This window comes from Escherichia sp. E4930 (assembly GCF_005845405.1).
Taxonomy (GTDB): Bacteria; Pseudomonadota; Gammaproteobacteria; order Enterobacterales; family Enterobacteriaceae; genus Escherichia.
Genome location: NZ_VCDZ01000004.1, coordinates 1 through 57671 on the forward strand (window position 1 = coordinate 1; position 57671 = coordinate 57671).

A 57671-nucleotide genomic window follows, 5' to 3' on the forward strand; every position below is an offset into this window, starting at 1 on the left:
TGGCTGTTCGCCATTTAARGTGGTACGCGAGCTGGGTTTAGACGTCGTGAGACAGTTCGGTCCCTATCTGCCGTGGGCGCTGGAGAACTGAGGGGGGCTGCTCCTAGTACGAGAGGACCGGAGTGGACGCATCACTGGTGTTCGGGTTGTCATGCCAATGGCACTGCCCGGTAGCTAAATGCGGAAGAGATAAGTGCTGAAAGCATCTAAGCACGAAACTTGCCCCGAGATGAGTTCTCCCTGACTCCTTGAGAGTCCTGAAGGAACGTTGAAGACGACGACGTTGATAGGCCGGGTGTGTAAGCGCAGCGATGCGTTGAGCTAACCGGTACTAATGAACCGTGAGGCTTAACCTTACAACGCCGAAGATGTTTTGGCGGATGAGACATCAATAAGTAAGCTTGATAACAGATTAGATTAACCGGCGTAAGCGGGTTAATAAAACAGAATTTGCCTGGCGGCCGTAGCGCGGTGGTCCCACCTGACCCCATGCCGAACTCAGAAGTGAAACGCCGTAGCGCCGATGGTAGTGTGGGGTTTCCCCATGCGAGAGTAGGGAACTGCCAGGCATCAAATAAAACAAAAGGCTCAGTCGGAAGACTGGGCCTTTTGTTTTATCTGTCGTCCGTCCTGAATAGCGTAGGCCGTAAAAACCACCTGATGTGGTTCTGACTAAGAAATAAAAACCCTATCATTCCCTTGTATACGCCAGATGCTCGCCCATTTCCATACGACAACCTCACCTGAAATCCTTCCTGGTCATCCAGAATAATCATTCCCCTGCTAACTAAATTCGCAGTTATGGTTGCATAAACATCAGTAACAAATGTATAACATTCGTCTTACTAAATAATAAACAACATTGGCCGACAAAAGCATCGGATTATGGCAGGAGAAATATTGGCATGGCAGAAAGCACTGTAACGGCAGACGGCAAACTGACAAGTAGTGATACTCGTCGCCGCATCTGGGCAATAGTAGGGGCCTCTTCAGGTAATCTGGTCGAGTGGTTCGATTTTTATGTCTACTCATTCTGTTCCCTCTACTTCGCCCACATCTTCTTCCCTTCTGGTAACACTACCACTCAGTTACTGCAAACAGCCGGTGTTTTTGCTGCGGGCTTTCTGATGCGTCCAATAGGGGGCTGGCTATTTGGACGCATAGCCGATAAACATGGTCGTAAAAAATCAATGTTGTTATCGGTGTGTATGATGTGTTTCGGATCTCTGGTTATCGCCTGCCTCCCAGGTTATGAAACTATCGGTACCTGGGCTCCGGCATTATTGCTTCTCGCGCGTTTATTCCAGGGATTATCCGTTGGTGGAGAATATGGCACCAGCGCCACCTATATGAGTGAAGTTGCTGTTGAAGGGCGCAAAGGGTTCTATGCTTCGTTCCAGTACGTCACGCTAATTGGCGGTCAGTTGCTGGCCTTACTGGTGGTGGTTGTTCTACAACATACTATGGAAGATTCTGCTCTTAGAGCGTGGGGATGGCGCATTCCCTTTGCGTTAGGAGCGGTGTTAGCCGTTGTGGCTTTGTGGTTACGTCGTCAGTTAGATGAAACTTCGCAACAAGAAACGCGAGCTTTAAAAGAAGCGGGCTCAATGAAAGGGTTATGGCGCAATCGCCGTGCATTCATCATGGTTCTCGGCTTCACTGCTGCGGGTTCTCTTTGTTTCTATACCTTTACCACCTATATGCAGAAATATCTGGTGAATACTGCGGGAATGCACGCTAACGTAGCAAGCGGCATTATGACTGCGGCATTGTTTGTATTTATGCTCATTCAACCGCTCATTGGCGCGCTGTCAGATAAGATTGGACGCCGAACCTCAATGTTATGCTTTGGCTCTTTGGCCGCTATTTTTACCGTCCCCATACTATCAGCATTACAGAACGTCTCCTCTCCTTATGCCGCTTTTGGTCTGGTGATGTGCGCCCTGCTGATAGTGAGTTTCTATACATCAATCAGTGGAATACTGAAGGCTGAGATGTTCCCGGCGCAGGTTCGCGCATTAGGTGTTGGTCTGTCATATGCGGTCGCCAATGCTATATTTGGTGGTTCGGCGGAGTACGTAGCGTTGTCGCTGAAATCGATAGGAATGGAAACGGCATTCTTCTGGTATGTGACATTGATGGCCGTGGTAGCGTTTCTGGTTTCTTTGATGCTGCACCGCAAAGGAAAGGGGATGCGTCTTTAGTGATGCGCTATTTGCCAGACGGTATAGCCGGTAGTTGCACCGGCGATATCCCAGGCAAAATCCTTCCAGCTCCAGCCGCTCCCCTCAGGGTGGCTATCCCAAAGCTCTTTTGACGCTCCCAGCCCTACAGAGAACATCAGCCCGAACATCGCGCTGCGGTCGCGACTCATCCCCTGATGTTGCGCGTATTCATTTCCTGCGGCGGAAAGCATCGCCGAGGCGATAAAGTGTTGAGCTTTATCCTGCCCCTGCCAGCTATCGTTAGCCATGTGGCTGCAACCAGAAAGTAACAATAGCAAACAGATAAAAAGAATACGCAACGCGGCCTCCAAAAAACAAACCCCGTACAGGACGGGGTTCAGATTACAGGATACGGCTAATTAATCGGTCGATGCGGATGCGGCGCAAACGGCGGATAAGTTTGCGAACCTTTACCGGATAATCGGCAATACTTTGCAGATCGCGGTAGTGCTTAACAATGGTGGTATGCTCGCGGATCAGCTCCAGTTCTTTCTCTCGCTGTGGCGCAAGCTCCAGTTGTGGATCGTGGATCAAAATGGCGTTTTCCAGATCCAGACGCCAGGCGCGTGGATTCAGGTTATTACCGGTTATCAGCATCCACTTATCATCAACCCACATTCCTTTCAGGTGATAAGTATTATCGTCATCTTTCCACAAACGGACCACTAACTGGTCAGTATTGACGTAATACTGCAAACGACTCAGGAAGCGACGCAAATTAATCTCATAAAGATAAGGCAACGCGCCAATTATCTTGAATGGTTCATCTTCCGGAATGTAGAAGTCGTTCGCGGTTTTATCACCAACGATAATTTCGACCTTTTTCCCTTCACGCAGCAACTGGATGATATTGCGCACCAGGATTGCCGGCAGGTTGAAGTATGGCGTACAGATAGTCAGTTTCTGTTCTGCACAGGGCATCAGATGGAAAATGGTCTTGTTCAACAGACTCGATTTCCCCAGACCCACCAACGGCGTAACGGAAAGTTGATCGTTGTCGGCATCTCCCTGGAAATGATAAGCGGCATCACGCAACTCCTGGCGGAACAGGCGAATGTCGTTCTTGATTTCCGGGCTTTTTGGGCGATGTTCATCATCCAGACGGTTAACACCGCGACCATTCATAATATTCTGCGTAACCCATTCAAACATAATGTCTGACATCTTGCGGTTACGAATCAGATGGTAACGGTCGTAACGGTATTTATCGTGCTGATGCAAATAAACATCGTTCAGGCTGGCACCGCTATAAAGTACGCTATCGTCGATGATAAAGCCTTTAAAATGCAGAACGCCCAGGGCTTCACGGGTATTGATGGGTACGCCATAAACCGGAACATCTACGCCCGGATTTTCCTGCGCCATGCGGCAGTACCAGTCAGCATTAGTGTTAGATGCCGCAGCGCCAATGCGTCCACGTTGCGCACGATGCCAGTCGACCAGCACCCGCACATCCAGTTCCGGACGCTGCCGTTTAGCCTCATATAGTGCGCTCAGAATGCCTTTGCCACCATCATCCTGTTCGAGATACAGGGCGACAATGCAAATGCGCTGCTTCGCGCTGGCTATTTTTTCCAGCAGCGTCTCCCGGAAGTCGGCGGGAGCGTAAAAGAAATCGACATCATCAACTGATTGAGAAATCTTGGGTAGTTGGGCAAGGTGTTGTTGATGTTTATTACGCTTAAATTTTGACAACATCACAGTGCATTTCTTCTCTGTTCATTGAAGGGTCCTCTGTGCAATGCAGACGACATAAGCGGGCAATAATAACACCAGTCCCGATTAAGTGGTCAACATTTCCAGTACCTTACTCATGATTCCTCGCGCTGGGCAAGATTTAGCGTAAGCCCAACGATCCCCTCTTCGAGCTGGATATCGACGTTAAACCCGAGCTTGCGGGCCAGCGCCACCATGCCACGATTGTTTGGCATCGTAATACCATTCAGACGTTGCAGTCCGTGATCTCGCGTATAGGTAATCAACTTTTCCATTAAGCGTCGACCTAAGCCTAACCCTTTGAGATCCGAGCGAACCAGTACAGCAAATTCGGCATCGATGTTATCAGGATCGGAAATCGCACGCGTGACGCCGAGGATCTCTTCCGTTTGATCAATACGTCGCACCGCCACAAACGCCATTTCCCGATCGTAGTCGATCTGCGTCATGTTAGCTAAATCTTCATGGGTGAATTCGTTGATCTCGCTAAAGTAGCGATAATAAAGATCTTCTTTAGTGACTCGTGAAATGAATTGCTGAAGCTGTGGCTCATCTTCTGGCAAAATCGGGCGAAACAAGCAGTGTTCGCCATTTTTCAATTCCACCCACTCTTCCAGCTGATGTGGGTACGGGCGCACTGCCAGCCGACTCTCGCTATCGCCTTCAAACGGCGCGATATCCAGCGTGACATCCAGCGCGGTAAATTCACTGCCAGAAGCCAGCAAAGGATGAATATCCAGACGCTGAATTTCCGGGCAATCGACAATCAAGTTGGAAACCTGCACCAGAAGCTGGCTCAAGCCTGTAACATCCAATGGACGCAGTGCACTGCGCGCACGAATCTTTTTACTTTTTATTCCCTGAATGACCAGATAACGGGCCAGGTTCATGTTCAGCGGCGGTAATGCGACGACGGCTTGATCTTCTGGACGCCACTCCACACCGCCTTCACCCAGCATGATCAACGGTCCGAAAACGGGATCCTGCTCGACCACTACCCGCAACTCCTGGGCGCCAGCACGGTTAGCCATACTTTGCACCAGCAGACCGTGGATCCGCGCCTGCGGCCAGGCCATTTTTACGCGATCGAAAATAGCGTTCGCGGCTTGCTGGACTTCATTGGCTGTACGCAGGTAGAGCATGACACCTTGAACTTCCGATTTATGTGGAATATCCGGCGAGCGTAATTTCAGCGCCACCGGATAACCAATCTGTTCAGCAATATGCACCGCTTCGGTACTATCGCTGGCAATCCAGGTGGGAAGCGTGTTCATGCCATACGCTTGCAGGATTGGCTGTACTTCATGGGTATCGAGTGACGTTGCCCCTTCGGCAATCGCCTGTTGCAACAGAAGATGCGCTTCTGCGGTATTAGAGGTCAGATTGCTGGGCAGTGCCGGCGTTTCGCGTAGTTGCTTCTGGTTACGTCGGTACTCCACCATGTGCATAAAAGCGGTGATGGTTCCTTCCGGGGTGCGGTAGGTCGGCAGCCCGGCTTCGCTGAATAATCGTCGTGCCTCTTGCGAGGAGTGTTCGCCGCACCAGTTCGTCAGCAGAGAGACATACTTGCTGCGAGGGTGATGCTTTACTGCTTCAATTAATGCCAGTGCGCTTTCTGTGGCGGGAGCAGCAGCACTGGGCGAATGAATAACCATCAGCGCATCAAAATCCTGGCTGTGGAGCAGAATATCCAGCGTTTTAATATAGTGCTCACTGCTGGCGTCATCGCGCAGATCGAGCGGGTTAGAGATTACTACATGTTCTGGCAGCGCATCGCGTAGTTTCTGGCAGGTTTCTTCGCTTAGCGTTGCCAGCTTTCCATTGCGCGACCATAAGGCATCCAGCGCCAGCGCAGCTGGCGCTGCACCGTTGCTGATAATCATCAGTCGGTCGCCACGCAATGGGCGCATATGGCTAAGGGTTTCCACTGCCGAAAACAGTTCGTGAGTGTCCTGCACTCGTAATAAACCGGCACGCTGAATAGCTGCATCCCATGCCGGGTCCATTCCTGCCGTCGTGTTGAGCAGTCGCTGTGCTGCCGGGCTACGTCCGCTTTTAATTACCAGAATCGGTTTATTACGCGAGGCACTACGGGCCGCCGAAACAAAGCGTCGCGCGTCGCTTAACTGTTCGAGATAGAGCAGGATGGCGCTGGTTTTACTGTCGCGCGCCAGATAGTCGAGCAATTCATCAACGTCGATATCCAGGCTGTCGCCGAGCGCAATAAAGTAGGAAAAGCCCATCTCACGCTGTTGCGCCCAGTCGAGGATGGTGTTGGAGACGGCAGCCGATTGCGAAATAAACGCCAGCTTGCCGCGTTTAATCGGCACAGGCGAAAAGCTGGCATTCAGACCTTGCCACGGCGCCAGTAATCCCAGACTGTTTGGTCCAAGCAGGCGCATGTTATGGCGCTGGGCGCAGGCGCGGAGATCTTCGTGTTGCGATGTCGGGGCAGAAAGAATAATGCAGGTTTTACAGCCTTTTTCGCCGAGTTCTTCCAGAAGCGCCAGATTGCGGCTGGCATTGGTACACAGCACAGCAAGGTCGGGCGTAAATGGCAGACTGGCGATATCCGGCCAGGCCAGTACGCCTTGTACCGCTTTCCAGGCCGGCGTCACCGGTAACACCGGTCCGTTAAAGCCTCCCGCCAGCAGGTTACGCATCATCAGGTAACCTGCGCGATTGGGTTTCATCGATGCGCCAATTACCGCAATCGATTTTGGTCGCAGTAGTGCTTCCAGTCCTCGCTGACTCATACCGGTCTCCCGCAGAAGTGACCGAATGATTTTAAACGCTTTCTAACTGTTCTGCTGTGATGCTACCCAGATGTTGCGTTTTTCCTACCAGATAGCGTGTTTTAAAGCGAGTGAAATGCTCGCCTAAGCTGGCCGCAGCCCCGGTATCGCCCGCCATATCTAAAAGTGCGATAGCCACTTCAGCGGTACAATATTGGCCTTCAGCCTGGGCTTCACGCAGGCGATAGGCAGAAAGCCGGGAAAGATCGACGGAAATGACGGGGAGATTATCCAGATACGGACTTTTACGAAACATCTTGCGCGCTTCCGGCCAGGTGCCATCGAGCATGATAAACAGCGGTGGCTTACCGGAAGGCGGGGTGAAGATCACTTCCCGTTGCTCATCAGCATATGAGGCGGGAAAGACCACCATTGGCTGATAGTTCGGGTTTTGTACCAGATCCAGCAAATCTTGCGAGGGTTCGGTACGCGACCATTGAAACGCAACGGTATCAGGCAAAATATCAGCAATCAGACGCCCGGTGTTACTTGGCTTCATTGGCTCGGTGTCGAACATCAGCAAACAGAAGCGACTTTTTGCTTCCGCTGGCGTGATTGTCGAACAGAGACATAATTTCTCTGGCAAAAGACAGCGTTGGCAGCGACGAACGCGATTACCGCGGGCAAGAAAAGGACGTGTTGCGCGCGCAATACGTTCGGCGCGTAACTGGAGAACAGCGTTTTCGGTCATAAGAGAGCGTCGAAAAAACGCCATTGTCGCAGAGGAGAAAACGGGGCACAAGATGCGCCCCGGTAAGATTAAAGAGATTCGTTCAACCAGCTATCGAATGGCGCTTTCGGCACTGCGCCATTAAGCATGTCGACGACCTGACCGTTTTTGAAAATCATGATCGTCGGAATACTGCGAATACCAAAGCGGCTGCTTAATTCACGTTCAGCTTCGGTATTCACTTTCACAAAGCGCACTTTACCGCTACGCTCTTGCGCAACATCTTCAAAAATGGGCGCGAAGTTACGGCAGGGGCCGCACCACGGCGCCCAGAAGTCGATCACCACAGGTAGATCATCTTTCAGCAATTTGTCGAGCGTTTCACCGGTCGCATTAATCACCTCTCCGTCAAACAAGTCGTGACCGCAGCGTCCGCATTTTGCCGCATCTTCGATCCGATCGTCGGGAATGCGATTGATGGCCTGACAATGGGTACAAACGGTATTCATAACTAACCTCGGGATGAGTAAGGAGACTTATCGGCAACGACGCCGGTATGTTTCTAATATGTTACATATTATCGGGGACATTGTTCCAGACAACAATCTGTTTTATTCAATGGGTATGATAGACGCAGGCTTTGGTACGAAATCATGGCGAACCGCGCGGACTTCGGGTAATCTGCGCGCTTCGCGCAGCGCTGGTGGAGAAAAGCATGAACGATGAAATGAAAGGTAAAAGCGGCAAGGTCAAAGTGATGTATGTCCGCAGTGATGATGATTCTGATAAACGTACCCATAACCCGCGTACAGGGAAAGGGGGCGGGCGTCCAGGAAAATCTCGTGCCGACGGTGGCCGTCGCCCCGCCCGCGATGACAAACAGAGTCAGCCCCGTGACCGCAAGTGGGAAGAGTCGCCGTGGCGCACAGTTTCCCGCGCGCCTGGTGATGATGCGCCGGAAAAGGCCGATCACGGTGGCATCAGTGGTAAAAGTTTTATTGATCCGGAAGTTTTGCGTCGTCAGCGTGCGGAAGAAACCCGCGTCTACGGCGAAAACGCATGTCAGGCACTTTTCCAGAGCCGTCCGGAAGCAATTGTTCGCGCCTGGTTTATCCAGAGCGTAACGCCACGTTTTAAAGAAGCATTGCGCTGGATGGCGGCAAACCGCAAAGCGTACCATGTGGTGGATGAAGCGGAACTGACAAAAGCGTCAGGCACGGAACATCACGGCGGCGTGTGCTTCCTGATCAAAAAGCGTAACGGTACAACCGTGCAGCAGTGGGTAAGCCAGGCAGGCGCGCAGGATTGTGTACTGGCGCTGGAAAACGAATCTAACCCGCATAACCTGGGCGGCATGATGCGTAGCTGCGCGCACTTCGGCGTGAAAGGCGTTGTGGTGCAGGATGCGGCACTGCTGGAGTCTGGTGCGGCTATCCGTACCGCAGAAGGCGGCGCAGAGCACGTTCAGCCGATTACTGGTGACAACATTGTTGACGTGTTGGATGATTTCCGTCAGGCGGGCTACACCGTGGTGACCACTTCCAGCGAGCAAGGTAAACCGCTGTTCAAAACCAGTCTGCCAGAAAAAATGGTGCTGGTGCTGGGGCAGGAATATGAAGGGTTACCGGATGCCGCACGCGATCCGAACGATTTGCGCGTGAAGATTGACGGTACTGGCAACGTTGCTGGACTGAATATTTCTGTCGCAACTGGCGTTCTGCTTGGCGAATGGTGGCGTCAGAATAAAGCCTGATAAATCAGCCGGGTGGCAACTCTGCCATCCGGCATTTTCCCGCAAATTTACTCACTCTCTGCCGGTAATACTGGCATCCAGTCAATCGGCGTCTCGCCACGTTGTTCCAGCCACTGATTTGCCAGCACAAAATGGTTACAGCCAAAGAATCCACGATGCGCAGAAAGCGGTGACGGATGCGGTGCTTTAAGTACGTGATGGCGTTGCTTATCTATAATCGCCCCTTTCTTTTGCGCATGAGATCCCCACAACAAAAACACCACGCCTTCGCGATGCTGATTTATGAGGCTGATGACTTTATCAGTAAACGTCTCCCAACCGAGGCTGGCGTGGGAATGCGCCTGACCTGCGCGTACCGTCAATACGGTATTGAGCAGCAGAACGCCCTGACGCGCCCAGCTTTCGAGATAGCCATGCGCCGGGCGGGTAAAGCCTGGAACGGTGTTTTCCAGCTCTTTATACATATTCAGTAATGATGGCGGAGTGGGGATACCGGGGCGAACAGAAAACGCCAGGCCGTGAGCCTGTCCGGGGCCGTGATAAGGATCCTGGCCGAGAATCACGACTTTGACATCGCCTAACTCGGTAAAACGAAAGGCGTTAAAGACATCTTTTTGTGGCGGATAGATAGTGATGCCGGATTGCCGCTCGCTGGCGACGGTCTGAAGGGTATTAAGAAAATAGGGTTGTTGCTTCTCTTCAGCCAGCACGTCATGCCAGGTTAATTCGTTAGCCATCTCGCTCTCCTGCGAATCTTCAATCCGCCTAGCTTAACTGCTTCTTTCTACAGAACAAAATCAAGCTCATTTTATAGACATAATCGACTGTAAAAAAATGTAAATTGGTAAAATTTCACACCCGCATAAGTTGATGTAAAACAATAAAATCCACTTATCGCTACACTTGATGTGTGTTTTTTATTGATTTAAATCAAAGAATCAGGGGTCTTTGAGGAGTATATATACACTCAAGCAACAATGGTTTTACCAATTGGCCGCGACAGGCTGAACAAATCAAATAATTTTGCCGGGGAGGCATCACATGATTACAGGTATCCAGATTACTAAAGCCGCTAACGACGATCTGCTGAACTCTTTCTGGCTGCTGGACAGCGAAAAAGGCGAAGCACGTTGCATCGTTGCGAAAGCAGGTTTTGCAGAAGACGAAGTGGTTGCAGTAAGCAAACTGGGTGACATTGAGTACCGTGAAGTTCCAGTAGAAGTTAAACCAGAAGTTCGCGTAGAAGGTGGTCAGCACCTGAACGTAAACGTTCTGCGTCGTGAAACTCTGGAAGATGCAGTTAAGCATCCGGAAAAATATCCGCAGCTGACCATCCGTGTATCCGGTTATGCAGTTCGCTTTAACTCTCTGACTCCGGAACAGCAGCGCGACGTTATCGCTCGTACCTTTACTGAAAGCCTGTAAGGCTTAAGTAGCAAGTTACTAAGCGGAAGAGGGCGACCTCTTCCGCTTTTTTTCATTAATAGAAAATGCGTACCGCGCAATAGACCAGCAACAGTGCCAGCACGATATTTAATTGGCGACCATACTGGCGAAACAATCGCTGAAACAGATGCCCCGCCAGCGCCCAGCACACATTGCCAAACGTCCCAATCATCGCCAGCAAAACGCTGACGCCAACTACCCAGCTTAACGCCTGCGTTTGCGGCAGGACAAACGTCGATAGTGCCGTAATGCCGTACAAAATGATTTTGACGTTCACAAACTGTAGCGCAAAGCTTGCCCAAAAGCTGATCGGTTTTGCCTGAAGCCCGTCTTCCTTTGTTGGGCTGGTAGCGATTTTCCACGCCAGCCAGACAATATATGCCGCCCCCGCCCAACTCAACAGATGCACTGCTGCCGGGTCAATAACAGCCAGTGAAAACGAAATTCCCGCGCACAGTAGCATGACGATTAAAAATCCCAGACTCATCCCCGCCAGTACGCGGGTACTCTGACGAAACCCATGCGACGTGGCAGAACTAAGGGCGAGAATATTGTTTGGTCCTGGCGTGAGGGCAGTAATCAGGGTGTAGGTCCAAAAAGCACTTAAAAGGGTCGGTGTCACTTGTTATCTCCTCTGTTTTGGTAGACAGTACCCGACACAAAACATTTAAAAAAATGAATGTTTTCACATTCTAAATTCGATATTTTCGATAGGTTTGGGATTATGGATCTGCGCCGTTTTATTACCCTAAAAACCGTGGTGGAAGAGGGTTCTTTTTTGCGAGCTTCGCAAAAATTGTGTTGCACACAGTCGACGGTGACTTTTCATATTCAGCAGCTTGAGCAGGAGTTCTCAGTACAGTTATTTGAGAAAATTGGTCGACGAATGTGCCTTACCCGCGAAGGGAAAAAGCTGCTGCCGCACATCTATGAACTTACCAGAGTGATGGATACCCTTCGTGAGGCTGCCAAAAAGGAGTCGGATCCGGACGGGGAACTACGCGTTGTTTCGGGCGAAACGTTACTCTCTTACCGAATGCCGCAGGTGTTGCAGCGTTTTCGGCAACGCGCACCAAAAGTGCGTTTATCATTGCAGTCACTGAACTGTTACGTGATTCGTGATGCACTACTGAATGATGAGGCCGATGTCGGCGTCTTTTATCGCGTAGGGAATGATGATGCCCTGAACCGACGTGAGTTGGGTGAACAATCGCTGGTGCTGGTGGCTTCACCGCAAATTGCAGATGTCGATTTTACTGAGCCGGGAAGACATAACGCCTGTAGCTTTATTATCAATGAACCACAATGTGTCTTCCGGCAGATATTTGAGAGCACGCTGCGCCAGCGGCGGATCACGGTGGAAAACACCATTGAGCTTATAAGCATCGAAAGCATCAAACGTTGTGTCGCGGCGAATATCGGTGTCAGTTACTTGCCCCGCTTTGCGGTGGCAAAAGAGCTTGAGAGCGGAGAATTAATTGAATTGCCTTTTGGCGAACAGTCGCAGACCATTACGGCAATGTGCGCACACCATGCTGGAAAAGCGGTTAGCCCGGCGATGCACACTTTTATTCAGTGTGTTGAAGAGTGTTTTGTGGCTGGATAAAAAAATGCCGGGCTTAAACCCGGCATTATGATTACTCTTCTGTTGTTTGCGGTGGCACGCCCGTTCCGCTTGGTTTACGGCGCTTACCTATATTTTTGGTATCGCGATGGCGTTTTTTCACCCGCGGCTTCTCTTTCTCTTTAGCTTTTTTCTTCTCGGCGCGTTTTGCCAGTACTTTCTTCGATGGCTTGCCGGTCTGCTTCTCGCTTGGCGCACGCGTTTTCGGGCGTAACTCATCAATTACGCGAGCTTTAATCGGCTCTTCAATGTAACGGCCAACTTTGCCCAGCAGCAGATGGTCATGAGCTTCCACCAGCGAAATTGCGGTGCCTTTACGACCGGCGCGAGCGGTACGCCCGATACGGTGCAAATAAGTATCGCCACTGCGCGGCATATCGAAGTTAAAGACGTGGCTGACATCCGGAATGTCAATACCGCGTGCGGCAACGTCGGTTGCAACCAGCACGTTAACGCGACCTTCGGTCAGGCGTTTAATCGCTTCATTACGCTTGCCTTGTACCATCTCACCTTCGAGATAGCAGTTGTTGATGCCCGCTTCACGCAGCCAGTTTGCCAGCTCATGCACACGCTCACGCTTACGCACAAATACGATTGAGCGAGTCGCTTCAGGCTGTTTTAACAGATGCACCAGCAATGCGGTTTTATGCTCAAGATCATCGGCGCGGTAATACCACTGATGAATTTTTTTGCGCTCACGGGTAGACGGATTCGCAGAAACTTCCACCGGATCTTCCAGCAGACGCTCGGCAAAATCCTGAATCGCATCGCCTTCCAGCGTTGCGGAAAAGAGCAGGGTCTGTTTACGCCAGCGCGTTTCGCCAGCAATATGCTCGATATCCTGAGCGAAGCCCATATCCAGCATACGGTCAGCTTCGTCGAGGATCAGCGTTTCAACTGCGCGGCAATCGAAGTTCTCTTCTTTTATGTATTGCAGCAGACGTCCGGTCGTGGCGACCACGATGTCCTGGTTTTCGCTGAAAACTTCTGCGTGGTTCATATAGGCCACGCCGCCGGTGATAGTGGCGATATCCAGATGCGTATGTTTCGCCAGTTCGCGGGCATGATCGGCCACCTGCATCGCCAGCTCGCGAGTTGGGGTGAGGATCAAAATACGCGGCGGACCGGATTTCTTACGTGGGAAATCGAGCAGGTGCTGCAACGCTGGCAGCAGATACGCCGCCGTTTTACCGGTGCCTGTCGGCGCAGAACCGAGTACATCACGGCCATCGAGCGCAGGCGGAATGGCGGCAGCCTGAATGGCGGTCGGGCGAGTGAAACCTTTATCCTGGAGGGCTTCCAGCAGGCTTTCGTCGAGTTCAAGTTCGGAAAAAGTCGTTACAGTCATGTTCTACCTCTGTGTGGGGCGCTGATTATAGACGTTACGGCTGCAATCTTCATCTGTTTGTATGGATATCGCTTCTCAGGTATTGTTCTTACCCGGTGCTATCGCCGTTTTTTCAGCAAGGTTTCATTTACATGTCACAGTCTACATCCGTGCTTCGTCGTAATGGATTTACTTTTAAACAGTTTTTTGTCGGCCACGAACGATGTGCGATGAAAGTGGGAACGGATGGAATTTTGCTTGGCGCATGGGCTCCAGTGGCTGGGGTAAAACGCTGCCTTGATATCGGCACTGGTAGCGGGTTGTTGGCACTGATGCTGGCGCAGCGAACCGATGACAGTGTGATGATTGATGCAGTTGAACTGGAAAGTGAAGCTGCAGCTCAGGCGCAGGAGAATATTAACCAGTCTCCGTGGGCAGAGCGGATTAATGTCCATACGGCGGATATTCAGCAGTGGATCACACAGCAGACAGCACGCTTCGATTTAATCATCAGCAACCCGCCGTATTATCAGCAGGGAGTGGAGTGTGCGACACCGCAGCGGGAACAGGCGCGCTATACCACCACGCTGGATCATCAATCCTTGCTGACTTGCGCGGCAGAGTGCATTACCGAAGAGGGATTTTTCTGCGTGGTGTTGCCAGAGCAAATCGGTAATAGTTTTACGGAGCTGGCATTAAGCATGGGGTGGCATTTACGTGTGCGAACGGATGTGGCAGAAAACGAAGCGCGATTGCCGCATCGGGTGCTGCTGGCATTCTCCCCACTGGCGGGGGAGTGCTTTTGCGATCGCTTAGTCATTCGTGGGCCAGACCAGAACTATTCCGAAGCGTATACGGCGCTGACCCAGGCTTTTTATCTGTTTATGTAATGATTGACGGGGGAAAGGATCGATGGACCGGAATGCGTGAGCAGTTCCGGATAATCCAGCGTGAAATGCAACCCCCGACTTTCCTTACGCATCATTGCACAGCGAACAATCAACTCGGCAACCTGCACCAGATTACGCAGTTCCAGCAAATTATTTGATACGCGGAAGTGTGCGTAATATTCGTCTATTTCCTGTTGCAACATATTGATACGCCGCAGAGCGCGCTCAAGACGTTTTGTTGTGCGCACAATGCCGACGTAATCCCACATAAACAGGCGTAACTCGTGCCAGTTATGTTGAATCACCACCAGTTCGTCAGGATTCTCAACACGGCTTTCATCCCACGGCGGTAACGTACTGACGCCACGCGCATAAGGCATACGTTTTGTAATATCTTCCGCTGCCGACCAGCCATAAACCAGACACTCCAGCAAGGAGTTAGAGGCCATGCGGTTAGCACCATGTAAGCCCGTATAACTCACTTCGCCAATGGCATACAGGCCATCAACGTCCGTACGTCCATGATCGTCAACCATTACGCCGCCGCAGGTATAGTGCGCAGCAGGCACAATCGGCACCGGTTCTTTCGTGAGGTCAATACCCAACCCGAGCAACTTTTCATAGATCATCGGGAAATGCTGGCGAATAAATTCGGCGGGCTTATGGCTGATATCAAGGAACATACAATCCGCGCCGAGGCGTTTCATCTCATGGTCAATGGCGCGGGCGACAATATCGCGCGGGGCCAGTTCGCCGCGCTCATCAAAATCAGGCATAAAACGTGTGCCGTCCGGGCGTTTCAAATAAGCGCCTTCGCCGCGTAAGGCTTCCGTTAACAGGAAATTCCGTGCCTGTGAGTGATACAGCGCGGTAGGGTGAAACTGATTAAATTCGAGATTGGCGACCCGGCAGCCTGCGCGCCACGCCATAGCAATGCCATCGCCAGAAGAAATATCCGGATTGGTGGTGTACTGATAAACCTTCGACGCGCCGCCAGTTGCCAGCACCACCGCTTTAGCATGGCAAGTTTCCACGGTTTCTTTATTACGGTTCCACACCCACGCGCCGACAACCCGTCGCGTTCCAGGCAGACCAATCTTGTCAGAAACTATCAGATCAACCGCATTGCTGCGTTCCAGCACTCGAATATTCGGATGGTTCTGCGCCTTGCTCACCAGCGTGGTTTCTACTTCTCTACCAGTGGCATCGGCAGCATGAAGAATACGACGGTGACTATGCCCACCTTCACGAGTCAGATGATAGCTTTCTTCGCCATTTGGCTGCACATGGGTATCAAACAACACTCCCTGATCGATTAGCCATTGCACGCAGGAACGCGCGTTGCTGGCGACAAACTCAACCGCATGGCGATCGCAAATACCGGCGCCAGCAATTAATGTATCTTCCACATGCGAGTCAATGCTGTCAGTTTCATCAAACACGGCGGCGATTCCGCCCTGGGCATAAAATGTTGAGCCTTCCGTTACCGGGCCTTTGCTAAGAACGATGACCTGATGCTGGTCAGCCAGACGTAGTGCCAGTGAAAGCCCGGCTGCGCCGCTACCGATAATCAGCACATCACAAGAATGTTCAGGAAGAGTATTCATTTTGTTTGTTTAATTTACTAAACACAGTTTGGTCAGCATAGCATCACGTTGTGTAATTAAACACCTGCTATTTTAATATTTGTTACAATGGCTAAACAGGGAGATCCTGGACGGTGGAAAAAAGAGAAGTTGCTTACTGGCGGAGGATTAGGTGGTGAAATAAAAAGGCCGTTGGGGTACTCTTCAGGCAGTTAAATGGGCATTTCTACACAGATAATGCGATGTTCAGATTCTGTAGACTTATAATGATAGATAATGATCCGTCTACAGCATGACAAACAAAAACAGATGCGTTACGGAACTTTACAAAAACGAGACACTCTAACGTTTTGCTTGCTCAAATTGCAGCTAATGGAGTGGCGTTTCGATAGCGCGTGGAAATTTGGTTTGGGGAGACTTTACCTCGGATGAGCGAGCAGTTAACGGACCAGGTCCTGGTTGAACGGGTCCAGAAGGGAGATCAGAAAGCTTTTAACTTACTGGTAGTGCGCTATCAGCATAAAGTGGCGAGTCTGGTTTCCCGCTATGTGCCGTCGGGTGATGTTCCCGATGTGGTACAAGAAGCTTTTATTAAAGCCTATCGTGCGCTGGATTCGTTCCGGGGAGATAGTGCTTTTTATACATGGCTGTATCGGATCGCTGTAAATACAGCGAAAAATTACCTGGTTGCTCAGGGGCGTCGTCCACCTTCCAGTGATGTGGATGCCATTGAAGCAGAAAACTTCGAAAGTGGCGGCGCGCTGAAAGAAATTTCGAACCCTGAGAACTTAATGTTGTCAGAAGAACTGAGACAGATAGTTTTCCGAACTATTGAGTCCCTCCCGGAAGATTTACGCATGGCAATAACCTTGCGGGAGCTGGATGGCCTGAGCTATGAAGAGATAGCCGCTATCATGGATTGTCCGGTAGGTACGGTGCGTTCACGTATCTTCCGAGCGAGGGAAGCTATTGATAACAAAGTTCAACCGCTTATCAGGCGTTGACGATAGCGGGATACTGGATAAGGGTATTAGGCATGCAGAAAGAACAACTTTCCGCTTTAATGGATGGCGAAACGCTGGATAGTGAGCTGCTTAACGAACTGGCTCACAACCCGGAAATGCAGAAAACCTGGGAAAGCTATCACTTAATCCGTGACTCTATGCGGGGTGATACTCCTGAGTTGCTTCATTTCGATATCTCATCGCGCGTGATGGCCGCCATTGAAGAAGAGCCAGTTCGTCAACCGACGATATTGATCCCAGAGGCCCAGCCTGCTCCGCATCAATGGCAGAAAATGCCATTCTGGCAGAAAGTACGTCCATGGGCGGCACAGCTTACCCAAATGGGCGTAGCGGCATGTGTATCGCTTGCAGTTATCGTTGGCGTCCAGCACTATAATGGACAATCTGAAACGTCCCAGCAGCCCGAAACACCGGTATTCAATACTCTGCCGATGATGGGGAAAGCCAGTCCGGTAAGTCTGGGAGTACCTTCTGAAGCGACCGCAAACAATGGTCAACAGCAGCAGGTACAGGAGCAGCGTCGTCGCATTAATGCCATGTTGCAGGATTACGAACTGCAACGTCGACTCCACTCCGAACAGCTTCAGTTTGAGCAGGCACAAACACAGCAAGCCGCTGTACAGGTGCCAGGAATTCAAACTTTAGGAACGCAATCGCAGTAATGAAGCAACTTTGGTTTGCCATGTCATTAGTGACAGGTAGCCTGTTATTCTCTGCTAACGCCTCGGCCACTCCCGCGTCCGGGGCGTTATTACAGCAGATGAACCTGGCTAGCCAGTCACTGAATTACGAGCTGTCATTCATCAGCATCAATAAACAGGGTGTTGAGTCTCTGCGTTATCGACATGCACGCCTCGATAACCGTCCGCTTGCTCAGTTGTTGCAAATGGATGGCCCGCGCCGGGAAGTGGTACAGCGCGGCAATGAAATCAGCTACTTTGAGCCGGGCCTTGAACCGTTTACTCTTAATGGCGATTACATTGTTGATTCTCTGCCATCGCTCATTTATACCGATTTCAAACGCCTTTCTCCTTACTACGACTTTATCTCCGTGGGACGCACGCGTATTGCTGATCGTCTTTGCGAAGTCATTCGCGTGGTTGCTCGTGATGGCACACGCTACAGCTACATTGTGTGGATGGACACCGAATCGAAATTACCGATGCGGGTTGATCTCCTTGATCGCGATGGTGAAACGCTGGAACAATTTCGCGTGATTGCGTTTAACGTCAATCAGGATATCAGCAGCAGTATGCAGACGCTGGCGAAGGCAAATTTGCCGCCGTTGCTTTCTGTTCCTGTAGGTGAAAAAGCCAAATTCAACTGGACTCCAACCTGGTTGCCGCAGGGGTTTAGCGAAGTCTCCAGTAGCCGACGCCCGTTGCCCACGATGGACAATATGCCCATCGAATCACGTCTCTATTCCGACGGCTTGTTCAGCTTCTCGGTAAACGTTAACCGCGCGACGCCATCGAGCACCGATCAGATGTTGCGTACCGGACGCCGAACAGTCAGCACCAGCATACGTGACAACGCGGAAATCACTATTGTTGGTGAACTACCGCCGCAAACGGCGAAACGCATTGCCGAGAACATTAAGTTCGGGGCCGCACAATGATCAAAGAGTGGGCTACCGTCGTCGCCTGGCAAAACGGGCAGGCGCTGGTCAGTTGTGATGTCAAAGCCTCATGCAGCAGCTGCGCTTCCCGCGCTGGCTGCGGCAGTCGCGTGTTGAATAAACTTGGTCCGCAAACCACACATACCATCGTCGTACCCTGTGATGAACCGTTAGTGCCGGGGCAAAAAGTCGAATTAGGAATCGCTGAAGGTAGCCTGCTTAGTTCCGCATTACTGGTTTATATGTCGCCACTGTTGGGATTATTCCTTGTTGCCTCGTTATTTCAGCTACTCTTTGCTTCAGACATCGCGGCGTTATGCGGCGCAATTCTTGGTGGCGTTGGTGGATTCCTGATTGCGCGCGGCTACTCGCGAAAGTTTGCTGCCCGGGCTGAATGGCAACCGATCATCTTAAGCGTGGCATTGCCGCCAGGCCTTGTGCGGTTTGAAACATCTTCGGAAGACGCGAGCCAGTGATTTCACTGGCTTTGTTGCATTTTGCATAACAAATGCGAGGACGTTTCCAGATACCACAATCCCTACGGTATGAACATTTCCTCGCCTCAATGTTGTAGTGTAGAATGCGGCCTTTCTATTAATACAGACGTTAAGCTCAGAACAGCGACTTCTAAAAGCCTGGTTAACCGGGCGTTAAGGCACAATAATCATACTTTATGAAGAATATACGTAACTTTTCGATCATAGCTCACATTGACCACGGTAAATCGACGCTGTCTGACCGTATTATCCAGATCTGCGGTGGCCTGTCTGACCGTGAAATGGAGGCGCAGGTTCTCGATTCCATGGATCTTGAGCGTGAGCGTGGCATTACCATCAAAGCGCAAAGCGTGACGCTGGACTACAAAGCGTCTGACGGTGAAACCTATCAGCTTAACTTTATCGACACCCCGGGCCACGTAGACTTCTCCTATGAAGTTTCCCGTTCGCTGGCTGCCTGTGAAGGTGCATTGCTGGTGGTCGACGCCGGGCAGGGCGTAGAAGCGCAAACTCTGGCGAACTGCTACACCGCGATGGAGATGGATCTCGAAGTGGTGCCGGTACTGAACAAGATTGACCTGCCGGCAGCCGATCCTGAACGCGTGGCGGAAGAAATTGAAGATATTGTTGGTATCGACGCCACCGATGCGGTGCGCTGCTCCGCGAAAACCGGCGTTGGCGTGCAGGATGTTCTCGAACGTCTGGTGCGTGACATTCCGCCGCCGGAAGGCGATCCAGAAGGTCCGCTACAGGCGCTGATTATCGATTCCTGGTTCGATAACTACCTGGGCGTGGTTTCACTTATCCGTATTAAAAACGGCACCCTGCGTAAGGGCGACAAAGTGAAAGTTATGAGCACCGGGCAGACCTATAACGCCGACCGCCTGGGGATCTTCACGCCGAAACAGGTTGATCGTACTGAACTGAAATGCGGCGAAGTAGGCTGGCTGGTGTGTGCGATCAAAGACATCCACGGTGCACCGGTAGGCGATACCTTAACGCTGGCGCGTAATCCGGCAGAAAAAGCGTTGCCTGGGTTTAAGAAAGTTAAACCGCAGGTATATGCCGGTCTGTTCCCGGTAAGTTCCGACGACTATGAAGCCTTCCGTGACGCGTTGGGCAAACTCAGCCTGAACGACGCTTCACTGTTCTATGAACCAGAAAGCTCAACGGCGCTGGGCTTTGGTTTCCGCTGCGGCTTCCTCGGCCTGTTGCACATGGAGATCATTCAGGAACGTCTGGAACGTGAATACGATCTTGACCTGATTACCACAGCACCGACAGTAGTGTATGAAGTTGAAACTACAGCAAAAGAAGTTATCTACGTCGACAGCCCATCCAAGCTGCCAGCGGTAAATAACATCTACGAACTGCGCGAGCCGATTGCAGAGTGTCACATGCTGCTGCCGCAAGCGTATCTCGGTAACGTCATTACCCTGTGCGTGGAAAAACGCGGTGTACAGACCAACATGGTCTATCACGGAAACCAGGTAGCGCTGACCTACGAGATCCCGATGGCGGAAGTGGTGCTTGATTTCTTCGACCGACTGAAATCTACCTCGCGTGGTTATGCGTCTTTGGATTACAACTTCAAACGCTTCCAGGCTTCTGACATGGTGCGTGTTGACGTCTTAATCAACGGTGAACGTGTTGATGCGCTGGCATTGATCACCCACCGTGATAATTCGCAAAACCGTGGTCGCGAGCTGGTGGAGAAGATGAAAGATCTGATCCCACGCCAGCAGTTTGATATCGCTATTCAGGCAGCGATTGGAACGCACATCATTGCGCGTTCTACCGTGAAGCAGCTGCGTAAAAACGTACTGGCTAAATGCTATGGTGGTGATATCAGCCGTAAGAAAAAGCTGCTGCAGAAACAGAAAGAAGGTAAGAAACGTATGAAGCAGATCGGTAACGTTGAGCTGCCGCAGGAAGCGTTCCTTGCCATTCTGCACGTCGGCAAAGACAACAAATAACCCTTAGGAGTTGGCATGGCGAATATGTTTGCCCTGATTCTGGTGATTGCCACACTGGTGACGGGCATTTTATGGTGCGTGGATAAATTCTTTTTCGCACCTAAACGACGGGAACGTCAGGCAGCGGCGCAAGCGGCTGCCGGGGATTCACTGGATAAAGCAACACTGAAAAAGGTTGCGCCGAAACCAGGCTGGCTGGAAACCGGGGCTTCTGTATTTCCGGTGCTGGCTATCGTATTGATTGTGCGTTCATTTATTTATGAACCGTTCCAGATCCCGTCAGGTTCGATGATGCCGACTCTGTTAATCGGTGACTTCATTCTGGTAGAGAAATTTGCTTACGGCATTAAAGATCCTATTTACCAGAAAACATTGATCGAAACCGGTCATCCGAAACGTGGCGATATCGTGGTCTTCAAATACCCGGAAGATCCGAAGCTTGATTACATCAAACGCGCGGTAGGTTTACCGGGCGATAAAGTCACTTATGATCCGGTCGCGAAAGAAGTGACCATTCAACCTGGATGCAGTTCTGGTCAGGCGTGTGAAAACGCGCTGCCGGTAACTTATTCCAACGTTGAACCGAGCGATTTCGTACAGACCTTCTCGCGTCGTAACGGCGGGGAAGCGACCAGTGGCTTCTTTGAAGTGCCGAAAAACGAAACCAAAGAAAATGGTATTCGTCTTTCCGAACGTAAAGAGACGCTGGGCGATGTAACGCATCGTATCCTGACTGTGCCAATCGCCCAGGATCAGGTAGGGATGTATTACCAGCAACCAGGACAACAACTGGCAACCTGGATTGTCCCGCCGGGTCAATACTTCATGATGGGTGATAACCGCGACAACAGCGCGGACAGCCGTTACTGGGGCTTTGTGCCGGAAGCGAATCTGGTAGGTCGGGCAACGGCAATCTGGATGAGTTTCGATAAGCAAGAAGGTGAATGGCCGACAGGTGTGCGCTTAAGTCGCATTGGTGGCATCCATTAATTGCTGCTTCTCGTTCACGTTGTCGTCATTCTGGCGGCAACGTGAATTATTTATGAGATAAATCTCCCCAGGCTAACGACATCCCTTATCGTTGTGTATAGAATATTCCCCCGAAGTTTAAGGTTGGCGCCTTCTGGTTGCCACGGCACACGAAACAGCGTTGGTTTCCATATATGGCGTAATGAATCCGCGACAAAGCGGTTAACAGAGCCTATGTGTATCAGGTCTGTTTCGTGTGCTGAATTGTTGACGCATTTATTTATTGGTATCGCATGAACCCCATCGTAATTAATCGGCTTCAACGGAAGCTGGGCTACACTTTTAATCATCAGGAACTGCTGCAGCAGGCATTAACTCACCGCAGCGCCAGCAGCAAACATAACGAGCGTTTAGAATTTTTAGGCGACTCAATCTTGAGCTACGTTATCGCCAATGCGCTGTATCACCGTTTCCCGCGTGTGGATGAAGGCGATATGAGCCGGATGCGCGCCACGCTGGTCCGTGGCAATACGCTGGCAGAACTGGCACGCGAATTTGAGTTAGGTGAGTGCTTGCGTTTAGGGCCGGGTGAACTTAAAAGCGGTGGATTTCGTCGCGAGTCAATTCTCGCCGACACCGTCGAAGCATTAATTGGTGGCGTATTCCTCGACAGTGATATTCAAACTGTCGAGAAGTTAATCCTTAACTGGTATCAAACCCGTCTGGACGAAATTAGCCCAGGCGATAAACAAAAAGATCCGAAAACACGTCTGCAGGAATATTTGCAGGGTCGCCATCTGCCGCTGCCGACTTATCTGGTAGTTCAGGTCCGTGGCGAAGCGCACGATCAAGAATTTACAATCCACTGCCAGGTCAGCGGCCTGAGTGAACCGGTGGTTGGCACAGGTTCAAGCCGTCGTAAGGCTGAGCAGGCTGCCGCCGAACAGGCGTTGAAAAAACTGGAGCTGGAATGAGCATCGATAAAAGTTATTGCGGATTTATTGCCATCGTCGGACGCCCGAACGTTGGCAAATCCACGCTGCTGAACAAACTGTTGGGGCAGAAAATCTCCATCACTTCCCGCAAAGCGCAGACAACTCGTCACCGCATTGTGGGTATCCATACTGAAGGCGCGTATCAGGCGATCTACGTCGACACCCCGGGCCTGCATATGGAAGAGAAGCGTGCTATTAACCGCCTGATGAACAAAGCGGCGAGCAGCTCCATTGGCGACGTTGAGCTGGTGATTTTTGTCGTTGAAGGCACCCGTTGGACACCGGACGATGAAATGGTGCTCAACAAGCTGCGTGATGGCAAAGCGCCGGTGATCCTCGCGGTGAACAAAGTGGACAACGTGCAGGAGAAAGCCGATCTGCTGCCGCATCTGCAGTTCCTGGCAAGCCAGATGAACTTCCTCGATATTGTGCCGATCTCTGCCGAAACCGGGCTGAATGTCGACACTATTGCGGCAATCGTGCGTAAGCATCTGCCTGAAGCGACCCATCACTTCCCGGAAGATTACATCACCGATCGCTCGCAGCGTTTTATGGCGTCTGAAATCATCCGTGAAAAACTGATGCGTTTCCTCGGTGCAGAACTGCCGTACTCCGTGACCGTGGAGATCGAACGTTTTGTCACCAATGAACGTGGTGGCTATGACATCAACGGTTTGATTCTCGTTGAGCGCGAAGGGCAGAAGAAGATGGTCATTGGCAACAAAGGGGCCAAGATCAAAACCATCGGTATTGAAGCGCGTAAAGACATGCAGGAAATGTTCGAAGCGCCTGTCCACCTTGAGCTGTGGGTGAAAGTGAAATCCGGCTGGGCTGATGACGAACGCGCACTGCGTAGTCTCGGTTACGTTGACGATCTTTAATTAGCATACTCTATGACTTTCGAGGTGCAGGAAGGCGGCAAGACCGTGAATCCCTGGGAGCTTACTAAAGTAAGTGACCAGGGTGAACGGGTGCAGCCAAGGCACCTGCAACTTGAAAGGCGACGAGTATGATGGAAGGCTGGCAGCGCGCATTTGTCCTGCATAGTCGCCCGTGGAGCGAAACCAGCCTGATGCTGGATGTCTTCACGGAGGAGTCGGGTCGCGTGCGTCTGGTTGCCAAAGGCGCACGCTCTAAACGCTCTACCCTGAAAGGTGCATTACAGCCTTTCACGCCTCTCTTGCTTCGCTTCGGTGGGCGCGGTGAAGTCAAAACACTGCGCAGTGCTGAAGCTGTCTCATTGGCGCTGCCATTAAGCGGTATCACGCTTTACAGCGGTCTGTACATCAACGAACTTCTCTCCCGCGTGCTGGAATACGAGACGCGCTTCTCTGAACTCTTTTTCGATTACTTGCACTGCATCCAGTCTCTGGCTGGAGCCACAGGCACACCGGAACCCGCGTTGCGCCGCTTTGAACTGGCATTGCTCGGGCATCTGGGTTATGGCGTCAATTTTACCCATTGTGCAGGTAGCGGCGAACCGGTGGATGACTCCATGACGTATCGTTATCGCGAAGAAAAAGGGTTTATCGCAAGCGTCGTTATCGACAATAAAACGTTCACCGGAAGGCAGTTGAAAGCGTTACACACGCGGGAATTTCCTGACGCAGACACATTGCGTGCCGCGAAACGCTTTACCCGCATGGCGCTTAAGCCGTATCTTGGCGGTAAACCATTAAAGAGCAGGGAACTGTTCCGGCAGTTTATACCTAAGCGAACAGTGCAAACACATAATGACTGATGAGGATTGTCATGGCTGAATTACTGTTGGGCGTCAACATTGACCATATCGCAACGCTGCGTAATGCACGTGGTACTGCTTACCCCGACCCGGTGCAGGCCGCGTTTATTGCCGAGCAGGCTGGCGCGGATGGCATTACCGTGCATTTGCGTGAAGATCGTCGCCACATTACTGACCGCGACGTGCGCATCCTGCGTCAGACGCTGGATACCCGCATGAATCTGGAAATGGCGGTGACCGAAGAGATGCTGGCGATTGCCATTGAGACGAAGCCTCATTTTTGCTGCCTGGTACCGGAAAAGCGCCAGGAAGTGACAACCGAAGGTGGCCTGGACGTCGCAGGTCAGCGTGACAAAATGCGCGATGCCTGTAAACGTCTGGCGGATGCCGGGATTCAGGTTTCTCTGTTTATCGACGCAGATGAAGAGCAGATCAAAGCTGCAGCAGAGGTAGGCGCCCCGTTTATCGAGATCCACACCGGTTGTTATGCCGATGCAAAAACTGACGCTGAACAGGCGCAAGAGTTGGCGCGCATTGCTAAAGCCGCGACCTTTGCCGCAAGTCTCGGTCTGAAAGTTAACGCCGGACACGGTCTGACCTATCACAACGTGAAAGCCATTGCCGCCATCCCTGAGATGCACGAACTGAATATCGGTCATGCCATTATTGGTCGTGCTGTGATGACCGGACTGAAAGATGCGGTGGCAGAAATGAAGCGTCTGATGCTGGAAGCGCGTGGCTAATGGCAATATTAGGTTTAGGCACGGATATCGTGGAGATCGCTCGCATTGAAGCGGTGATCGCCCGATCCGGTGAGCGCCTGGCTCGCCGCGTATTAAGCGATAACGAATGGGAAATCTGGAAAACGCACCAACAGCCAGTGCGTTTTCTGGCGAAGCGTTTTGCTGTGAAAGAAGCGGCGGCAAAAGCGTTTGGAACCGGGATCCGCAATGGTCTGGCGTTTAATCAGTTTGAAGTATTCAACGATGAGCTTGGTAAGCCACGGTTGCGACTGTGGGGCGAGGCATTAAAACTCGCGGAAAAGCTGGGCGTCGCACATATGCATGTGACGCTGGCAGATGAACGTCATTATGCTTGCGCCACGGTAATTATTGAAAGTTAAAATAATACCGTTCTCTTTATAAAGTAAAACCCCCGAACTGGTAAGGAACGGGGGTTTTACTTCATAACTTTAATTTTGTGCAGCATGCACCCTCAACAACAGCGATTATGGATCAGGGTGGTTATCTTTTACAAGCAACTTGCAATCTTTATCATAAAAACTCGAGCCTTTACGAAGAAAGCGATATTGATGGAAATATTAACGTGACTGCAAATTCGTAAGTACATTAAAATTGGCTTCGTTATTGGCGATTTTGCTGTGCTTTACACCATGCCACTGAATTCCCCCATTGAAACGAGTGGTGTCGTCAAAGCTCTGGTGTGGAGTGCAGCATGCATCCTCAATAACTCGCACGTTCAGTTTTGGGGAGATGTAAGGGCTAATCTGAACGGCTGCATTCCTTGTTTAAGGAAAAACGAATGACTGATTGTCGATACCTGTTTAAACGGGTCATTAAAGTCATCATTGCTGTTTTACAGCTGATCCTTCTGTTCTTATAACACAAGGAAACGTACTTAAGGCGCGTCAGGTTAACCAGCCAGGCGCGCCTTTAATAATTATAAATAAATGTCTGCGCAGATATTATATGAATTCATTTGGCGAATAATTATGCCGTTGTCATCATTTGAATAAATATAATAGCGTTAAGCTTTTGTCTATAAATAATTAATATTCTACTTCAGGAGCAGAATATTAAATTTTATCTGCGTGATGCATTAGCACAAATTTATCCCACAACTGCTCTTCTGTCTCGACATGCGCCGGATCTTTCACAATAGTATTAGGGATCGGACACACCTTCTGGCAGGTTGGCGTCTCGTAGTGACCTACGCATTCGGTACACTTATCGCTGTTAATCTCGTAGATATGATCTCCCATTGAAATCGCCTCATTCGGGCATTCAGGTTCACACATATCACAATTGATGCATTTTTTAGTGATTAACAGCGCCATAAGGAAACTCTCAAAACAACACAAACCGGGCGGGCATTATACGCGCATTCTTTGCTCAAACCAGTTTTTTCACCAGTGCTTCGCTGTGGCGAATGCGCTCAGGCGCCAGTTCCAGGTCCTGCTGGATTAGCGCAATGAACAGCAAATCTGTAAGCATTCCCTGAGCGTGGCAAGCGGAGATCGATGCACTATTCGTCGCCTGTTCTTCGGCAATAGTATACAGGCAGTGCGACGCTCGTTGTTGCAGAGCATTCGGCGTGAAACCGGTAATTGCCAGCACCTTTCCACCCACGCGCAGCATCTCATCTGCCGCGAGATTTAACTCACGTCGTACACCAGTGTAAGAGATGGCTAATAACAGGTCGTCCGGTGAAGATGCCTGTACAGTAGCGAGCAACGCATGCATATCGCGTTCTGCGGCAGCATTGAAACCAATCTTCATCAGTTTCCAGGCAAAGTTTTGCGCTACCAGACCCGAAGCGCCAATGCCAGTCAAAATAATCCGCCTCGCAGAACGCAGCATCACCACGCATTCATGCAATTTCTCTTCACTGTTAACGTTCAGCGTCGCATACATGGCAGCCGTGTTTTCTTTTATGAGTTTTTCCCCCACCAGTCGCAGCGGATCATCACCGCGAATTTGGTTATGAATGGGGACAGAAGGGGATTCCGGCTGGCTTGCCAGAGCTTCGCTTAACGCCAGTTTTAAGGCTGGAAAACCTTTATAGCCGAGTTTTTGTGCGAATTTCACTACGGTGGATTGACTGACCCCAGCTTCGTTGGCCAATTGCTGCGAACTTAAATGGCGCGCCGTATCAGGTTGTAGCAGGAGATAGTCCGCCAGTTTTTTATCACTCTGGGCAAGCTGCTGGTAACGCTGACGAATACGAAGTAAGCCGTTCATATCTTTCCTCGCGATAAAATAATGGCGACAACAGGCAATATGAGACACAAGCGAGTGAATATTATATTCCATAGCTTGTAAGATCTATGAATTAAAAATTCCATTCAGCATTATACGGTAGATTGTTGCCGGAAAAGTGATGATCTATCTGTTAGGCTATGTAGTAGCGATGATTAATCAGGATGTTTCAGTCCAGAGGAGTATGGTTTGGCAACTCACGAGCGTCGTGTGGTGTTTTTTGACTTAGATGGAACATTGCATCAACAGGATATGTTCGGTAGTTTTCTGCGCTACTTACTGCGTCGCCAACCGCTGAATACACTGCTTGTCCTGCCGCTATTGCCGGTTATTGTCATGGCATTATTGATAAAAGGCCGTGCTGCGCGCTGGCCGATGAGTCTGCTATTGTGGGGATGCACTTTTGGTCACAGCGAAGCGCGTTTACAGGCATTACAAGCCGATTTTGTACACTGGTTTCGCGACAATGTGACTGCCTTTCCGCTGGTGCAAGAGCGCCTGACCACCTACTTGCTCAGTTCTGATGCTGATATCTGGTTGATTACCGGTTCTCCACAGCCGCTGGTTGAAGCGGTCTATTTCGATACGCCCTGGTTACCGCGGGTGAATCTTATCGCCAGCCAAATTCAGCGTGGTTATGGCGGCTGGGTATTGACAATGCGTTGCCTCGGGCATGAGAAGGTCGCGCAACTGGAACGCAAAATCGGCACGCCACTGCGGTTGTACAGTGGTTACAGCGACAGTAATCAGGACAACCCGCTGCTTTATTTCTGCCAGCATCGTTGGCGAGTAACCCCGCGCGGTGAACTCCAGCAACTGGAATAGAGTAAAGCATAGCGTCCGTGTATAATGCGCCGCGCTTTTATAACCGGAGTTTTCTTTTTGTCTGAAGTCGAATTTAGTCACGAATACTGGATGCGCCATGCCATGACGCTGGCAAAGCGTGCCTGGGACGAGCGGGAAGTACCGGTCGGCGCGGTATTAGTGCATAACAACCGGGTAATCGGCGAGGGCTGGAATCGTCCGATTGGTCGGCATGATCCTACCGCGCACGCTGAAATCATGGCCCTGCGTCAGGGTGGTCTGGTGATGCAAAATTATCGCCTGATCGATGCCACATTATATGTCACGCTGGAGCCGTGTGTGATGTGCGCTGGAGCGATGATTCACAGCCGGATTGGTCGTGTAGTTTTTGGTGCACGTGATGCGAAAACGGGGGCTGCCGGATCATTAATGGATGTGTTGCACCATCCGGGCATGAATCACCGGGTGGAAATCACGGAAGGGATATTGGCGGAAGAGTGTGCAGCGCTGCTCAGCGACTTCTTTCGCATGCGCCGTCAGGAAATCAAAGCGCAGAAAAAAGCGCAATCTTCTGCGGATTAATTTTGCTTCTTTTCACTTCCCTTCCTGGAAAACAGCAGCGAAGGGGAGTGTGTCAGATAGTTAGATGACGACTGTGAAAGAAATGAGAGAAAAGGAAATTTCCCTTTACTCAATTCTGTTGGCGACACTGCCGGATAATCCTGAGCCAGCTGCATCGCCGCTTCTGTTGCCTGCTTTTCTTTCTCTTGCAGATACCCCACCAGACTAATCTGATACTTACGGATATTCTCGACATAGGCGTAAGCTTCATGTCCCCGCGCATAACCGTAAGTCAGCTTGCTGTAATAGGGTTTCTGGCTAAGTAAAGGCAGACGTTGTTTAACATCGGTCCAGCTGTCTGGATTACCTTTGGTTTTTGCCGTCAGGGCGCGGGCATCCAGCATATGCGCATAACCCATATTGTAAGCGGCGAGCGCAAACCAAATCCGTTCATTTTCTGGCACGCTTTCCGGCACTTTACTCATCATATCCTGCAAATAACGCGCGCCGCCGCTGATGCTTTGTTCAGCATCGGTACGATCGGTAATGCCCAGGCTTTGCGCGGTATTTTTGGTCAACATCATCATGCCGCGCACACCGGTTGGCGAGGTGGCCTGCGCGTCCCAATGTGATTCCTGGTAAGCAATAGCCGCCAGCAAACGCCAGTCAATTTCCTCGGCGTATTTCTCAAACAAAGGTTTTAATTGTGGCAGCACCGCATCGACGGCGCGTAAAAATGTGCGCGTATCGACATAATCAAAATCATCGCCATGCCCCAGGTATTTCTCTTCAATGCGTGCCAGCGTGCCGTCCTCATTCATTTTGTTGAAGAAGTCGAGCAGAGCTGCGGAAAGGGTATTATCGTCATCTAACTGGCTAAACCAGGTCACTGGTTGTTCATCGGTGATATCGAGTGCCACGGCGAGTTCCGGGTGAACTCGCTGGAACAGGCTGATGGCGACAGAATCAGCAATGGTGTAATCCAGCTTACCTCCGATGACATCTTCCAGTAATTCCGCTGAGCCTTTTTTGTCGTCCACCTTCCAGCTTAAATCCGGGAATTTAGTTTCTTTCAGTCTTTGTAGATCGTTAACGACGACGTGTCCTGGTGCGATGGAGAGCTGTTCCGCCGTCAAATTGCCCAGCGTGCGTGGGCGATATTGACCCACTTTGTAAACCAGTTGTTGTGATACGGAATAATAGGTAGGACCAGGCTGATAGTTTTTTACCCGCTCACTGTTATAAACCAGACCTGCTGCCAGCAGGTCGGCGTTGCCGTTGTCGAGATCGTCAAACAACTGGCTGATATTCTGCCGTACGGTCACTTTCAGTTTCACGCCGAGGTAGTCGGCAAATTGTTTGGCCAACTCATAATCCAGTCCGGAAGATTTACCGTTAATCTCATTCCATGTGAGGGGAGTATGAATGGTGCTCACGCGCAATTCTCCCCGCGCTTGAATGGCGGCGATACGGTTGTCGGCTTTACCAAACCAAGGAATAGATGGCCAGAGAGCTACCGCGAGAAGCAGTGCCAGAATGCCAATGAACAGATAATTAATCTTTAATTTTTTCAATTAGTTAATTCTCTGTGTCGTTCGTGTCCTGGCTTGAAAAAACGATATGCTAAACAAAGGTATAATCATCAATGAGCGGCATTTTGCGTAAACCTGTGCCAGTTGGCAACTTATTACAGCCATTGGCGGCACGCGTTGCTAATTCACGATGGTGATTTTATTTCCACGCAAACGGTTTCGTCAGCGCAGCAGATTCTTTATAATGACGCCCGTTTCCCCCCCTTGGGTACACCGAAAGCTTAGAAGACGAGAGACTTATGATGGAAATTCTGCGTGGTTCGCCTGCACTGTCGGCATTCCGAATCAATAAACTGCTGGCGCGTTTTCAGGCTGCCAGGCTCCCGGTTCACAACATTTACGCCGAGTATGTCCATTTTGCTGACCTCAATGCGCCGTTAAACGAAGAAGCGCACGCGCAACTTGAACGCCTGTTGAAATATGGTCCGGCACTCGCCAGCCATGCCCCGGAAGGCAAATTACTGCTGGTGACCCCGCGTCCTGGCACCATCTCTCCCTGGTCTTCGAAAGCGACCGATATCGCTCATAACTGCGGGCTGCAACAGGTAAACCGCCTTGAGCGCGGCGTTGCTTACTATATAGAAGCCGGTACGCTGACCAATGAACAGTGGCAGCAGGTTACCGCTGAACTGCACGACCGCATGATGGAAACGGTCTTTTTTGCTTTAGATGATGCAGAGCTGCTGTTTGCGCATCATCAACCGACTCCGGTCACCAGCGTTGATTTGCTGGGGCAGGGCCGTCAGGCGCTAATCGACGCTAACCTGCGTCTTGGCCTGGCACTGGCGGAAGATGAAATTGACTATCTGCAAGATGCTTTCACAAAGCTTGGTCGTAACCCGAACGACATCGAGCTCTATATGTTCGCCCAGGCGAACTCTGAGCACTGCCGCCACAAAATTTTTAACGCCGACTGGATTATCGACGGTGAACAGCAGCCGAAATCGCTGTTCAAGATGATCAAAAATACCTTCGAAACCACGCCGGATCACGTTCTCTCTGCGTATAAAGATAACGCCGCGGTGATGGAAGGTTCTGAAGTGGGCCGCTACTTTGCTGACCACGAAACGGGCCGTTACGGTTTCCATCAGGAACCGGCGCATATTCTGATGAAAGTCGAAACTCACAACCACCCGACGGCAATTTCTCCGTGGCCGGGCGCGGCGACCGGTTCCGGCGGTGAAATCCGCGATGAAGGTGCCACCGGGCGCGGCGCGAAGCCGAAAGCCGGTCTGGTTGGTTTCTCCGTTTCCAACCTGCGAATTCCTGGCTTCGAACAGCCGTGGGAGGAAGATTTCGGTAAGCCTGAGCGCATTGTCACCGCGCTGGACATCATGACCGAAGGTCCGCTGGGCGGCGCGGCATTTAACAACGAATTTGGTCGTCCGGCGCTGAACGGCTACTTCCGTACTTATGAAGAAAAAGTGAACAGCCACAACGGCGAAGAGCTGCGCGGTTATCACAAACCGATCATGCTGGCGGGCGGGATCGGCAACATTCGCGCCGATCACGTACAAAAAGGCGAGATCAACGTTGGTGCGAAGCTGGTCGTTCTCGGCGGCCCGGCAATGAACATCGGTCTTGGCGGCGGTGCTGCGTCTTCTATGGCGTCTGGTCAGTCTGATGCGGATCTCGACTTTGCTTCTGTTCAGCGCGACAACCCGGAAATGGAACGTCGTTGCCAGGAAGTGATCGACCGTTGCTGGCAGCTTGGCGATGCGAACCCGATTCTGTTTATCCACGACGTCGGCGCAGGCGGTCTTTCTAACGCCATGCCGGAACTGGTGAGCGACGGCGGGCGCGGCGGTAAATTTGAACTGCGCGATATCCTGAGCGACGAACCGGGTATGAGCCCGCTGGAAATCTGGTGTAACGAGTCCCAGGAACGCTACGTGCTGGCGGTTGCTGCCGATCAGTTACCACTGTTTGACGAACTGTGTAAGCGTGAACGCGCGCCCTACGCGGTGATTGGTGAAGCGACCGAAGAACTGCATCTTTCTCTGCACGATCGTCATTTTGATGATCAGCCGATCGATCTACCGCTGGACGTACTGCTGGGCAAAACGCCGAAGATGACCCGCGATGTGCAAACGCTGAAAGCGAAAGGCGATGCGCTGGCCCGTGAAGGGATCACCATTGCTGACGCGGTGAAACGTGTGCTGCATCTGCCGACCGTGGCGGAGAAAACCTTCCTCGTTACCATTGGCGACCGTAGTGTAACCGGCATGGTGGCGCGCGATCAGATGGTGGGTCCGTGGCAGGTGCCGGTCGCTAACTGTGCGGTCACTACTGCCAGCCTCGACAGCTACTACGGTGAAGCGATGGCAATTGGCGAACGTGCGCCTGTTGCGCTGCTGGATTTCGCCGCTTCTGCCCGTCTGGCGGTCGGTGAAGCGTTAACCAACATCGCCGCAACACAAATTGGCGATATCAAACGCATTAAACTTTCCGCCAACTGGATGGCGGCGGCAGGCCACCCTGGTGAAGATGCGGGCCTGTATGAAGCCGTTAAAGCCGTGGGCGAAGAGCTTTGTCCGGCGCTGGGCCTGACGATCCCGGTGGGTAAAGATTCAATGTCGATGAAAACCCGCTGGCAGGAAGGTAGCGAAGAGCGCGAAATGACCTCGCCGCTGTCGCTGGTTATTTCTGCATTTGCTCGGGTGGAAGATGTACGTCACACCATCACGCCGCAGCTTTCTACCGAAGATAACGCACTGCTGCTGATTGATCTGGGCCTTGGCAATAATGCGCTGGGCGCAACGGCACTGGCGCAGGTTTATCGTCAGCTTGGCGACAAACCGGCTGATGTGCGCGACGTCGCGCAACTGAAAGGCTTCTATGACGCGATTCAGGCGCTGGTTGCACAGCGTAAGCTGCTCGCGTACCACGACCGCTCTGATGGCGGCCTGCTGGTAACGCTGGCGGAAATGGCCTTTGCTGGTCATTGCGGCATTGACGCGGATATCGCCTCTCTGGGCGACGATCACCTGGCGGCGTTGTTTAACGAAGAACTGGGAGCGGTGATTCAGGTTCGTGCCGCTGACCGTGAAGCGGTCGAAGCGGTACTGGCACAGCATGGCCTTGCTGAGTGCGTCCATTATGTTGGCCAGGCGGTTTCTGGCGATCGTTTTGTGATTACCGCCAACGGGCAGACTGTATTCAGCGAAAGCCGCACCACGTTGCGTGTCTGGTGGGCGGAAACCACCTGGCAGATGCAGCGCCTGCGTGACAACCCGGAGTGTGCCGATCAGGAGCATCAGGCGAAATCAAACGACGCCGATCCGGGCCTGAATGTGAAACTGTCGTTCGATATCAACGAAGATGTGGCAGCACCGTATATTGCCACTGGCGCACGCCCGAAAGTGGCCGTGCTGCGTGAGCAAGGGGTGAACTCGCATGTTGAAATGGCGGCAGCTTTCCACCGTGCGGGCTTCGACGCTATCGACGTGCATATGAGCGATCTGCTGGCTGGACGCACTGGTCTGGAGGATTTCCACGCCCTGGTCGCGTGTGGTGGTTTCTCCTACGGTGATGTGCTGGGTGCCGGTGAAGGTTGGGCGAAGTCTATTCTGTTCAACAACCGTGTACGCGATGAGTTTGCAACCTTCTTCCATCGTCCGCAAACGCTGGCGCTGGGGGTATGTAACGGTTGCCAGATGATGTCTAATCTGCGTGAGCTGATCCCAGGTAGCGAGCTGTGGCCTCGTTTCGTGCGTAACACCTCCGATCGCTTTGAAGCGCGTTTCAGCCTGGTTGAAGTGACCCAAAGCCCGTCTCTGCTGTTGCAGGGGATGGTGGGCTCGCAGATGCCGATTGCTGTGTCTCACGGTGAAGGGCGCGTTGAAGTACGCGATGCGGCGCATCTGGCGGCACTGGAAAGCAAAGGGCTGGTTGCGCTGCGCTATGTCGATAATTTCGGCAAAGTCACCGAAACCTACCCGGCTAACCCGAACGGTTCCCCGAATGGTATTACGGCGGTCACGACTGAAAGTGGTCGAGTCACCATTATGATGCCGCACCCGGAGCGTGTTTTCCGTACTGTCAGCAACTCCTGGCATCCGGAAAACTGGGGCGAGGATGGCCCATGGATGCGTATTTTCCGTAATGCGCGTAAGCAGCTGGGGTAAGGCTGCGGAAATTTCACGCAACCCATTGTTTTGTCGGCCGGATAAGGCTTTCACGCCGCATCCGGCATTACACACAACCACTTAGCCAACAATTATAAGCTCCCAACTCCGGGAGCTTTTTTTGTGTCTGTAAATCACGACAATGGGTGGTTTGCCGTGTCGCTTATAGGTGACATATAACTTATTGATTTAATTTAAAACGAATAATTTAAGCTTTGGGCGTCTCTTTTAAGCGACACACTGTCTGATTTATAGCCAACCATTGGAACAACCATTAATTCATTAAAGCTATGTTTTATCAGTACGTTATCAAACCATTTTATTTATTGGCACAGTTACTGCATAATAATAACCAGTGGCTCATTCACCCACTTATGTCAGCCCCTTCGGGACGTGCTACATAAAATTCGAATGACGCACAACAAGGTGCCTGCCGTCCAACTTCTGATATCAGCGTAGCTATATCAACCATCGGGCGAAACGTCGAGTTAGGCACCGCCTTATTCCACAACAAAGCCGGGTAATTCCCGGCTTTGTTGTATCTGAACTCCCCCTCGGTTAGCATCAGGCTATTCGCGTCTGACGAGAGTAACACCTTGAAACGCTGGCCTGTTTTTCCACGTTCATTACGACAATTAGTCATGCTGGCATTCTTGCTGATTCTGCTGCCTCTGTTGGTACTGGCATGGCAAGCCTGGCAAAGCCTTAATGCGCTTAGCGATCAGGCGGCGCTGGTCAATCGCACAACGCTTATTGACGCCCGGCGCAGTGAGGCAATGACTAATGCGGCACTGGAGATGGAGCGTAGCTACCGTCAGTATTGCGTGCTGGACGACTCAACCCTGGCGAAGGTCTATCAAAGCCAGCGTAAACGTTACAGCGAAATGCTCGATGCCCACGCTGGCGTGCTGCCGGACGATAAACTTTACCAGGCATTGCGTCAGGATTTGAACAATCTGGCTCAACTTCAGTGTAACAACAGTGGGCCGGATGCGGCGGCGGCTGCGCGTCTGGAAGCCTTTGCCAATGCCAATGCCGAAATGGTACAGGCCACGCGTACCGTGGTGTTTTCACGCGGGCAACAACTCCAGCGAGAGATAGCCGAACGCGGACAGTATTTCGGCTGGCAGTCACTGGTGTTGTTTCTGGTGAGTCTGATAATGGTGCTGCTTTTCACCCGAATGATTATTGGTCCGGTGAAAAATATCGAGCGGATGATCAACCGTCTGGGGGAAGGACGCTCACTGGGTAATAGCGTCTCGTTCAGCGGACCGAGCGAGTTACGCTCGGTTGGGCAACGTATTCTTTGGTTAAGTGAACGCCTGTCATGGCTGGAATCCCAGCGCCATCAATTTTTAAGACATTTATCTCATGAATTAAAAACGCCACTGGCGAGTATGCGCGAGGGCACTGAATTACTGGCTGACCAGGTTGTCGGGCCGCTTACGCCAGAGCAAAAAGAGGTGGTAAGCATCCTCGACAGCAGCAGCCGCAATTTGCAAAAACTTATAGAACAACTGCTTGATTACAACCGTAAACAGGCAGATGGCGCGGTGGAACTGGAGAATGTTGAGCTGGCACCGTTGGTGGAGACGGTAGTTTCCGCTCACAGTCTGCCAGCTCGGACTAAAATGATGCATACCGACGTCGATCTCAAGGCAACAGCATGCCTGGCGGAACCCATGCTGCTGATGAGCGTGCTGGATAATCTTTACTCCAATGCGGTGCACTACGGGGCTGAATCCGGTAACATTTGCCTTCGCAGCAGTTTACATGGCGCACGGGTTTATATTGATGTCATCAATACAGGCACACCCATTCCGCAAGAGGAACGCGCCATGATCTTCGAACCCTTTTTTCAGGGAAGTCACCAGCGAAAAGGGGCGGTGAAGGGGAGCGGTCTGGGATTAAGCATTGCCAGGGATTGTATTCGCCGTATGCAGGGGGAACTGTATCTGGTCGACGAGAGCGGGCAAGACGTTTGCTTCCGCATTGAATTGCCTTCGTCGAAAAACACGAAATAATGTTAAGGCCTATCCCATCAGGCTATTTTATTTGCCAGTTCGGCCCCGGGCAGTGCTCGAAATCCTCACGTACTACGTGTACGCTCCGGTTTCTCCGCGCTGTCCGTGTCCAAACTGCCTGCAACAATTACGCCCACTGGGATAGGCTCTGAGTCTGGTGAATATGCGACACATTTTTCAACGATTTTTATCCCGACGGCTGTGGCTGGCGGGGTTGCCTTGTCTGGCGCTGCTGGGCTGCGTGCAGAATCACAATAAGCCAGCCATTAATGCGCCAGTAGAAGAAAAAATCCCGGTTTATCAACTGGCTGATTATCTTCCTACTGAATGTAGCGACATCTGGGCGCTGCAAGGTAAATCAACTGAAACTAACCCGCTTTACTGGCTACGGGCGATGGATTGCGCCAACCGCTTGATGCCAGCGCAGTCGCGTCAGGAAGCACGCAAGTATGGTGATGGCAGCTGGCAAAATACCTTTAAGCAGGGGATTTTGCTTGCCGATGCCAAAATCACGCCTTTTGAGCGCCGCCAACTGGTCGCGCGCATTGATGCGTTAAGTACTGAGATCCCGGCGCAGGTTCGCCCGTTGTATCAACTCTGGCGCGACGGACAGGCGCTGCAACTGCAACTGGCGGAAGAGCGCCTACGTTACAGTAAACTCCAGCAATCCAGCGACAGCGAACTGGACGCCCTGCGCCAGCAGCAACACGTTCTACAGCAACAACTGGAACTAACCACCCGCAAGCTGGAGAACCTGACGGATATTGAACGCCAACTCTCGACTCGCAAACCGGCCGGAAATTTCCCACCGGACACGCCGCACGAGAGTGAAAAAAACGCGCCATCCACCAATGAGGTCACCCCTGATGAGCCATAAACCTGCGCATTTATTATTGGTCGATGACGATCCGGGATTACTGAAATTACTTGGCCTGCGCCTGACCAGCGAAGGCTACAGCGTGGTCACGGCAGAAAGTGGTGCCGAGGGGCTGCGGATACTGAATCGTGAAAAAGTGGATTTAGTCATCAGCGACCTGCGGATGGATGAAATGGATGGTATGCAACTGTTTGCTGAAATCCAGAAAGTGCAGCCAGGTATGCCGGTAATCATCCTCACCGCGCATGGCTCCATTCCCGATGCCGTTGCTGCGACACAGCAGGGCGTGTTTAGTTTCCTCACTAAGCCCGTCGATAAAGACGCGTTATATCAGGCAATTGACGATGCGCTGGAACAATCCGCCCCAGCCACCGACGAACGTTGGCGCGAGGCGATTGTCACTCGCAGCCCGCTGATGCTGCGCTTGCTGGAACAGGCCCGGCTGGTGGCGCAATCAGACGTTAGCGTTTTGATTAACGGTCAGAGCGGCACCGGGAAAGAGATTTTTGCCCAGGCTATCCACAACGCCAGCCCGCGTAACAGCAAGCCGTTTATTGCCATTAACTGTGGCGCATTGCCCGAGCAGTTGCTGGAGTCGGAGCTGTTTGGTCATGCACGCGGCGCGTTTACTGGTGCCGTCAGCAATCGCGAAGGTTTATTCCAGGCGGCGGAAGGCGGTACGCTGTTTCTCGATGAGATTGGCGATATGCCCGCACCGTTGCAGGTCAAATTGCTGCGCGTATTGCAGGAACGAAAAGTCCGTCCGCTGGGCAGTAACCGCGATATTGATATCGACGTGCGGATTATTTCTGCCACTCACCGCGACTTACCAAAAGCGATGGCGCGCGGGGAATTTCGCGAAGATCTCTATTACCGCCTCAATGTCGTCAGCCTTAAAATTCCGGCACTGGCAGAGCGCACGGAAGACATTCCGCTACTGGCAAACCACTTATTGCGCCAGGCGGCAGAGCGACATAAACCGTTTGTCCGCGCGTTCTCCACCGATGCGATGAAACGCCTGATGACTGCCAGCTGGCCGGGAAATGTGCGCCAGTTGGTCAATGTGATTGAACAATGTGTGGCGCTGACATCATCTCCGGTGATTAGCGATGCATTAGTAGAGCAGGCGCTGGAGGGCGAAAACACGGCGCTGCCCACCTTTGTTGAGGCACGTAACCAGTTTGAACTCAATTACTTGCGCAAGTTGCTGCAAATCACCAAAGGCAACGTCACTCACGCGGCGAGAATGGCGGGGCGTAACCGGACAGAATTTTATAAACTGCTTTCCCGACACGAGCTGGATGCAAACGATTTCAAGGAATGAATCGGTGTAATGTGTTACGTTTAGCAGATCAAAAGACAGGCGACCTTTTCAAGGAATAGCATGAAAAAGATTGATGCGATTATTAAACCCTTCAAGCTGGACGATGTCCGTGAAGCACTGGCCGAAGTCGGTATTACCGGCATGACCGTGACCGAAGTGAAAGGCTTTGGGCGCCAGAAAGGCCACACTGAGCTGTATCGCGGTGCGGAATATATGGTGGATTTTCTGCCGAAGGTGAAAATTGAGATCGTCGTGCCGGACGACATTGTCGATATCTGCGTAGACACGATTATTCGTACGGCGCAAACCGGCAAAATTGGTGATGGTAAAATTTTCGTCTTCGACGTGGCACGGGTCATTCGTATCCGTACCGGCGAAGAGGACGACGCGGCGATTTAAACCGTGTCATGGTTGCCGGATGTCTCCATCCGGCAACATCAAATCACAGCACTTTATGCGGGCCAAAGCATTCGTAATGAATGTTTTCCTGCTTCACACCCAGGTCCACTAACTGTTTCGCGGCAAACTGCATGAAGCCAACCGGACCGCAGAGATAGAACTGCATGGCCGGATCGCTGAACGCACCTTCCAGTTTGCTCAAATCCATCAGACCTTCGCTATCAAACTGACCTTTAGCGCGATCGGCTTCGCTCGGCTGGCGATACCAGGTATGCGCGGTAAAGCGCGGTAGTGCTTGCCCCAGTTCCTTAACTTCATCAGCAAAGGCGTGAACATCGCCATTTTCTGCCGCGTGGAACCAGTTTACCTGGGCGTTATGGCCTGCTTTTGCCAGCGTATCGAGCATAGCCAGCATTGGCGTTTGCCCTACACCCGCAGAGATCAGTGTTACCGGCGTGTCATCTGTCACATCCATAAAGAAATCACCCGCCGGAGCTACCAGCTTCACGACATCGCCAACGTTGGCGTGATTGTGCAGCCAGTTGGATACCTGCCCGCCATCTTCGCGTTTCACCGCAATACGATAGCCTTTGCCATCAGGTTTACGAGTCAAAGAGTACTGACGAATTTCCTGATGTGGGAAACCTTCTGGTTTCAGCCAGACGCCGAGATATTGTCCCGGACGGTATTCTGCCACTGCGCCACCGTCGACCGGCTCCAGTTCGAAGCTGGTGATCAGTGCGCTGCGCGGTGTTTTAGCCACAATGCGGAAATCGCGAGTACCTTCCCAGCCACCGGCTTTGCTGGCGTTTTCGTTATAGATTTCCGCCTCGCGATTGATAAATACATTAGCCAGTACGCCATAGGCTTTACCCCACGCGTCCAGCACTTCCTGGCCTGGGCTGAACATTTCGTCCAGCGTCGCCAACAGGTGTTCGCCGACGATGTTGTACTGTTCCGGTTTGATCTGGAAACTGGTGTGCTTCTGCGCGATTTTTTCTACCGCTGGCAGCAGCGCAGGCAGGTTTTCAATATTACTGGCGTAGGCGGCAATAGCGTTAAACAGGGCTTCACGTTGATCGCCATTACGCTGGTTACTCATGTTAAAAATTTCTTTGAGTTCTGGGTTATGAGTAAACATACGGTCGTAGAAATGGGCGGTTAACTTTGGCCCTGTTTCTACCAGTAAAGGGATGGTGGCTTTTACTGTAGCGATGGTTTGAGCGTCAAGCATATGGTCTTCCTTTTTTTGCATCTTAATTGATGTATCTCAAATGCATCTTATAAAAAATAGCCCTGCACTGTAAATGGTTCTTTTGGTGTTTTTCATCAAGAATGTGATGAAGTGAAAAATTTGCATCACAAACCTGAAAAGAAATCCGTTTCCGGTTGCAGGCCCTTTATTCTCCAAAGCCTTGCACAGCTTGGAGGTAATCGTTTGCGTAAATTCCTTTGTCAAGACCTGTTATCGCACAATGATTCGGTTATACTGTTCGCCGTTGTCCATCAGGACCGCCAAAATTAGGCGAAAAAATTTTATTGTTAGCTGAGTCAGGAGATGCGGATGTTAAAGCGTGAAATGAACATTGCCGATTATGATGCCGAACTGTGGCAGGCTATGGAGCAGGAAAAAGTACGTCAGGAAGAGCACATCGAACTGATCGCCTCCGAAAACTACACCAGCCCGCGCGTAATGCAGGCGCAGGGTTCTCAGCTGACCAACAAATATGCTGAAGGTTATCCGGGCAAGCGCTACTACGGCGGTTGCGAGTATGTTGATATCGTTGAACAACTGGCGATCGATCGTGCGAAAGAGCTGTTCGGCGCTGACTACGCTAACGTCCAGCCGCACTCCGGCTCCCAGGCTAACTTTGCGGTCTACACCGCGCTGCTGGAACCAGGTGATACCGTTCTGGGTATGAACCTGGCGCATGGCGGTCACCTGACTCACGGTTCTCCGGTTAACTTCTCCGGTAAACTGTACAACATCGTTCCTTACGGTATCGATTCAACTGGCCACATCGACTACGCAGATCTGGAAAAACAAGCCAAAGAACACAAGCCGAAAATGATCATCGGTGGTTTCTCTGCATATTCCGGCGTGGTGGACTGGGCGAAAATGCGTGAAATCGCTGACAGCATCGGTGCTTACCTGTTCGTTGATATGGCGCACGTTGCGGGCCTGGTTGCCGCTGGCGTCTATCCAAACCCGGTTCCTCATGCTCACGTAGTGACTACTACCACTCACAAAACCCTGGCGGGTCCGCGCGGCGGCCTGATCCTGGCAAAAGGCGGTAGCGAAGAACTGTACAAAAAACTGAACTCTGCCGTTTTCCCTGGTGGTCAGGGCGGTCCGCTGATGCACGTTATTGCGGGTAAAGCAGTAGCGCTGAAAGAAGCGATGGAGCCTGAGTTCAAAACTTACCAGCAGCAGGTTGCTAAAAACGCTAAAGCGATGGTAGAAGTGTTCCTGGAACGCGGCTACAAAGTGGTTTCCGGCGGTACTGATAACCACCTGTTCCTGGTTGATCTGGTAGATAAAAACCTGACCGGTAAAGAAGCAGACGCCGCTCTGGGTCGTGCTAATATCACCGTGAACAAAAACAGCGTACCGAACGATCCGAAGAGCCCGTTTGTAACTTCTGGTATTCGTGTAGGTACTCCGGCGATTACGCGTCGTGGCTTCAAAGAAGCAGAAGCGAAAGAACTGGCTGGCTGGATGTGTGACGTGCTGGACAGCATCAATGATGAAGCGGTTATCGAGCGCATCAAAGGTAAAGTTCTCGACATCTGCGCACGTTACCCGGTTTACGCGTAAGCGAAACGGTGATTTGCTGACAACGTGCTCGTTGTTCATACCGGATGCGGCGTGAACGCCTTATCCGGCCTACAAAAATTTGCAAATTCAATATATTGCAATATCCGTGTAGGCCTGATAAGCGTAGCGCATCAGGCAATCTTACGTTTGTGATCGTCAAGGCTTCCTTCGGGAAGCCTTGTTACGTTATCGCGCCGTCAAATCTGTCGTAACTGCGCCTCAACATACAAATAGCCAATCCCCAGCACCTGTTGTGCGCGGCTTAATTGCCCGAAGCCAATTTGCGTCGCTTTCACGCTCGGTCCTTCGTCGCGGTCGAACGGGTTAAATCCTGTCTGGCGAATAATGGTATTAAGCCAGTTCTCACCAAAGGCACAACTGCGACCATACAGCCAAATCTGATTAATATTGAGGATGTTGAGGAAGTTATACAGACTCAAACCAATGGCGTTGGCACTGCGGTCAACCCAGCTGGTGACCCACGGTTCTCCACTCTGCCAGGCAGCGATTAATTGCGCGGTAGTCAGTTTTTCTGGATCAAGTTGAGTATTGCCAGGTTGTGATTTTAACCATACTCGCGCCTGTTTTTTTAATGCGCTTAACGAGGCGACGGTTTCCAGGCAGCCATAACGTCCACAGTCGCAGGCAACGCCATCGGGATTAACAATGGTGTGACCAATCTGCCCGCTACCATACAAACTACCGCGATAAATTTGCTCGTTAATCACGAACGACGAGCCAATGCCGTAATCAACGTTGATCACGCAGAAATCCCGTCCCTGCGAATTATTTTGCCATTTCTCTGCCAGTGCCAGCATCACACAGTCATTATCAACCATCACCCGAATACCGAGCTTTTCTTCCAGCAGATACTTCACCTCAACTGGCGTTGTCCACGGCGCTTGCGGCATGGTTTGCGATACGCCAGTCACCGGATCAACCTGCCCGTGGATTGCCAGCGCCAGATTGATGGTGCGGCCCGGCCACAGTTTGCGATGACGATGCCAGCATTTTTCGATTTCGGACAGCAGTGCCTGCGGTGTCGGTGCATCAATCTGAAAATATTCAAATTCGCCTTTCGGACTTAAACAAGCGTTAGCGACCTGGCACTCAATGCTGGTGGGCGTCACGTTCAGGCATAGCGTCCAGTCACCTTCCGGCGCAATCAGCCATGTGCCGCTGCTATGCCCGCGCGTCTGGCTTTCATCGTCGATATTCACCACCCGCTTTTCGTTTTCCAGTTCCTGCAAAATATTACTGACCGCCGGAATTGAAATTTGCGCCAGCCGGGCCAGCGTCGACTTGTTGGCGCGCTTTTGCCGGTACAGCAGTTCCAGAATCACGCATTTGTTATGGTGGCGGATCTGTTGATTGTTAATGCAGGCTCTCATCTTCACTAAACCTTGTTTAGTTAATTGCGTGATTATTCCGCGAAAACATTGCCAGATTGTTCAATACACTGCCACAAATCTTTTAATTCAGTATGTCTTGTTAATATTGAGGGCACCATGACTCCAGTAAAAGTGTGGCAAGAGCGCGTTGAGATCCCGACCTATGAAACCGGTCCGCAGGATATACATCCCATGTTCCTGGAAAATCGCGTTTATCAGGGATCGTCCGGCGCGGTTTATCCCTATGGCGTGACCGATACGCTGAGCGAGCAGAAAACCCTGAAATCCTGGCAGGCGGTGTGGCTGGAAAACGACTACATCAAAGTGATGATCCTGCCGGAACTGGGCGGTCGTGTGCATCGAGCGTGGGATAAAGTGAAACAGCGCGATTTTGTCTATCACAATGAAGTCATTAAGCCGGCGTTGGTGGGGCTGCTGGGGCCGTGGATTTCGGGCGGGATTGAGTTTAACTGGCCACAACACCATCGCCCGACCACCTTTATGCCCGTTGATTTCACCCTCGAAGCCCATGACGACGGCGCACAGACGGTGTGGGTCGGTGAAACGGAGCCGATGCACGGTTTACAGGTGATGACTGGTTTCACACTGCGCCCTGACCGGGCGGCGCTGGAGATCGCCAGCCGCGTCTATAACGGCAACGCCACGCCGCGTCATTTCTTGTGGTGGGCCAACCCGGCAGTGAAAGGGGGTGAAGGGCATCAGAGCGTTTTCCCGCCGGATGTGACTGCGGTGTTTGATCACGGCAAACGGGCCGTCTCCGCTTTCCCCATCGCCACCGGCACTTACTACAAAGTGGACTACTCCGCTGGAGTGGACATTTCTCGCTATAAAAATGTGCCTGTTCCAACCTCATATATGGCCGAAAAATCGCAGTATGATTTTGTCGGCGCGTGGTGTCACGATGAAGATGGCGGTTTGCTACACGTTGCCAACCACCATATCGCGCCAGGTAAAAAACAGTGGAGCTGGGGACACAGTGAATTCGGCCAGGCGTGGGACAAGAGTCTGACCGACAATAACGGCCCGTATATCGAGCTGATGACCGGCATTTTTGCCGATAACCAGCCCGATTTTACCTGGCTTGATGCTTACGAAGAGAAGCGGTTCGAGCAGTATTTCCTGCCTTATCATTCTCTGGGCATGGTGCAAAATGCCTCCCGCGATGCGGTGATAAAACTCCAGCGTAGCGAGCGGGGGATTGAGTGGGGGCTGTATGCCATCTCCCCGTTGAAAGGATACCGTCTGTCGATCCGCGAAATCGGCAAATGCAACGCGTTACTCGATGATGCCGTGACCCTGATGCCAGCGACCGCCATCCAGGGCGTGTTGCACGGTATCAATCCTGACAGACTGACCATTGAACTCTCCGATGCCGACGGCAATATCGTACTGAGTTATCAGGAACATCAGCCGCAAGAGTTGCCGTTGCCGGACGTCGCCAAAGCGCCACTGGCAGCACAAGACATTACCAGTACAGATGAAGCCTGGTTTATCGGTCAGCATCTGGAGCAATATCATCACGCCAGCCGTTCACCGTTCGATTACTACCTGCGCGGCGTGGCGCTGGACCCGCTGGATTATCGCTGTAACCTGGCGCTGGCGATGCTGGAATATAACCGCGCAGATTTCCCGCAAGCGGTGGCGTATGCCAGTCAGGCGCTGAAACGCGCACATGCACTGAACAAAAACCCGCAGTGTGGACAGGCCAGTTTGATTCGCGCCAGTGCTTACGAACGTCAGGGACAATATCAACAAGCCGAAGAGGATTTCTGGCGGGCGGTATGGAGCGGGAACAGTAAAGCGGGTGGATATTATGGTCTGGCACGCCTGGCGGCGCGTAATGGTAACTTCGACGCTGGTCTGGATTTTTGCCAACAAAGTCTTCGCGCCTGCCCAACCAACCAGGAAGTGCTTTGCCTGCATAACCTGCTGCTGGTGTTAAGTGGTCGTCAGGACAACGCGCGTTTGCAGCGCGAGAAACTGCTGCGTGATTATCCGCTGAACGCCACTCTGTGGTGGCTGAACTGGTTCGATGGTCGTAGCGAATCAGCCCTCGCGCAGTGGCGCGGTCTGTGTCAGGGACGCGACGTTAACGCCCTGATGACCGCCGGGCAATTGATTAACTGGGGCATGCCCGCCCTGGCGGCAGAGATGCTGAACGCACTGGACTGTCAGCGCACGCTGCCACTTTACCTGCAAGCCAGCTTGCTGCCGAAAGCCGAACGCGGCGAACTGGTCGCAAAAGCCATTGATGTCTTCCCGCAGTTTGTCCGTTTCCCGAATACGCTGGAAGAAGTGGCGGCGCTGGAGAGTATTGAAGAGTGCTGGTTTGCCCGTCATTTACTGGCCTGCTTCTACTACAACAAGCGTAGCTACAACAAAGCCATTACTTTATGGCAGCGTTGCGTAGAGATGTCACCGGAGTTTGCCGACGGCTGGCGCGGGTTGGCGATCCATGCGTGGAATAAGCAACACGATTATGAGCTGGCCGCGCGCTATCTTGATAATGCTTATCAGCTTGCGCCGCAGGATGCACGTCTGCTTTTCGAACGGGATTTGCTGGATAAGTTAAGCGGAGCCACACCGGAGAAACGACTGGCGCGTCTGGAAAATAATCTGGAAATTGCGCTGAAACGCGACGATATGACCGCAGAACTGCTCAATTTGTGGCATCTCACAGGTCAGGCCGACAAAGCGGCGGACATTCTCGCTACGCGCAAATTCCACCCGTGGGAAGGCGGGGAAGGGAAGGTCACCAGTCAGTTTATCCTTAACCAATTGTTACGCGCCTGGCAGCATCTTGATGCCAGACAGCCGCAGCAGGCCAGCGAACTGCTTCATGCCGCGCTGCATTATCCGGAGAATTTAAGCGAAGGCCGTTTACCGGGGCAAACTGACAACGACATCTGGTTCTGGCAGGCGATATGCGCCAAAGCTCAGGGCGATGAAACTGAAGCGACGCGTTGTTTACGTCTGGCGGCGACCGGCGATCGTACCATTAACATCCACAGTTATTACAACGATCAGCCGGTTGATTATCTCTTCTGGCAAGGAATGGCGCTGCGACTGCTGGGCGAACAACAAACCGCACAGCAACTGTTTAGTGAAATGAAACAGTGGGCGCAAGAGATGGCGAAAACCAGTATCGAAGCGGATTTCTTTGCCGTCTCGCAACCTGACTTGTTGTCGCTGTATGGCGATTTACAACAGCAGCATAAAGAAAAATGCCTGATGGTGGCGATGCTGGCGGCCGCTGGACTAGGGGAGATTGCGCAATACGAATCTGCTCGCGCTGAATTGACTGCGATTAATCCGGCCTGGCCGAAAGCGGCATTATTCACCACCGTGATGCCTTTTATTTTTAACCGCGTTCACTAAACCCTATTAACTGTAATATTTGAGCGGCACGCGCTGCCGCTCACGCTCAAATAATTAAAATAAGCCGTTGTAAATAAAAACCCTACAGGAGGCACTATGCCTAAAAGAATGAGAACAACCCGTAATCTATTATTAATGGCTACGCTATTAGGTAGCACGCTATTTGCCAACGCTGCGGATAAAGAAATGACCATTGGCGCAATATACCTTGATACCCAGGGATATTACGCTGGAGTGCGTCAGGGTGTTCAGGATGCGGCAAAAGATTCTTCAGTACAGGTACAGTTAATTGAAACTAACGCCCAGGGCGATATTTCGAAAGAAAGTACTTTTGTAGATACCCTCGTGGCGCGTAATGTCGATGCCATTATTTTATCGGCAGTGTCTGAAAATGGTAGTAGCCGTACCGTTCGTCGCGCCAGTGAAGCGGGTATTCCGGTGATTTGCTACAACACCTGTATTAATCAAAAGGGTGTCGATAAATATGTCTCGGCGTATCTGGTGGGCGATCCGCTGGAATTTGGTAAAAAACTGGGTAACGCTGCCGCCGATTATTTTATTGCCAACAAAATTGACCAACCGAAAATTGCCGTCATCAATTGCGAAGCCTTTGAAGTTTGTGTGCAACGACGTAAAGGGTTTGAAGAAGTATTAAAAGCCCGCGTTCCCGGCGCGCAAATTGTCGCTAATCAGGAAGGGACTGTTTTAGATAAAGCGATTTCTGTCGGTGAAAAACTGATTATCTCCACGCCAGATCTCAACGCCATTATGGGTGAATCGGGCGGAGCGACACTTGGTGCGGTAAAAGCAGTACGCAATCAAAATCAGGCCGGAAAAATTGCCGTTTTCGGTTCGGACATGACCACTGAAATTGCTCAGGAGCTGGAAAACAACCAGGTGCTGAAAGCGGTAGTGGATATTTCCGGTAAGAAAATGGGCAATGCTGTTTTCGCGCAAACATTGAAGATTATCAATAAACAAGCCGACGGTGAAAAAGTGATTCAGGTGCCAATCGATCTCTATACCAAAACTGAAGACGGTAAACAGTGGCTGGCAACGCACGTTGATGGTCTGCCCTAATAGCTGATTCGCAGAGGTCCCTATGTTCACGGCAACAGAGGCAGTCCCGGTAGCAAAAGTGGTGGCAGGAAATAAGCGTTACCCCGGCGTCGTTGCGCTGGATAACGTTAACTTCACGCTCAATAAAGGCGAAGTTCGCGCGCTGTTAGGCAAAAACGGTGCGGGAAAATCGACCCTCATTCGAATGCTTACCGGTAGCGAACGTCCGGATAGCGGTGATATCTGGATTGGCGAGACGCGACTGGAAGGCGACGAAGCTACGCTGACTCGCCGTGCCGCTGAACTGGGGGTACGCGCGGTTTATCAGGAATTAAGTCTGGTGGAAGGGCTGACGGTGGCAGAAAACCTCTGCCTTGGTCAATGGCCTCGCCGCAACGGCATGATTGATTACCCGCAAATGGCTCAGGATGCCCAACGTTGCTTACAGGCGCTGGGCGTTGACGTTAGCCCTGAACAACTTGTTTCAACGCTAAGCCCGGCGCAAAAGCAACTGGTGGAAATTGCGCGGGTGATGAAGGGCGAGCCGCGCGTGGTCATCCTTGATGAACCCACCAGCTCGCTTGCCAGTGCGGAAGTTGAACTGGTGATCAGCGCCGTGAAAAAAATGTCGGCACTGGGCGTGGCGGTGATTTACGTCAGCCACAGGATGGAGGAAATCCGCCGTATCGCTTCCTGTGCCACCGTCATGCGCGACGGGCAGGTGGCGGGCGATGTGATGCTCGAAAACACCTCAACTCGCCATATTGTGTCGTTGATGCTCGGGCGCGATCACGTTGATATTGCACCGGTTGCAGCTCAGGAGATTGCGGACCAGACCGTACTGGAAGTTCGCGCGTTACGCCACAGACCAAAACTTACAGAGATCAGTTTTTCCCTGCGTCGTGGCGAAGTGCTCGGCATTGCTGGCCTGCTGGGGGCAGGGCGCAGTGAATTGCTGAAAGCGATAGTTGGGCTGGAAGCGTATGAACAGGGCGAAATTGTTATCAACGGCGAGAAAATCACGCGCCCTGATTACGGCGACATGCTGAAACGCGGCATTGGCTATACGCCAGAAAACCGCAAAGAAGCGGGGATCATTCCTTGGCTGGGCGTTGACGAAAATACAGTGCTGACCAATCGGCAAAAAATCAGCGCCAACGGTGTGCTGCAATGGTCCACCATCCGCCGCCTGACCGAAGAAGTGATGCAGCGGATGACGGTCAAGGCTGCCAGTAGCGAAACACCCATCGGCACGCTTTCTGGCGGCAATCAGCAAAAAGTGGTGATCGGTCGTTGGGTCTATGCCGCCAGCCAGATTTTGTTGCTCGACGAGCCAACGCGCGGCGTCGATATCGAAGCCAAACAGCAGATTTACCGCATTGTCCGCGAGCTGGCTGCCGAAGGAAAAAGCGTGGTGTTTATCTCCAGTGAAGTGGAGGAGTTACCGCTGGTGTGCGACCGCATTCTGTTGTTACAGCACGGTACGTTCTCGCAGGAGTTTCACTCTCCAGTCAATGTGGATGAGCTGATGTCCGCCATTCTGTCTGTGCACTGATGAATTTTACCGAGGAACCTGAAGATGTCTGCTTCGTCATTACCATTGCCGCAGGGCAAGAGCGTCTCGCTCAAACAATTTGTCAGTCGCCATATTAATGAGATCGGTTTGCTGGTGGTGATTGCCATTTTGTATCTGGTCTTCTCCCTGAACGCGCCTGGCTTTATCTCATTGAATAACCAAATGAACGTGCTGCGCGATGCCGCCACCATCGGGATCGCCGCCTGGGCGATGACGCTGATTATTATCTCCGGTGAAATTGATGTCAGCGTTGGGCCGATGGTGGCTTTTGTCTCGGTGTGCCTGGCATTTTTGCTGCAATTTGAAGTTCCGCTGGCGATTGCTTGTCTGCTGGTGTTGCTGTTAGGCGCGCTGATGGGAACGCTGGCCGGAGTGCTGCGCGGTGTGTTTAACGTACCAAGTTTCGTTGCCACGCTGGGGCTGTGGAGCGCCCTGCGCGGAATGGGGCTGTTTATGACTAACGCCCTGCCAGTGCCGATTGACGAAAACGAGGTACTGGACTGGCTGGGTGGACAATTTCTCGGAGTGCCGGTATCCGCGCTGATCATGATGGTGTTGTTTGCGCTTTTTGTGTTCATCAGTCGTAAAACCGCTTTCGGGCGCTCGGTTTTTGCTGTTGGCGGTAATGCTACGGCGGCGCAGTTGTGCGGTATTAACGTTCGTCGGGTACGCATTCTTATCTTTACCCTTTCGGGATTATTAGCGGCGGTGACCGGCATTTTATTGGCGGCGCGCCTCGGTTCCGGTAACGCAGGTGCGGCAAACGGTCTGGAGTTTGATGTCATCGCCGCGGTCGTGGTCGGCGGTACGGCACTTTCCGGCGGTCGCGGTTCCCTGTTCGGTACATTGCTTGGTGTGCTGGTGATTACGCTAATCGGTAACGGTCTGGTATTGCTCGGGATTAACTCCTTTTTCCAGCAGGTGGTACGCGGCGTCATCATCGTGGTGGCGGTGCTGGCGAATATCTTGCTGACCCAGCGAAGCAGTAAAGCGAAACGCTAAACCTTAACGCCCCTGGCGCGGGTGCGGCAGGGATGAAAATTAATCGTATTGTTAATGAGGGATTTATGAAAACGATGCTGGCAGCTTATTTACCAGGAAATTCGACCGTCGATCTGCGGGAAGTTGCGGTGCCGACGCCGGGGATTAACCAGGTACTGATCAAAATGAAATCCTCCGGGATTTGCGGAAGCGATGTCCACTATATCTACCATCAACACCGCGCCACGGCGGCGGCGCCCGATAAACCGTTATACCAGGGCTTTATCAACGGTCATGAGCCGTGCGGGCAAATTGTGGCGATGGGGCAAGGCTGTCGCCATTTTAAAGAGGGTGATCGCGTTCTGGTGTATCACATTTCTGGCTGTGGTTTTTGCCCGAACTGCCGCCGCGGCTTTCCTATCTCTTGTACTGGCAAAGGAAAAGCGGCTTACGGCTGGCAGCGTGACGGCGGTCATGCCGAATATCTGCTGGCGGAAGAAAAAGATCTGATCCTCCTGCCGGATGCGCTGAGCTACGAAGATGGTGCGTTTATCAGTTGCGGCGTTGGCACGGCCTATGAAGGGATTTTGCGCGGCGAAGTTTCCGGCAGCGATAACGTGCTGGTGGTCGGTCTGGGGCCGGTCGGCATGATGGCGATGATGCTGGCGAAAGGTCGCGGTGCAAAACGGATCATCGGCGTTGATATGCTGCCGGAACGTCTGGCGATGGCAAAACAGTTAGGAGTGATGGATCACGGGTATTTAGCGACCACCGAAGGTCTGCCGCAGATAATCGCCGAACTTACCCACGGTGGCGCGGATGTTGCGCTCGATTGTTCCGGTAATGCTGCAGGTCGCTTGCTGGCACTGCAATCCACTGCTGACTGGGGACGGGTGGTTTACATCGGAGAAACCGGAAAAGTGGAGTTCGAGGTTAGCGCCGATCTGATGCACCATCAACGGCGGATTATCGGCTCCTGGGTGACCAGTTTGTTCCATATGGAAAAATGCGCCCACGATTTGACTGACTGGAAACTGTGGCCGCGTAACGCCATTACCCATCGCTTCACGCTGGAACAGGCAGGTGATGCCTATGCGCTGATGGCGAGCGGCAAATGCGGGAAAGTTGTGATTAATTTCCCGGATTAAGGAGTTAGCGGATGACTATCTATACCTTATCTCACGGGCCGCTAAAGCTGGACGTTTCTGACCAGGGCGGCGTAATCGAAGGCTTCTGGCGCGATACGACGCCGCTCTTACGTCCTGGTAAAAAAAGCGGTGTGGCAACCGATGCCTCTTGTTTTCCGCTGGTGCCGTTTGCAAACCGGGTGAGCGGTAACCGTTTTGTCTGGCAGGGGCGTGAGTATCAACTGCAACCGAATGTTGAGTGGGATACGCACTATCTACACGGCGATGGCTGGCTGGGGCAGTGGCAATGTGTCTCGCGCAGTGATGATAGCTTGTGTCTGGTGTATGAACATCGCAGCGGTATTTATCATTATCGGGTAAGCCAGGCGTTTCATTTAACGGCGGATACGCTGACGGTGACGCTCGCTGTCACCAATCAAGGGGCAGAGACGCTGCCATTTGGTACCGGCTGGCATCCTTATTTTCCGTTGTCGCCGCAAACGCGGATTCAGGCACAGGCGAATGGTTACTGGCTGGAGCGGGAGCAGTGGCTGGCGGGTGAGTTTTGCGAGCAGCTACCGCAAGAATTGGATTTTAACCAGCTCGCGCCATTGCCGCGCCAGTGGGTGAACAATGGTTTTGCCGGATGGAATGGTCAGGCCCGCATCGAGCAGCCGCAGGAGGGTTACGCCGTCATCATGGAAACGACGCCGCCTGCGCCGTGCTATTTCATCTTTGTCTCCGATCCCGCGTTTGATAAAGGGTATGCGTTTGATTTCTTCTGTCTGGAGCCGATGAGCCATGCGCCGGATGACCATCATCGCCCGGAAGGGGGTGACCTCATTGCGCTTGCGCCGGGGGAATCAACAACCTCTGAGATGTCGTTTCGGGTAGAGTGGCTGTAATTTATAAAATGCCGGATAAGGCGTTCACGCCGCATCCGGCATCTTTCCTAACGCCGATCGAGAGAAATTGCCCCCGGCCCGGTAATTGCCAGCAGCAGGAATGCGCCAGCAATGCTGATATTCTTCCAGAAGTTAATCATATTTGGCCCAACCGCATCGCCAGTCATATCCCAGTAATGATGACCAATCACCGCCGTTCCCAGCGTGTAGAAAATAAACAGCACCGCCAGCGGACGGGTGAAAAAGCCAAGTATGATTAATATCGCGGCGGGTACTTCCATAATCACCGCAATAACTGCCGCCAGCATCGGCATCGGTGCGCCCAGCGAGGCCATATATTGTACCGTTCCGTCAAAGCCCATCATTTTGGGAAAACCAAAAATAATGAAAATTAAGATGACGGCGATACGGGCAATTAATAACAAAACGGGGCGGGCAGCACCAAAATCAAAATAACGTAGTGAGTTCATAACCAATCCCTTTGCAAGATAATGTGATTTAAACGTAATACACACTCTTGCACCTCGCCACGCCCCAGGCGTTGAGATATTCGCTAATTATCCTGGTTACAGTGATTTAAGGGCGATGTTCTCATCTGTCAGCCGTTTCGCATCAAACGTTTTACCGCTCTGGATCCATTTGCGGATTGGGCGAATCTCACGTCCCTGATTCAGCGTTACCGCGCCGATAAGCACACCGCTTTGCAGATTAAACCAAATCGCTTTCTGGGCTTCCGGGTTGCCACGACAAATCCAGTCATCGCCACGCATATTGCCAATAAACTGTAAGTTATCACTGTACTGATCGCTCCAGAACCACGGTGGCGGCAGTCGCGGAAGCGGTAGCCCTAACATTGCGGCTGCGGCAATTTGCGCCTGGTTATTGGCGTTTTCCCAGCTTTCGCAGCGGTGCAGCAGACCATTATCAAGACGAGTGATTGCCACATCGCCACCGGCAAAGATCGCGGGATCGCTGGTGCGGCAAGCCTCGTCAATGACAATACCATTTACCGTATCAAGGTTGGCCTCACGTGCCAGGCGGTCGTTGGCGCTGATACCAATACCGTAAATCACTACATCGGCCTGAAGCGTTTCGCCGCTTTGCAACGTCAGCTCTACTTTCTCACCATCGACCACATGCTCAATGGCATTGTTGAGCAAGACGCGCACACCAGCCTGCTGATGGCGCTGCAAAAGATAGCGTTGCACGGGCGGCGGCGCATTGCGGCCCATGACGGTTGCTGCCAGTTCAATCACTGTCACCTTACAACCGCGCTGCGTGGCGCTGGCAGCCAGTTCCAGACCAATAGTTCCGGCACCGACAATCACTACTGACCGTTCAGCTTGTAGTGCTTCCCGTAGTCTGGCGGCATCACCGGCATGGCGCAGGGTAAAGCAGCGTTCTCCCAGTGCATCAAGTAACGGCAGTGGCCGGGCTGCCGCGCCCGTTGCTATAAAAAGCTGATCCCAGTGCCAGCTTTCGCCGTTGGCTAACACTAACTGCCGTGTGTCGCGGCCCAATGTTTTGATGGTTACGCCAGAATGCAGATGAACGTTGTTTTCCTGCCACCAGATAGCGGGTAACACGGGCTGCAAGTGCGGGGAATCCTCCAGTAACATGGTTTTCGAGAGCGGTGGTCGTTCATAAGGAAGATGTTGCTCATCGGAAAACAGGTGCAGCTCACCAGTGAATCCTTGCTGGCGTAGCGAGGCCGCAAACATTGCCGCCGCTTGCCCGCCACCGACAATAATGATCGTTTTTTCTTTCATCGTGCTTCCTTAAAGATCCAGCCCAGCCGCTACGTGGCGAATGCCGCGAATCGCTAAACCGGCATCAGCGTTGATCATCACCCCGCTTAATGCGCGATTATTGCGCCGCGATGCAAACATCACATACGGACCCGTAAAATCCGCCGGTTGCGGGAAAAATTGCAGCGGTAAAATGGCGGCAATTTTCTCCGGCGTCAGAGACTGCATTATCGAGGTTTCACTTTGCCCGAGCGCCTGTGGGCCGCGCAGGTCGCTGGCCATACCACACGGGCCGACGCCATTCACCCGCACTTTCGGTGCCAGTTCATAAGCCAGTTGGCGAATAAGTCCGGTTGCGGCATGTTTACTGGCGGTGTACAGCGGGCCACCGCCGCCGGGATACCAGGCCGCATTTGACAGTGTGAAAACAATGCTGCCTTCACTGGTGATTAACGCCGGAGCGCAGGCTTTTGCGCCCAGCAGGTAACCGAGAACGTTGACGTTAAACAGCTCGTGGAAGCCGGTTTCGAGCGTCTCTGCGGGAGTATTAACCAGTGAGGCATTGTGATCCCAGATGCCCGCATTGCCGATAAAACAATCCAGCTTACCGGAACGAGTCAGGATCTGATCGACCGCGCGTTGATAATCGGCATAACAGGTCACGTTGCCTTCCACCGCCAGAATATGTTCACCAAATCGCTGACGCAGACTGGCGACTTTTGCTGCCGACAGTTCCAGCGTGGCAACCTGCGCGCCTTCCTCGATAAATCGCTCGACCAGCGCCAGGCCTAATCCCGAGCCGCCGCCGGTAATAAAAATGGATTCGTTGTGCAGATCGCTCATGGCTGCGCCCCCGGTAAGTCGATGAAGATGTCACCACCTTCAACGTGTACTGGATAAGTGGTTAGCGGATCGGTGGCGGGCAGGCATAACGCTTTCCCCGTTTTCAGGCAAAAACTGGCGGCGTGCAGTGGGCATTCCACCGTTGCGTCATCTTCCAGATACCCTTCTGACATCGACGCATTACCATGGCTGCAACGATCGTTAATGGCATAAAACTCGCCGCCAACGTTGAACAGGGCGATGACGGGCGAGGTATCGATCCGGAGAGCCTCACCCTCCGGCACATCCGCAACGGGACACGCATAAATTCGATTCATCAGAACAGTACACTCAGGTTATGGGAGGAGATGACCGCTTGATCCAGGACGATATCCCGTTCCAGCAAGCGCCAGTTCCCGTCTTCCAGACGGCGAACTTTGTCGAAACGCGTTCCAACATAGAACGTTTCATCGCGCTCTTTTTGAGCCCGGTAGAGCAAATAATTCACCCGCACGGCAAATACGTTAGGTATGTCGGTTTCGCTTACCTGGCAGTTGCTGATTAAGTGGCGGGTGCGTGACGGCGGTTCTTCCGCCCAGGCCATGCCCGTTTCCAGACGGGCGATTCGCCGCTCCAGCTGGTCTTTGGTGTCATTAAAAATCCAGGTTGTCGGCGGCTGAACGCCTTTGCGGCGGTCGCGTGTTTGCGCGTTAACCGTGGTGCGCATGGTGTAACGAATCTCTTCGTCGAGCTGTGCCAGCCAGTCACGAAATTTCCAGTCATCCAGTAAGCTAGCTTCGTGAAAGAGAAACTGACTAATACGGTGATGTAACTCCAGCGAAACTAAGGCACTCATTTCATCACCTCCTGCTGGTAAGCGGCGGTTTTATCGAGCACTTCCTGCCAGCTTTCGCTGCTCAGGAGATCGGCCCAGCGTTGGTACATTCCACGTGCGGCCGTTTCTGAGAAGATATAGTTAGTAATGCCTGGAATGCCGTCGTCGCGACGTTTTTCCTGACCGAGCCCCATTTCCAGACACAGTTTGCTGTTGCGGGCGCGGTGACCTTTCAGCAATTTCTGGATTTCACACCAGTTCTCCGAGTCATCCTGCTCGAGAAAACCAGCCGGACCAAAAGCGCGGGTGGCGCTGTTTTCAAAAGCGGCTTTAACTTCATCGGAGGCGGCTTTGTCGGTGATACAGAACGCCCACACTTCTACCTGGTCGGGGCCGCGCGGATGCCAGACGCGGAGCGTGGCAGTGCCGTTGAGCCAGGAAAGTGTCGGGAAGATGTTGTTATGACCTGCCAGGCGCAGGGCGCGGACTTCACCTAAACGTTGTTCTGCCTCGGCGTAGGTTTCGCGGTAATAGCTGGAAACTGCGCCATCAACCCAGACATTAGCATCCGGTTTTTCAGTAAAGAAGAAACCGCTGCCGTGACCGTCCTGACCAAATTGCAGCGCATCTTTGGCGGTTTCCCATACCGGGCGAGCGGTTTGTCCATCGCCGAGGCGTTTATCACTGCCATCATCTTTTGCTCCTAATACCTGAACGGCAGAAGCGTGGCTGAACAGAGCGTGATATTGGTCGCTGGCGAATTGCTCCGCCGGGAATTTCCAGTTGCAGTTGATCACCCATTTCTGTACACCGCCGACAATTTCGGTGCCGCCTTCGCGACGATCCAGCATGCCATCCAGATACCAGGCAATGTCACCAAGGTAATCACGCAGGCCCGGTGCAGTGGTGTCCCAGTTGCCAAAAATCAACCCTTTATAACTTTCTACGCAGGGAACTTCGTTTAATCCCCAGTGGGATTTACACAGACCTTGCGGGTAGGCGCGAGGTTCCAGCGGTACGTCGATCAATTCGCCGTTAATGCCGTAAGACCAGCCGTGATATGGGCAGGTGAAGGCGCGAGTATTGCCGCAATCGGCATAGCTCACGCGCATGGCCCGGTGGCGGCACTGGTTGAGAAACGCCTTAATACTGCCGTCTTTCTGGCGCACCACGACAACCGCATCTTCCCCCATGTAGGTGTTAAAGAAATCACCAGGTTTTGGGATCTGGCTTTCGTGGGCGAGAAATAGCCAGCAACGACCGAAAATGCGCTCAAGCTCCAGTTGGTAAATGTCCGGGTCGGTATAAATACGCGGAGTGACCCGACCATTTTGGGTGTCAATCAGTTGGTAAATGTTCAAATCTGAGGGTGTGGTCATATTTTTTAATCCTGAAAGATAAGATGTATTGACCTTCTATTTTTGTGTCATAAGGATGTTGCAGGTTGGTT

The 57671-nt window shown here is 52.1% G+C and carries 52 protein-coding genes and 2 rRNA genes; 34 read left to right on the plus strand and 20 right to left on the minus strand.

The window, feature by feature from the left end; all coding sequences use genetic code 11:
• From FFT88_RS06990 to kgtP, 3 genes are all read left to right on the plus strand, one after another.
• Positions 1-356 (plus strand): 23S ribosomal RNA (locus FFT88_RS06990); the annotation flags it as partial.
• Positions 357-453: 97 nt separating this feature from the next.
• Positions 454-569: ribosomal RNA gene (gene rrf / locus FFT88_RS06995) — 5S ribosomal RNA — on the plus strand.
• 336 nt (positions 570-905) lie between these two features.
• Positions 906-2204: an alpha-ketoglutarate permease gene (gene kgtP, locus FFT88_RS07000; protein ID WP_135404505.1), complete on the plus strand. Its 1299-nt coding sequence runs from the start codon at positions 906-908 to the stop codon at positions 2202-2204.
• On the opposite strand, the gene FFT88_RS07005 is transcribed toward kgtP, so the two are convergent.
• The 5 genes from FFT88_RS07005 to trxC form a co-directional block, all read right to left on the minus strand.
• The gene (locus FFT88_RS07005; RefSeq protein WP_135404506.1) at positions 2201-2524 is read right to left on the minus strand and encodes a YfiM family lipoprotein; all 324 of its coding nucleotides are present in this window, start codon (positions 2522-2524) and stop codon (positions 2201-2203) included. The two genes, kgtP and FFT88_RS07005, sit on opposite strands and share 4 nt — an antisense overlap.
• 43 nt (positions 2525-2567) lie before the next feature.
• A complete protein-coding gene (pssA, locus tag FFT88_RS07010; protein ID WP_130214694.1) occupies positions 2568-3923 on the minus strand; it encodes a CDP-diacylglycerol--serine O-phosphatidyltransferase in 1356 nt (451 codons plus the stop codon).
• Positions 3924-4036: 113 nt separating this feature from the next.
• A complete protein-coding gene (gene pat / locus FFT88_RS07015; protein ID WP_135404507.1) occupies positions 4037-6697 on the minus strand; it encodes a protein lysine acetyltransferase in 2661 nt (886 codons plus the stop codon).
• A gap of 31 nt (positions 6698-6728) precedes the next feature.
• The gene (tapT, locus tag FFT88_RS07020) at positions 6729-7427 is read right to left on the minus strand and encodes a tRNA-uridine aminocarboxypropyltransferase (RefSeq protein WP_130258850.1); all 699 of its coding nucleotides are present in this window, start codon (positions 7425-7427) and stop codon (positions 6729-6731) included.
• Between the two features lie 68 nt (positions 7428-7495).
• Entirely contained in the window at positions 7496-7915 is a 420-nt protein-coding gene (trxC, locus tag FFT88_RS07025; protein WP_001098726.1) for a thioredoxin TrxC, read from the minus strand.
• Between the two features lie 206 nt (positions 7916-8121).
• Here trxC and FFT88_RS07030 point away from each other — a divergent pair, with 206 nt between their 5' ends.
• A complete protein-coding gene (locus tag FFT88_RS07030; RefSeq protein ID WP_130222059.1) occupies positions 8122-9159 on the plus strand; it encodes a tRNA/rRNA methyltransferase in 1038 nt (345 codons plus the stop codon).
• A gap of 47 nt (positions 9160-9206) precedes the next feature.
• Here FFT88_RS07030 and ung read toward each other — a convergent pair whose 3' ends face one another.
• Positions 9207-9896, minus strand: coding sequence for a uracil-DNA glycosylase (gene ung / locus FFT88_RS07035; RefSeq protein WP_130214686.1), 690 nt, complete (start codon positions 9894-9896; stop codon positions 9207-9209).
• A 304-nt stretch (positions 9897-10200) separates the two neighbouring features.
• Between ung and grcA the strand changes: the two genes are divergently transcribed.
• A complete protein-coding gene (gene grcA, locus FFT88_RS07040; RefSeq protein WP_000627804.1) occupies positions 10201-10584 on the plus strand; it encodes an autonomous glycyl radical cofactor GrcA in 384 nt (127 codons plus the stop codon).
• A 55-nt stretch (positions 10585-10639) separates the two neighbouring features.
• Here the strand turns inward: grcA and eamB are convergent, their stop codons facing one another.
• Complete coding sequence (gene eamB / locus FFT88_RS07045; protein WP_130214681.1) at positions 10640-11227, minus strand: cysteine/O-acetylserine transporter; 588 nt, start codon at positions 11225-11227, stop codon at positions 10640-10642.
• Positions 11228-11329: 102 nt separating this feature from the next.
• Between eamB and FFT88_RS07050 the strand changes: the two genes are divergently transcribed.
• Positions 11330-12211 (plus strand): LysR family transcriptional regulator, encoded by an 882-nt coding sequence (locus FFT88_RS07050; RefSeq protein ID WP_130214679.1) that lies wholly within the window; start codon positions 11330-11332, stop codon positions 12209-12211.
• A 31-nt stretch (positions 12212-12242) separates the two neighbouring features.
• Here the strand turns inward: FFT88_RS07050 and srmB are convergent, their stop codons facing one another.
• Complete coding sequence (gene srmB, locus FFT88_RS07055) at positions 12243-13577, minus strand: ATP-dependent RNA helicase SrmB (RefSeq protein ID WP_000219193.1); 1335 nt, start codon at positions 13575-13577, stop codon at positions 12243-12245.
• Between the two features lie 131 nt (positions 13578-13708).
• Between srmB and trmN the strand changes: the two genes are divergently transcribed.
• Positions 13709-14446, plus strand: a complete 738-nt coding sequence (gene trmN, locus FFT88_RS07065) for a tRNA(1)(Val) (adenine(37)-N(6))-methyltransferase TrmN (protein ID WP_135404509.1) — start codon at positions 13709-13711, stop codon at positions 14444-14446.
• Here the strand turns inward: trmN and nadB are convergent.
• Positions 14431-16053, minus strand: coding sequence for an L-aspartate oxidase (gene nadB, locus FFT88_RS07070; protein WP_135404510.1), 1623 nt, complete (start codon positions 16051-16053; stop codon positions 14431-14433). The genes trmN and nadB overlap by 16 nt on opposite strands.
• Positions 16054-16308: 255 nt before the next feature.
• Here nadB and rseD point away from each other — a divergent pair, with 255 nt between their 5' ends.
• From rseD to shoB, 13 genes are all read left to right on the plus strand, one after another.
• The gene (gene rseD, locus FFT88_RS07075; protein WP_064526141.1) at positions 16309-16464 is read left to right on the plus strand and encodes a rpoE leader peptide RseD; all 156 of its coding nucleotides are present in this window, start codon (positions 16309-16311) and stop codon (positions 16462-16464) included.
• Entirely contained in the window at positions 16461-17036 is a 576-nt protein-coding gene (gene rpoE / locus FFT88_RS07080) for an RNA polymerase sigma factor RpoE (protein ID WP_001295364.1), read from the plus strand. Before rseD ends, rpoE begins: the two co-directional genes overlap by 4 nt.
• Positions 17037-17068: 32 nt before the next feature.
• Complete coding sequence (gene rseA / locus FFT88_RS07085) at positions 17069-17719, plus strand: anti-sigma-E factor RseA (protein ID WP_130260422.1); 651 nt, start codon at positions 17069-17071, stop codon at positions 17717-17719.
• On the plus strand, positions 17719-18675 hold the full coding sequence (gene rseB, locus FFT88_RS07090) for a sigma-E factor regulatory protein RseB (RefSeq protein WP_064526144.1): 957 nt from the start codon (positions 17719-17721) through the stop codon (positions 18673-18675). Before rseA ends, rseB begins: the two co-directional genes overlap by 1 nt.
• Entirely contained in the window at positions 18672-19151 is a 480-nt protein-coding gene (rseC, locus tag FFT88_RS07095) for a SoxR-reducing system protein RseC (RefSeq protein ID WP_135404511.1), read from the plus strand. The genes rseB and rseC overlap by 4 nt, the downstream gene beginning before the upstream one ends.
• A gap of 197 nt (positions 19152-19348) precedes the next feature.
• Complete coding sequence (gene lepA / locus FFT88_RS07100; protein WP_000790173.1) at positions 19349-21148, plus strand: translation elongation factor 4; 1800 nt, start codon at positions 19349-19351, stop codon at positions 21146-21148.
• Between the two features lie 15 nt (positions 21149-21163).
• On the plus strand, positions 21164-22138 hold the full coding sequence (lepB, locus tag FFT88_RS07105; RefSeq protein ID WP_000002532.1) for a signal peptidase I: 975 nt from the start codon (positions 21164-21166) through the stop codon (positions 22136-22138).
• Between the two features lie 272 nt (positions 22139-22410).
• Positions 22411-23091, plus strand: coding sequence for a ribonuclease III (gene rnc / locus FFT88_RS07110; protein WP_001068343.1), 681 nt, complete (start codon positions 22411-22413; stop codon positions 23089-23091).
• Positions 23088-23993, plus strand: a complete 906-nt coding sequence (gene era / locus FFT88_RS07115; protein ID WP_000020738.1) for a GTPase Era — start codon at positions 23088-23090, stop codon at positions 23991-23993. Before rnc ends, era begins: the two co-directional genes overlap by 4 nt.
• A 131-nt stretch (positions 23994-24124) precedes the next feature.
• The gene (gene recO, locus FFT88_RS07120; RefSeq protein ID WP_135404661.1) at positions 24125-24853 is read left to right on the plus strand and encodes a DNA repair protein RecO; all 729 of its coding nucleotides are present in this window, start codon (positions 24125-24127) and stop codon (positions 24851-24853) included.
• Positions 24854-24864: 11 nt separating this feature from the next.
• Positions 24865-25596, plus strand: coding sequence for a pyridoxine 5'-phosphate synthase (gene pdxJ / locus FFT88_RS07125; protein WP_130207554.1), 732 nt, complete (start codon positions 24865-24867; stop codon positions 25594-25596).
• Complete coding sequence (gene acpS / locus FFT88_RS07130) at positions 25596-25976, plus strand: holo-ACP synthase (protein WP_064526159.1); 381 nt, start codon at positions 25596-25598, stop codon at positions 25974-25976. Before pdxJ ends, acpS begins: the two co-directional genes overlap by 1 nt.
• 419 nt (positions 25977-26395) lie before the next feature.
• Complete coding sequence (gene shoB, locus FFT88_RS07135) at positions 26396-26476, plus strand: type I toxin-antitoxin system toxin ShoB (RefSeq protein ID WP_130214702.1); 81 nt, start codon at positions 26396-26398, stop codon at positions 26474-26476.
• 193 nt (positions 26477-26669) lie between these two features.
• On the opposite strand, the gene yfhL is transcribed toward shoB, so the two are convergent.
• Together yfhL and FFT88_RS07145 are read right to left on the minus strand one after the other, a co-directional pair.
• Positions 26670-26930: a 4Fe-4S dicluster ferredoxin YfhL gene (gene yfhL, locus FFT88_RS07140; protein WP_001196283.1), complete on the minus strand. Its 261-nt coding sequence runs from the start codon at positions 26928-26930 to the stop codon at positions 26670-26672.
• A gap of 55 nt (positions 26931-26985) precedes the next feature.
• Positions 26986-27834: a MurR/RpiR family transcriptional regulator gene (locus FFT88_RS07145; protein WP_135404512.1), complete on the minus strand. Its 849-nt coding sequence runs from the start codon at positions 27832-27834 to the stop codon at positions 26986-26988.
• Between the two features lie 207 nt (positions 27835-28041).
• Here FFT88_RS07145 and yfhb point away from each other — a divergent pair, with 207 nt between their 5' ends.
• Both yfhb and tadA read left to right on the plus strand, forming a co-directional pair.
• On the plus strand, positions 28042-28677 hold the full coding sequence (gene yfhb, locus FFT88_RS07150) for a phosphatidylglycerophosphatase C (RefSeq protein ID WP_130214667.1): 636 nt from the start codon (positions 28042-28044) through the stop codon (positions 28675-28677).
• Positions 28678-28734: 57 nt separating this feature from the next.
• Positions 28735-29238, plus strand: a complete 504-nt coding sequence (gene tadA, locus FFT88_RS07155) for a tRNA adenosine(34) deaminase TadA (protein ID WP_064526984.1) — start codon at positions 28735-28737, stop codon at positions 29236-29238.
• Here tadA and mltF read toward each other — a convergent pair.
• On the minus strand, positions 29235-30791 hold the full coding sequence (mltF, locus tag FFT88_RS07160; RefSeq protein WP_131162555.1) for a membrane-bound lytic murein transglycosylase MltF: 1557 nt from the start codon (positions 30789-30791) through the stop codon (positions 29235-29237). The two genes, tadA and mltF, sit on opposite strands and share 4 nt — an antisense overlap.
• 257 nt (positions 30792-31048) lie before the next feature.
• On the opposite strand from mltF, the gene purL reads away from it, so the two are divergent.
• The 5 genes from purL to glnB all read left to right on the plus strand — a co-directional run bounded on the left by purL (position 31049) and on the right by glnB (position 39560).
• On the plus strand, positions 31049-34936 hold the full coding sequence (purL, locus tag FFT88_RS07165) for a phosphoribosylformylglycinamidine synthase (protein WP_135404513.1): 3888 nt from the start codon (positions 31049-31051) through the stop codon (positions 34934-34936).
• Between the two features lie 596 nt (positions 34937-35532).
• Complete coding sequence (gene qseE / locus FFT88_RS07170) at positions 35533-36960, plus strand: two component system sensor histidine kinase QseE/GlrK (RefSeq protein WP_130214661.1); 1428 nt, start codon at positions 35533-35535, stop codon at positions 36958-36960.
• A gap of 163 nt (positions 36961-37123) precedes the next feature.
• Positions 37124-37837 carry a two-component system QseEF-associated lipoprotein QseG gene (qseG, locus tag FFT88_RS07175; RefSeq protein WP_135404514.1) on the plus strand — a complete coding sequence of 238 codons (714 nt, stop codon included), beginning with the start codon at positions 37124-37126 and terminating at the stop codon, positions 37835-37837.
• Positions 37827-39161, plus strand: a complete 1335-nt coding sequence (gene glrR, locus FFT88_RS07180) for a two-component system response regulator GlrR (RefSeq protein ID WP_064526171.1) — start codon at positions 37827-37829, stop codon at positions 39159-39161. The genes qseG and glrR overlap by 11 nt, the downstream gene beginning before the upstream one ends.
• 60 nt (positions 39162-39221) lie before the next feature.
• Positions 39222-39560, plus strand: coding sequence for a nitrogen regulatory protein P-II (glnB, locus tag FFT88_RS07185; protein ID WP_000717691.1), 339 nt, complete (start codon positions 39222-39224; stop codon positions 39558-39560).
• A gap of 43 nt (positions 39561-39603) precedes the next feature.
• On the opposite strand, the gene hmpA is transcribed toward glnB, so the two are convergent.
• On the minus strand, positions 39604-40794 hold the full coding sequence (gene hmpA / locus FFT88_RS07190) for an NO-inducible flavohemoprotein (protein WP_130214657.1): 1191 nt from the start codon (positions 40792-40794) through the stop codon (positions 39604-39606).
• A 330-nt stretch (positions 40795-41124) separates the two neighbouring features.
• Between hmpA and glyA the strand changes: the two genes are divergently transcribed.
• Positions 41125-42378 (plus strand): serine hydroxymethyltransferase, encoded by a 1254-nt coding sequence (gene glyA / locus FFT88_RS07195; RefSeq protein WP_130214655.1) that lies wholly within the window; start codon positions 41125-41127, stop codon positions 42376-42378.
• 197 nt (positions 42379-42575) lie between these two features.
• On the opposite strand, the gene FFT88_RS07200 is transcribed toward glyA, so the two are convergent.
• Positions 42576-43769 (minus strand): ROK family protein, encoded by a 1194-nt coding sequence (locus tag FFT88_RS07200; RefSeq protein ID WP_135404515.1) that lies wholly within the window; start codon positions 43767-43769, stop codon positions 42576-42578.
• A gap of 117 nt (positions 43770-43886) precedes the next feature.
• Between FFT88_RS07200 and FFT88_RS07205 the strand changes: the two genes are divergently transcribed.
• The 6 genes from FFT88_RS07205 to FFT88_RS07230 all read left to right on the plus strand — a co-directional run bounded on the left by FFT88_RS07205 (position 43887) and on the right by FFT88_RS07230 (position 52816).
• Positions 43887-47168 carry a DUF5107 domain-containing protein gene (locus tag FFT88_RS07205; RefSeq protein WP_135404516.1) on the plus strand — a complete coding sequence of 1094 codons (3282 nt, stop codon included), beginning with the start codon at positions 43887-43889 and terminating at the stop codon, positions 47166-47168.
• A gap of 96 nt (positions 47169-47264) precedes the next feature.
• Positions 47265-48248 (plus strand): substrate-binding domain-containing protein, encoded by a 984-nt coding sequence (locus FFT88_RS07210; RefSeq protein ID WP_135404517.1) that lies wholly within the window; start codon positions 47265-47267, stop codon positions 48246-48248.
• A gap of 22 nt (positions 48249-48270) precedes the next feature.
• Entirely contained in the window at positions 48271-49782 is a 1512-nt protein-coding gene (locus FFT88_RS07215; RefSeq protein ID WP_130260412.1) for a sugar ABC transporter ATP-binding protein, read from the plus strand.
• 24 nt (positions 49783-49806) lie between these two features.
• A complete protein-coding gene (locus FFT88_RS07220; RefSeq protein ID WP_001276664.1) occupies positions 49807-50805 on the plus strand; it encodes an ABC transporter permease in 999 nt (332 codons plus the stop codon).
• Between the two features lie 32 nt (positions 50806-50837).
• Complete coding sequence (locus tag FFT88_RS07225; protein ID WP_000700812.1) at positions 50838-51932, plus strand: zinc-binding dehydrogenase; 1095 nt, start codon at positions 50838-50840, stop codon at positions 51930-51932.
• Between the two features lie 11 nt (positions 51933-51943).
• Positions 51944-52816 (plus strand): aldose 1-epimerase, encoded by an 873-nt coding sequence (locus FFT88_RS07230; RefSeq protein WP_135404518.1) that lies wholly within the window; start codon positions 51944-51946, stop codon positions 52814-52816.
• Between the two features lie 47 nt (positions 52817-52863).
• Here FFT88_RS07230 and FFT88_RS07235 read toward each other — a convergent pair whose 3' ends face one another.
• The 6 genes from FFT88_RS07235 to hcaE all read right to left on the minus strand — a co-directional run bounded on the left by FFT88_RS07235 (position 52864) and on the right by hcaE (position 57600).
• Positions 52864-53286, minus strand: coding sequence for a DoxX family protein (locus FFT88_RS07235; protein WP_001087245.1), 423 nt, complete (start codon positions 53284-53286; stop codon positions 52864-52866).
• Positions 53287-53382: 96 nt separating this feature from the next.
• The gene (gene hcaD / locus FFT88_RS07240; protein ID WP_135404519.1) at positions 53383-54585 is read right to left on the minus strand and encodes a phenylpropionate dioxygenase ferredoxin reductase subunit; all 1203 of its coding nucleotides are present in this window, start codon (positions 54583-54585) and stop codon (positions 53383-53385) included.
• A 9-nt stretch (positions 54586-54594) separates the two neighbouring features.
• A complete protein-coding gene (hcaB, locus tag FFT88_RS07245) occupies positions 54595-55407 on the minus strand; it encodes a 3-phenylpropionate-dihydrodiol/cinnamic acid-dihydrodiol dehydrogenase (protein ID WP_135404520.1) in 813 nt (270 codons plus the stop codon).
• Positions 55404-55724 (minus strand): bifunctional 3-phenylpropionate/cinnamic acid dioxygenase ferredoxin subunit, encoded by a 321-nt coding sequence (locus FFT88_RS07250; RefSeq protein ID WP_130214639.1) that lies wholly within the window; start codon positions 55722-55724, stop codon positions 55404-55406. The genes hcaB and FFT88_RS07250 overlap by 4 nt, the downstream gene beginning before the upstream one ends.
• Positions 55724-56242: a 3-phenylpropionate/cinnamic acid dioxygenase subunit beta gene (hcaF, locus tag FFT88_RS07255; RefSeq protein ID WP_130222044.1), complete on the minus strand. Its 519-nt coding sequence runs from the start codon at positions 56240-56242 to the stop codon at positions 55724-55726. The genes FFT88_RS07250 and hcaF overlap by 1 nt, the downstream gene beginning before the upstream one ends.
• Positions 56239-57600: a 3-phenylpropionate/cinnamic acid dioxygenase subunit alpha gene (gene hcaE / locus FFT88_RS07260; RefSeq protein ID WP_112027606.1), complete on the minus strand. Its 1362-nt coding sequence runs from the start codon at positions 57598-57600 to the stop codon at positions 56239-56241. Before hcaE ends, hcaF begins: the two co-directional genes overlap by 4 nt.
• Between the last annotated feature and the right edge of the window lie 71 nt (positions 57601-57671).

What these genes read in the sequence shown, in the direction of transcription:
- kgtP (WP_135404505.1), top strand. Translation starts at nt 906, where the DNA reads ATGGCAGAAAGCACTGTAACGGCAGACGGCAAACTGACAAGTAGTGAT.
- pssA (WP_130214694.1), bottom strand. Translation starts at nt 3,923, where the DNA reads ATGTTGTCAAAATTTAAGCGTAATAAACATCAACAACACCTTGCCCAA.
- pat (WP_135404507.1), bottom strand. Translation starts at nt 6,697, where the DNA reads ATGAGTCAGCGAGGACTGGAAGCACTACTGCGACCAAAATCGATTGCG.
- tapT (WP_130258850.1), bottom strand. Translation starts at nt 7,427, where the DNA reads ATGACCGAAAACGCTGTTCTCCAGTTACGCGCCGAACGTATTGCGCGC.
- trxC (WP_001098726.1), bottom strand. Translation starts at nt 7,915, where the DNA reads ATGAATACCGTTTGTACCCATTGTCAGGCCATCAATCGCATTCCCGAC.
- FFT88_RS07030 (WP_130222059.1), top strand. Translation starts at nt 8,122, where the DNA reads ATGAACGATGAAATGAAAGGTAAAAGCGGCAAGGTCAAAGTGATGTAT.
- ung (WP_130214686.1), bottom strand. Translation starts at nt 9,896, where the DNA reads ATGGCTAACGAATTAACCTGGCATGACGTGCTGGCTGAAGAGAAGCAA.
- grcA (WP_000627804.1), top strand. Translation starts at nt 10,201, where the DNA reads ATGATTACAGGTATCCAGATTACTAAAGCCGCTAACGACGATCTGCTG.
- FFT88_RS07050 (WP_130214679.1), top strand. Translation starts at nt 11,330, where the DNA reads ATGGATCTGCGCCGTTTTATTACCCTAAAAACCGTGGTGGAAGAGGGT.
- srmB (WP_000219193.1), bottom strand. Translation starts at nt 13,577, where the DNA reads ATGACTGTAACGACTTTTTCCGAACTTGAACTCGACGAAAGCCTGCTG.
- trmN (WP_135404509.1), top strand. Translation starts at nt 13,709, where the DNA reads ATGTCACAGTCTACATCCGTGCTTCGTCGTAATGGATTTACTTTTAAA.
- nadB (WP_135404510.1), bottom strand. Translation starts at nt 16,053, where the DNA reads ATGAATACTCTTCCTGAACATTCTTGTGATGTGCTGATTATCGGTAGC.
- rseD (WP_064526141.1), top strand. Translation starts at nt 16,309, where the DNA reads ATGATCCGTCTACAGCATGACAAACAAAAACAGATGCGTTACGGAACT.
- rpoE (WP_001295364.1), top strand. Translation starts at nt 16,461, where the DNA reads ATGAGCGAGCAGTTAACGGACCAGGTCCTGGTTGAACGGGTCCAGAAG.
- rseA (WP_130260422.1), top strand. Translation starts at nt 17,069, where the DNA reads ATGCAGAAAGAACAACTTTCCGCTTTAATGGATGGCGAAACGCTGGAT.
- rseB (WP_064526144.1), top strand. Translation starts at nt 17,719, where the DNA reads ATGAAGCAACTTTGGTTTGCCATGTCATTAGTGACAGGTAGCCTGTTA.
- rseC (WP_135404511.1), top strand. Translation starts at nt 18,672, where the DNA reads ATGATCAAAGAGTGGGCTACCGTCGTCGCCTGGCAAAACGGGCAGGCG.
- lepA (WP_000790173.1), top strand. Translation starts at nt 19,349, where the DNA reads ATGAAGAATATACGTAACTTTTCGATCATAGCTCACATTGACCACGGT.
- lepB (WP_000002532.1), top strand. Translation starts at nt 21,164, where the DNA reads ATGGCGAATATGTTTGCCCTGATTCTGGTGATTGCCACACTGGTGACG.
- rnc (WP_001068343.1), top strand. Translation starts at nt 22,411, where the DNA reads ATGAACCCCATCGTAATTAATCGGCTTCAACGGAAGCTGGGCTACACT.
- era (WP_000020738.1), top strand. Translation starts at nt 23,088, where the DNA reads ATGAGCATCGATAAAAGTTATTGCGGATTTATTGCCATCGTCGGACGC.
- recO (WP_135404661.1), top strand. Translation starts at nt 24,125, where the DNA reads ATGGAAGGCTGGCAGCGCGCATTTGTCCTGCATAGTCGCCCGTGGAGC.
- pdxJ (WP_130207554.1), top strand. Translation starts at nt 24,865, where the DNA reads ATGGCTGAATTACTGTTGGGCGTCAACATTGACCATATCGCAACGCTG.
- acpS (WP_064526159.1), top strand. Translation starts at nt 25,596, where the DNA reads ATGGCAATATTAGGTTTAGGCACGGATATCGTGGAGATCGCTCGCATT.
- shoB (WP_130214702.1), top strand. Translation starts at nt 26,396, where the DNA reads ATGACTGATTGTCGATACCTGTTTAAACGGGTCATTAAAGTCATCATT.
- yfhL (WP_001196283.1), bottom strand. Translation starts at nt 26,930, where the DNA reads ATGGCGCTGTTAATCACTAAAAAATGCATCAATTGTGATATGTGTGAA.
- FFT88_RS07145 (WP_135404512.1), bottom strand. Translation starts at nt 27,834, where the DNA reads ATGAACGGCTTACTTCGTATTCGTCAGCGTTACCAGCAGCTTGCCCAG.
- purL (WP_135404513.1), top strand. Translation starts at nt 31,049, where the DNA reads ATGATGGAAATTCTGCGTGGTTCGCCTGCACTGTCGGCATTCCGAATC.
- qseG (WP_135404514.1), top strand. Translation starts at nt 37,124, where the DNA reads ATGCGACACATTTTTCAACGATTTTTATCCCGACGGCTGTGGCTGGCG.
- glrR (WP_064526171.1), top strand. Translation starts at nt 37,827, where the DNA reads ATGAGCCATAAACCTGCGCATTTATTATTGGTCGATGACGATCCGGGA.
- glnB (WP_000717691.1), top strand. Translation starts at nt 39,222, where the DNA reads ATGAAAAAGATTGATGCGATTATTAAACCCTTCAAGCTGGACGATGTC.
- hmpA (WP_130214657.1), bottom strand. Translation starts at nt 40,794, where the DNA reads ATGCTTGACGCTCAAACCATCGCTACAGTAAAAGCCACCATCCCTTTA.
- glyA (WP_130214655.1), top strand. Translation starts at nt 41,125, where the DNA reads ATGTTAAAGCGTGAAATGAACATTGCCGATTATGATGCCGAACTGTGG.
- FFT88_RS07200 (WP_135404515.1), bottom strand. Translation starts at nt 43,769, where the DNA reads ATGAGAGCCTGCATTAACAATCAACAGATCCGCCACCATAACAAATGC.
- FFT88_RS07205 (WP_135404516.1), top strand. Translation starts at nt 43,887, where the DNA reads ATGACTCCAGTAAAAGTGTGGCAAGAGCGCGTTGAGATCCCGACCTAT.
- FFT88_RS07210 (WP_135404517.1), top strand. Translation starts at nt 47,265, where the DNA reads ATGCCTAAAAGAATGAGAACAACCCGTAATCTATTATTAATGGCTACG.
- FFT88_RS07215 (WP_130260412.1), top strand. Translation starts at nt 48,271, where the DNA reads ATGTTCACGGCAACAGAGGCAGTCCCGGTAGCAAAAGTGGTGGCAGGA.
- FFT88_RS07220 (WP_001276664.1), top strand. Translation starts at nt 49,807, where the DNA reads ATGTCTGCTTCGTCATTACCATTGCCGCAGGGCAAGAGCGTCTCGCTC.
- FFT88_RS07225 (WP_000700812.1), top strand. Translation starts at nt 50,838, where the DNA reads ATGAAAATTAATCGTATTGTTAATGAGGGATTTATGAAAACGATGCTG.
- FFT88_RS07230 (WP_135404518.1), top strand. Translation starts at nt 51,944, where the DNA reads ATGACTATCTATACCTTATCTCACGGGCCGCTAAAGCTGGACGTTTCT.
- FFT88_RS07235 (WP_001087245.1), bottom strand. Translation starts at nt 53,286, where the DNA reads ATGAACTCACTACGTTATTTTGATTTTGGTGCTGCCCGCCCCGTTTTG.
- hcaD (WP_135404519.1), bottom strand. Translation starts at nt 54,585, where the DNA reads ATGAAAGAAAAAACGATCATTATTGTCGGTGGCGGGCAAGCGGCGGCA.
- hcaB (WP_135404520.1), bottom strand. Translation starts at nt 55,407, where the DNA reads ATGAGCGATCTGCACAACGAATCCATTTTTATTACCGGCGGCGGCTCG.
- FFT88_RS07250 (WP_130214639.1), bottom strand. Translation starts at nt 55,724, where the DNA reads ATGAATCGAATTTATGCGTGTCCCGTTGCGGATGTGCCGGAGGGTGAG.
- hcaF (WP_130222044.1), bottom strand. Translation starts at nt 56,242, where the DNA reads ATGAGTGCCTTAGTTTCGCTGGAGTTACATCACCGTATTAGTCAGTTT.
- hcaE (WP_112027606.1), bottom strand. Translation starts at nt 57,600, where the DNA reads ATGACCACACCCTCAGATTTGAACATTTACCAACTGATTGACACCCAA.